This window comes from Yokenella regensburgei, from assembly GCF_051486985.1.
In the GTDB taxonomy this organism is placed as follows: domain Bacteria; phylum Pseudomonadota; class Gammaproteobacteria; order Enterobacterales; family Enterobacteriaceae; genus CBFFRJ01.
This window is the reverse complement of the sequence record NZ_JAHVDV010000030.1, coordinates 1-57,671: the sequence shown is the minus strand read 5'-3', so window position 1 is coordinate 57,671 and position 57,671 is coordinate 1. Positions and strand designations below refer to the sequence as shown.

The following is a 57,671-nucleotide window of genomic DNA, read 5'->3' as shown; positions in this document are numbered from 1 at the left end:
TGCGCCTGCCTGCTGAATTTGGCTGCCCGGTCTGGGTGTACGACGCGCAGATTATTCGCAACCAGATCGCCCGACTGACGCAGTTTGATGTGGTACGTTTTGCGCAAAAAGCCTGCTCAAATATTCATATTCTGCGTCTGATGCGCGAACAGGGCGTGAAGGTCGATTCGGTGTCACTGGGGGAAATTGAACGCGCGCTGGCCGCGGGTTACTGCCCGAAAACCCACCCCGAAGATATCGTCTTCACTGCCGATGTGATAGATGACGCCACGCTTGCCCGCGTCAGCGAGCTGCGCATTCCAGTGAATGCGGGGTCGGTTGACATGCTCGAACAACTGGGCGAGGTTTCTTCCGGCCATCCGGTGTGGTTGCGCGTCAATCCGGGGTTTGGTCACGGCCATAGCCAGAAAACCAACACTGGCGGCGAAAACAGCAAACACGGTATCTGGCACAGCGATCTTCCTGCGGCGCTGACGGTGATGCAACGCTACAACCTGCAACTGGTGGGTATTCATATGCACATTGGTTCGGGAGTGGATTACGCGCACCTGGAGCAGGTGTGCGGTGCGATGGTGCGTCAGGTAGTGGAGTTTGGTCAGGATCTACAGGCAATTTCGGCGGGCGGTGGCCTTTCGATCCCCTATCACGAAGGGGAAGAGGGTGTCGATACCGATCACTACTTCAGCCTGTGGAATGCGGCGCGTGAGCAGGTCGCAAAACACCTCGGTCATCCGGTGAAGCTGGAGATCGAACCGGGGCGTTTCCTGGTGGCGGAGTCCGGGGTATTAGTGTCCCAGGTACGCAGCGTGAAGGCGATGGGGAGCCGCCATTTTGTGCTGATTGATGCCGGCTTTAACGATCTGATGCGCCCCTCAATGTACGGGAGTTACCACCATATTACTGCGCTTGCCGCAGACGGGCGCGATTTAACGGCGCAACCGACTATTGACACCGTAGTGGCCGGGCCGCTGTGTGAATCGGGCGATGTCTTTACCCAACAGGAAGGTGGCAAGGTGGAAACCCGCGCCCTGCCTGCAGTGGTGCCGGGGGATTATCTGGTGTTGCATGATACTGGGGCATATGGCGCATCAATGTCATCGAACTACAACAGCCGCCCGCTGCTGCCGGAAGTGCTGTTTGATAACGGTGTGGCGCGACTGATTCGTCGTCGTCAGACCATTGAAGAGCTGCTGGCGCTGGAGCTGATCTAAGGGCAATGGTTTTCACCCGCGCTGTCTTCTCCCCCTCACCCTGACCCTCTGCCTCAGGGAGAGGGAAATGTTCGTGCTCGCGTACAATTCCCCTCACCCTGGGCCTCTCCCCGGAGGGGCGAGGGGACCGTCCGTACCCACATACAATCCCCCCTCACCCTGGCCCTCTCTCGTGGGAGAGGACTAGAGACAGGGCATCAGCCCGCCCTCACTACCCCCGGAAAAACGGCCCGGTAGTGACCGAGTCGCGCAACACCAGCGTACCGGTAAAGGGCGGAATCGCTGCAATCTCCTGCTGGCTGGCAAGTTTAATAGCCTGGTCGATGGCGGTGGTAATCATGCTGTCGATAGGCAAGTAGACAGTCGATAACCCCGGCTCCAGCCAGCGCGCGCAGGGGGCATCATCAAAGCCAAACAGCGAAATGTCTTCGGGAATGTTAAGCCCGGCCTGGTGCAGCGCTTTTGAAGCACCGAGAGCCATATCATCATTGCAGGCGAATACCGCGCTTATCTTCACGCCTTCCTGCAATATCTCCTGGCAGAGCACATACCCTTGGGTCATGGAAGAGTCACCGTATTTCACCTTAGCCGGATCCCAGCGGATACCGTGTTTCTCCAGCGCCTTACGATAGCCCATTAAACGGGCCTTACCGGTCGGCGTATGAATAGGCGTGGTGATGCAGGCAATATCGTGATGCCCCTGGCTGATGAGGTAATCGACAGCCTGGAACGCAGCGTCCTGCTGTTCGAAGAAGACGCATTTATCATGGGCCTGAAACAGCTCGCGGTTAATCACGATAAGCGGTACTGGCGTAATGTTAATCAGCCGGGCAATGGCTTTCTCACTCATAAAGCGCGTGTAGAGAATGATGGCGTCGCAGCGACGGTCGGCCAGCATTTGTACGGCTATCTCTTCCCGTTCGGGAGTGTCATGCCCGTCCGTCACAATCAACTGTTTACCATGCGCTTCTGACTGACGTGAGGCCTGCTGAAGTAAACGGCCAAAATAGAAACCATCAAAACAGGAGACCACAAGGCCGATGCTGTTACTGGTGCGATTGGCCAGCGACTGGGCAAGAAAGTTGGGGCGGTATCCCAGTTCTTCCATTGCCTGATAAACCTGTTTGCGGGTGCTTTCTTTAACCTGTCCTGTGCCATTCAGTACGCGAGAAACCGTCGCTTTGGAGACGCCCGCACGCAGTGAGACATCCAGCATTGTCGCCATGACGCGTTCCTGTTTCACGTGAAGAGCAGCAGTTTACCACACTCATTACCGGGATTAAGGGGCTGATAGGCATGCGATTGGGCTTTCCCGAGGCGTTACGCAGAAATTCCCTGTCACTCATAAGGTGGTATGCCAATAAATAAAGATCATTTGATTTGGGATACCAGGAACGGGGTTGCGAGGTGAATCACAGAACTATTTTTCGCCAATGTCTATTTTTGGTATACCAATAGGTAGTGAGCTGTATACCTGCAATCATAATAAAGCCCTTTTACCGAGGTACTTACGCATGGCTCTACAGGAAAAACTCATCGATTCGCTGGGTAGTTTTGCCACCAAATTCAACAGCTATCGCTACATCATGGCGATCAAAGCCTCCTTTATCACCCTGATGCCAGTGATCATCGTCGGGGCGTTTTCCGTACTGATCTCCAATATGGTACTGGATCCTAAAAACGGGCTGGCGAGCTTTGAGTCGCTCTCCTTCCTGGCAGCGCTTAAACCCATTACCAGCGCCATCAACTATGCCACGCTGAACTTTCTTAATATTGGCGCGGTGTTTTTAATTGGCATTGAGCTTGGCCGGATTAATGGCATCAAAACGCTTTTTCCTGGCCTGCTCGCGGTGATCTGTTTTATCTGCGTGACCCCTACCACCGTGGAGATGCTGGTGGATGGGCAGATGCACGTGGTGAAAGATGTACTGCTGCGCCAGTTCTCTGATACCCGTAGCCTGTTCCTCGGCATGTTTATCGCCATTTTGTCAGTGGAAATCTACTGCTGGCTGGAGACTCGAGACGGCCTGAAGATCAAGATGCCCGATACGGTGCCGCCTAACGTGTCGGCCTCATTTTCTGCGCTGATCCCGGCGATTATCACCACCACGGTGATTGCCACCTTCGGCTTTGTCTTCCATCAGATAACCGGTATGTACCTGTACGACGCGGTCTATCAGGTGGTGCAGCAGCCGCTTGAGCGCGTTGTGCAAAGTCTGCCGGGTATTCTGCTGCTGATGTTTGTCGCCCAACTCTTCTGGGTGATTGGCATCCACGGTAACCAGATGATCAAACCGATTCGTGAGCCGCTGCTGCTGGGGGCCATCACTGTCAATATGTCCGCCTTTGAGCAGGGTAAAGAGGTACCCAACATCATTACCATGCCGTTCTGGGATGTGTACATGAGCATTGGCGGCTCCGGGCTGACTATCGGCCTGCTGATTGCGGTGATGATTGCCACCAGACGTAAAGAGATGAAAGAGATAGCCAAGCTGTCGATTGGCCCTGGTATCTTTAACATCAACGAGCCGGTGATTTTCGGGATGCCCATCATGCTAAATCCGATCCTCGCGATCCCCTTCATCATTACCCCGCTGGTCACCGGATCGATTGGTTACTTCGCTACCGTCACCGGTTTTGCGGGCAAAGCCGTGGTAATGGTGCCCTGGACCACACCACCGCTCATCAACGCCTGGCTTTCCACCGCGGGTTCAATGGGAGCGGTGGTGACGCAGCTTATCTGCATACTCACTGCCATCATTATCTACCTGCCATTTGTGAAAATTGCCTCCCGCCGTGCCGAGCAGGCGCAGCGCCAGGCGGAGTCGGCTGATGTGGCGAAAAATGTCTGAAGGAGCGTGACGTGAGCGTAAAAACCGTATCCATTCCGCCGTCGTTTATTCTGGGCGCGGCGGCGTCGGCCTGGCAAACTGAAGGCTGGGAGGGCAAAAAAGAGGGCCAGGATTCGTGGCCTGATCTCTGGTACAAGAATGACAGACACGTCTGGCATGAGGGCTTCGGCCCGGCGGTGGCAACGCAGTTCTATACCCGTTTTCGCGAAGATGTGCAGTTGATGAAAGATGCGGGACTGACCCATTACCGCACCTCAATTAACTGGTCGCGTTTTCTGACCGACTACGAAAAGGGTGTAGTCGATGAAGAGTACGCCGCCTATTACGACGCGCTGTTTGCGGAGATGGCGCGACAGGGCATCGTACCGATGATCTGCCTCGAACACTACGAGCTGCCGGGCTACCTGCTGGAAACCTACGGGGGCTGGGCGTCGAAAAAAGTGGTTGAGTTGTACCTGCTGTATGTCGAAAAAGTCTTTGAACGCTTTCATCAAAAAGTGACGCGCTGGTTCACCTTTAATGAACCCATTGTGGTGCAAACCCGTGTCTACCTGGATGCGCTGCGCTGGCCCTACGAGCAGAACACTTCAACCTGGATGCAGTGGAATCACCATAAAAATCTCGCTACGGCGAAGGTGGTGAAGCTATTCAGGGAGAAGGGCTATGAGGGTACGGTGGGCTGTATTCTCAACCCGGAGGTCACTTACCCACGCTCGCGTGCGCCTCACGACCTGCGTGCCGCTGAAATGTACGATCTCTTTTACAACCGTGTGTTTCTCGACCCGATGGTGAAGGGGGAGTATCCGGCGGAACTGTTCGTGGTGCTGGAAAAGCATCAGGTGAGCTGGGATTACACCGATGAGGAGCTGGCGATTATCCGGGAGAATACCGTTGATGAGCTGGGCATTAACCTCTATTACCCCCACCGGGTGAAAGCGCCTTCCCGCGCCTGGCACCCCGAAACGCCGTTCCATCCGGCCTATTATTACGAGCCATTCGACTTGCCGGGCCGACGAATGAACAAATCCCGCGGCTGGGAAATCGGTCCGTTCATCATTTACGACATGGCGATGCGCATTAAAAACGAGTACGGCAACATTCCCTGGTTTGTGGCCGAGAGCGGTATGGGCGTTGAGAACGAAGGGCAGTTTCGTAATAGCGATGGCGTAATTGAAGATGATTACCGCATTGCCTTCATTGGCGAGCATCTTTATCAGACGCTCCGCGCCCGGAAAGACGGGGCTAACTGCCAGGGCTACATGTTATGGGCATTTACCGACAACGTTTCGCCGATGAACGCTTTTAAGAACCGCTACGGGCTGGTGGAAATAGATCTTGAGAACAACCGCGACAGGCGGGCGAAAACGTCGCTGCACTGGTATCGCCGCTTAAGCAAAGAGCGGCAGCTTACGCTGACCGTTGATGATGAATGGAAATAAGGAGCTGTGATGAAACGCATCGTTTTATGTTGCTCGGCCGGGATGTCCACGTCGCTGGTGGTCACAAAAATGGAGAAAGCGGCGGCAGAGCGTGGGCTGGAACTGAAGATCTACGCTATTGCAGAACAGAGTCTGCGTGATGAACTGGAAAGCCATAACAGTGAGATTATCGCGGTACTGTTGGGGCCGCAGGTTCGATTCAAACTGGCGGAAAATAAAAAGCTTACTGATGAATATAACATCCCTGTCGATGTTATCGATTCGGTTGCTTACGGCACCTTAAATGGCGCGAAAGTTCTCGATCAGGCGCTAAGTTTGGTAAGATAGCGCCCTCAGGCCGGGGCACTCCCCGGCCCGCGCTTTTCATTCTATCAATAGGTGATTCTGTGGAAAAAGCCGTCATCCCGCCGGAGAAAAAACAGTACCAGGAGATTGGCGAAGATTTACGAGCACAAATCATCCAGGGCCACTATCCCGTGGGCTCCCGCCTCCCGCCAGAGCGTAATATTGCGGAAAAATATGGCGTCAGCCGCACCATCGTGCGCGAAGCACTGTTGATGCTCGAGTTACAGGGTACGGTGGATATCCGTCAGGGCTCGGGGGTCTACGTCATGCGTATCCCTCAGGAGCACGAAAACGAAGAAGAGCGTTTTTTAAGCAGCGATGTCGGCCCGTTCGAAATCCTGCAAGCTCGCCAGCTGCTGGAGAGCAATATTGCCGCTTTCGCGGCCAAAATGGCGACGCGGGCGGACATCGACAACCTGCGCCGCATCCTTGAGCAGGAACAACGTGCCATCGCCCTGAACGACACCTCACAGGACAACAGTAAAATGTTTCACCTGGTGCTGGCGGGGGCATCGCAAAATCAGATGCTACTGGCAACTGTGGAGAGCGTCTGGCACCACATGGACAGCAGCCCGCTATGGCAACAATTCAACGTCCACATTGCCAGCCGCCCCTACCGCTTAAAGTGGCTTGGCGACAGGCAAACCCTGCTTGCTGCGCTGCGCCGCCGCGACGTGATGGGAGCCTGGCAGGCCATGTGGCAGCACCTTGAGAATGTAAAAAAGAGTTTGCTGGAGCTGTCGGACGAAGATGCCCCGGACTTTGACGGTTATCTGTTTGAATCGGTGCCAATTTTTCAGGGGAAACTGATGTGAAGGTGGTTCCCTTATACGAGGTCCCCTGGCATGCAGAACAGGTGACCGAGTGGTTGTGGCGTGAGTTTGGTGACGCTCTGCCGCGGGCCTTTTTCGCGAGCATCATTGAACACAGCCAGCGGCCGGGTGAGTTACCACTGACTTTCGTGCTTCTGGACGGCGAGACGCTTTCAGGTACGGTTGGGTTGTGGCGTTGCGATCTTATCAGCCGTCAGGATCTCTTCCCGTGGCTTGCCGCGCTCTACGTGGATGAGGCTGCGCGGGGAAAAGGGCTGGCGCGTCTGCTTCAGCAACACGTGATTGATTACGCACGTGAAATGGGCTTTGCGCAGCTGCACCTTTACTCTGCCTGCCGCGATTTTTATGAGCGTTTTGGCTGGCACTATATCGGTGACGGCCTCGATTACCCGGACACGACCGTCCACCTTTACCGCTTTACGCTTTAGCTTTCCTGCGGTGTGATAACCGAATGGCGTCGCACCAGCGTCGGGTTAAACAGATGAGTGATTTCAGGCAGCGGGCGGTTTTCCGCCAGCGCCAGCGCCAGCTCGGCGGCCTGAGTTGCCATCGTTACAATCGGATAGCGCACGGTGGTTAAACGAGGCCGCACGTAGCGTGAGACCAGAATGTCATCAAAGCCAATTAACGAGATCTCCTCCGGAACCGCAATACCATTATCACTCAGCACACCCAACGCCCCGGCGGCCATCGAGTCGTTATAACAGGCCACGGCGGTAAAGTTTTTGCCGCGCCCTAACAGCTCCGTCATGGCCTGCTCGCCGCCGCTTTCATCCGGTTCCGCAAAGGTTACACGTCGGTCGTTACAGGGAAGTCCATGCTCTTTCAACGCATCGTAATAGCCCTGCAAGCGATCGTCAGCATCGGAAATTTCGTGGTTGGAGCAGAGATAGCCAATACGGGTATGACCCTGCTGAATAAGGTGACGGGTGGCAAGCCAGGCACCATAGCGATCATCGAGCGCTACGCAACGCTGTTCATAGCCGGAAACAATACGGTTGATCAGCACCATACCGGGCATCTGTTTCATTAATCCGATGAGCTCTTCATCCGGGATCATCTTGGCATGTACCACCAGTGCGCCACAGCGATGGCGCATCAGTTGTTCAATGGCGTTACGCTCTTTTTGTTCGTTGTGATACCCATTGCCAATCAGCAGGAAATTGCCCGTGGCGGAAGCCACTTGCTCAACCGCTTTAACCATTGCCCCAAAGAAGGGATCCGACACATCCCCTACGACCAGACCGACCGTTTCCGTTGACTGCTGCGCCAGCGCGCGGGCATTTGCATTGGGGTGATAACTCAGGCTCTCCATTGCTGTTTTTACCGCCAGCCGTGAGCTTTCGCTGGCTTTAGGAGAGTCATTGATAACGCGGGATACCGTGGCGACAGAAACACCTGCAAGCCGGGCTACATCTTTAATTGTCGCCATTGCATACCTTCATTGGGGGAAGCGGTTACACGGAGACTAATGGTACGGGAATACAGTGGCTAATCAAGAAGGTTGATGTGCCGCATTACATAAACGTGACCTGACACAGTGCCCGGTGGTGAAACTGTTACACCACAAATATATCCTGAAAAACACAATTAATACCTTTAGTTACACTTTGCGAAGGGCTGTTGCTTTTGACCGCTGGAGCGGCCGGGATACCCATTGCTAAAGTGATTATCCCAGAGGTATTGATAGGTGAAGTCAACCCTGAGGGTTGAGCACTTGAATTACACCGACCTGCGCAGATGTGCAGGTTTTTTTTTGCCTTTCATCCATCTGTAACAGTAAAAACCCTTCGACACACCTGGTTGCACTTAGGGGCATTCGCTTGCTTTTTTCCGGTGGAAAGCCCGTCCTCCGGCAACCACAATCAAGATCCCAGAGGTATTGATAGGTGAATTTTTCAGTACGCTTTTCGTACTCATTTTTTGCACCAGCCTGCGCAGATGCGCAGGTTTTTTTTCGCCTTAATTTCTCCCGCCCCACTTCTCGTGTAATCTGCCACAATTTACGCATCTCTCGTCGAATCGACTGACAAAAGGAGTTGAAATGTTATTTGGCTTTTTCCGCGAACTTTTTCGCGTCCTGTTTCGTGTGCAACTGACTGGCGATACGCAGGCTCTGAAAGGGGACCGCGTACTTATCACACCGAATCATGTCTCGTTTATTGACGGTATTCTGCTTGCGTTGTTCCTGCCCGTTCGTCCCGTGTTCGCGGTTTACAGCTCCATCAGCACCCAGTGGTATATGCGATGGCTGAAACCCTTTATTGATTTCGTTCCCCTTGATCCAACGAAGCCGATGTCGATAAAGCACCTGGTACGCTTGATTGGTGAAGGGCGCCCGGTTGTGATTTTCCCCGAGGGGCGCATTTCGGTCTCCGGCTCGTTGATGAAGATTTACGATGGTGCCGGTTTTGTGGCGGCAAAGTCTGGCGCAACCGTGGTGCCGGTGCGTATTGAAGGAGCGGAATTGACCTTTTTCAGCCGTCTGAAAGGGCTGGTCAGACGCCGCCTCTTCCCGCGTATTCATCTGCATATTTTGCCTGCGACCCACGTACCTATGCCGGACGCACCTCGTGCCCGCGATCGTCGTAAAATGGCCGGGGAGATGCTGCATCAGATCATGATGGAAGCGCGTATGGCGGTGCGTCCACGTGAAACCCTGTATGAGGCTTTCCTGTCAGCACAATATCGTTATGGGGCGAATAAGCCTTGTGTGGAAGATATTAATTTCACCCCTGACTCCTACCGCAAATTGCTCACCAAGACGCTTTTCGTCGCCCGTATTCTGGATAAATACACCGCGCCTGGGGACAAAATCGGTCTGATGCTGCCAAACGCTGCCATTAGCGCGGCGGTTATTTTCGGTGCCATTGCTCGTGGTCGCATCCCGGCAATGATGAACTACACCGCCGGGGTGAAAGGGCTGACCAGCGCCATTACGGCGGCGGAGCTTAAAACCATCTTTACCTCGCGCACCTTTATGGACAAAGGCAAGCTCTGGCACCTGCCTGAACAACTGACGCAGGTGCGCTGGGTCTATTTAGAAGATCTGAAAGGCAGCGTAACGCTGGAGGATAAGCTGTGGATCTTCAGCCGCGTAGTGATGCCAGGGCTGGCGCAACTGCCGCAAAAACCGGAAGATCCGGCCATCATTCTTTTCACTTCGGGTTCCGAGGGTAATCCGAAAGGGGTGGTGCACAGCCACAAAAGCATTCTGGCGAACGTCGAGCAAATCAGAACCATTGCCGACTTCACTGCCAACGATCGCTTTATGTCTGCACTGCCGCTGTTCCACTCCTTTGGCCTCACCGTTGGGCTATTTACACCGCTGCTGACCGGGGCCGAAGTGTTCCTTTATCCAAGCCCGTTGCACTACCGCATCGTGCCAGAGCTGGTCTACGACCGTAACTGCACCGTGCTGTTTGGCACCTCTACCTTCCTTGGCAACTATGCCCGCTTTGCTAATCCTTATGATTTCTTCCGTTTGCGTTATGTGGTTGCCGGCGCGGAGAAACTCCAGGAGAGCACGCGGCAGATCTGGCAGGACAAATTTGGCCTGCGCATTCTGGAGGGGTATGGCGTAACGGAGTGTGCGCCGGTGGTGTCAATCAACGTGCCGATGGCGGCGAAACCCGGCACGGTGGGGCGTATTCTGCCTGGCATGGATGCACGTCTTATGGCGGTCCCCGGCATTGAAGACGGTGGACGTTTGCAGTTAAAAGGCCCTAACGTGATGAACGGGTATCTGCGGGTAGAACGTCCGGGCGTGCTTGAAGCCCCGTCGGCAGAAAATGCGCAAGGTGAAACAGAAGCAGGCTGGTATGACACCGGCGACATCGTCCGTTTTGATGAACAGGGATTTGTGCAGATTCAGGGACGTGCCAAACGCTTTGCCAAAATCGCCGGGGAGATGATTTCGCTGGAGATGGTTGAGCAGCTGGCGCTCGCGGTCTCTCCGGAGAAGATGCACGCCACGGCGATTAAATCAGATGCCAGTAAAGGTGAAGCATTAGTGTTGTTTACTACCGATGACGCGCTGACGCGAGAAAAACTGTCGCAGCAGGCGCGTGCGCAGGGGGTGCCGGAACTGGCGGTACCACGCGATATTCGTTTCCTCAAGCAGTTACCGTTGCTGGGCAGCGGGAAGCCTGACTTTGTGACCTTAAAAAATATGGTAGAAGAGGCAGACACCCAACATGCATGAGTCAGTACACACTAACACCTCGCTGTGGTCCCGGGGCATGAAGGCGGTGGTTGCCGCCCAGTTTCTCTCGGCCTTCGGTGACAATGCGCTTTTGTTCGCGACGCTGGCGTTACTCAAGGCTGAGTTTTACCCCGACTGGAGTCAACCTGTCCTGCAAATGGTGTTTGTGGGCGCTTACATTGTTTTTGCCCCTTTCGTCGGGCAGGTGGCAGACAGCTTCCCCAAAGGTCGCGTGATGATGGTGGCCAATGGCCTCAAACTGCTTGGCGCGGCCTGCATTTGCGTGGGGATCAACCCTTTCATTGGCTATACGCTGGTGGGCGTGGGGGCGGCGGCGTATTCCCCGGCGAAGTACGGCATTCTTGGGGAACTCACCACCGGCGATAAGCTGGTGAAAGCGAACGGGCTGATGGAGTCGTCAACCATTGCCGCTATCCTGCTCGGTTCAATGGCCGGGGGGATTCTGGCTGACTGGCACGTACTGGCTGCACTCAGCGTGTGTGCACTGGTCTATGCCGGTGCGGTAGCGGCAAACCTCATGATCCCGCGTCTGGCGGTTGCAAGGCCCGGGCAGTCGTGGCGCTTTACGCCAATGACCCGCAGCTTTTTCACGGCCTGCACCGTGCTCTGGCGTAACGGTGAAACACGCTTTTCCCTGGTCGGTACCAGCCTGTTCTGGGGTGCAGGCGTCACGCTGCGCTTCCTGTTAGTGCTGTGGGTGCCCGTGGCGCTCGGCATCACCGATAATGCTACTCCTACCTACCTTAACGCGATGGTGGCGGTAGGCATTGTGGCAGGTGCCGGACTGGCCGCGAAGCTTGTGACCCTTGAGAAGGTGGCACGCTGTATGCCCGCCGGGATTTTGATTGGTGTGGCGGTCGCCTTCTTTTCGTTACAACATGCATTACTTCCGGCCTACGGCATTCTGATGCTGATTGGTCTGTTGGGCGGTTTTTTTGTTGTGCCGCTTAATGCGCTGCTACAGGAGCGGGGGAAACGTACCGTCGGCGCAGGAAACGCCATCGCCGTGCAGAACCTCGGTGAGAACACGGCTATGTTACTGATGCTGGGGCTCTACTCACTGGCGGTGAAGGTGGGTGTGCCCGTTGTCGGCGTAGGCGTCGGCTTCGGTGTTCTGTTCGCGCTGGCGATTACCGTATTGTGGGTCTGGCAGCGACGTCGCTAACAGAGAGGCCGGGTAAACCCGGCCTTTTTCGTATTACGGTGCCGGGTAGGTATAAACCTGATGCACCGCTTCAATCTCAGTCAGCACCTCTTCGCTCAACTCCAGATGCAGACTCTCTACGTTGGTTTTCAGTTGCTCCATCGTCGTTGCACCTAACAGCGTGCTGGCGACGAACGGCTGGCGGCGTACGAACGCCAGTGCCATCTGCGATGGATCAAGGTTGTGGCGTTTAGCGATATCCACATACGCGGCAACGGCTTTTTGCGCTTGCTCACCGCTATAGCGGGTAAAGCGGCTGAACAAGGTATTACGCGCTCCCGCTGGTTTTGCGCCGTTTAAGTATTTACCGCTCAGGGTGCCGAAGGCGAGGCAGGAGTACGCCAGCAGCTCAACTCCTTCATATCGGGTCACTTCCGCCAGACCCACCTCATAGCTACGGTTGAGCAGACTGTAGGGATTCTGAATAGTGACGATTCGCGGCAGCTCATGTTTTTCTGCCAGTTGCAAATAACGCATAACCCCAAAGGCGGTTTCATTAGATACGCCGATGTAGCGGATCTTCCCTGCACGCTGGAATTCCGTCAGGGCTTCCAGCGTTTCCAGCAGGGTGATGACCGGTGCGGAGTCGGTCCATTTATAACCCAGGGTGCCAAAGCAGTTAGTGGCGCGTTGTGGCCAGTGCACCTGGTAGAGATCAAGATGATCGGTTTGCAGGCGCTTCAGGCTCTCTTCAAGCGCAACACGGATATTTTTACGATCGAGCGCCTGGTTTGGGCGGATACCGCTGTCGTTATTACGCGAGGGGCCACTGACTTTAGAGGCGAGTACCACCTTCTCGCGATTGCCGCGTTTTGCCAGCCAGTTGCCAACGTAGGTTTCAGTCAGCCCCTGTGTTTCAGGCCCGGGTGGAACGGGGTACATCTCCGCAACGTCAATCAGGTTAATGCCCTGGCTGATGGCGTAATCCAGCTGTGCGTGGGCGTCGGCTTCGCTATTCTGTTCACCAAACGTCATTGTGCCCAGCCCCAGGGTGCTTATCTCAAGCGAACTATGGGGAATACGGTGATAGTGCATAGCCAACTTCCTTACGTACTTTCAACGTCAGATGCCTGACAAAGGACTATAAACATGGCAGAGGGGAGAAAAAAGGGAAAGAGAAATTAGCAGGAAAGGTCAGCAGGTCACTGACCTTTAAAGGAATCTTTTAGCGCTCGAGGATCTGAGAAACATCATCGCGGTTAATCTGCATTTTATTACCTTGTTGATCGCGGTAGCTGACCAGCCCGGTATCATCATCAACTTGTGGTTTTCCTTCCGTCAGGATCATCCTGCCGTCTTTGGTCGCCATCACATAATCACTGCTACATCCTGACACTGCAAATGCTAAACCTACTGCTGAAATAAGCACTGCCCAGTTTTTCATTCTTCCATCCTCCTCTGACCTGTTTAATACAGTAGTGTAGTAATAACCTGATGTTACGGGACAAAAAAGCGGGAAAATCTTAAACCGGGAACAAAAGCAGAATAAGAAGCGCTTCCCCTGGGGGGAAGCGTTGAATTACAGTGGTTTTTTCTTGTTGCGCAACAAATTAAGACTTTCCACGGCGATAGAGAAAAACATCGCAAAGTAGATGTAGCCTTTTGGTACGTGAATCGACACGCTTTCCAGAATCAGGGTAAACCCGACCAGAATTAGGAAGGAGAGTGCCAGCATCTTAACGGAGGGGTGACGGTCAACGAATTCGCCAATTGGCCGTGCCGCAAACATCATCACGCCCACCGAAATTACCACTGCTGCCATCATAATAAACAGGTGATCGGACAGGCCAACCGCCGTAATGACAGAATCCAGACTGAAAATAATATCCAGCAGCATGATCTGCACGATTGCGCCGAGGAAGGAGTTCACGTTGGTTTTGAGACTCTCCTCTTCACCTTCGATCGTTTCATGAATCTCTTTACTGGCTTTCCAGATAAGGAAAACGCCGCCAAGGAAGAGAATCAGGTCACGGGCGGAGACGGCATGGCCGAACACATCAAACAGTGGGGTGGTGAGTTTGGTTATCCACGCAATGGAGGCCAGCAACAGTAACCGCATGATCATTGCAGCACCAAGCCCCAGCCGGCGGGCATAGTTGCGTTGTGCGGTAGGAAGTTTTGCGACAACCAGAGAGAGGAAAATAATGTTGTCGATCCCAAGCACTATTTCCAACAGCGTTAACGTGCCGAGGGCAAGCCAGGCGTTGGGATCGGTAATCCATGCAAATAACATCTATAAAAGTCCTGCCAAATGAAGAAGCGCTGATTATAAGCGTGAGGCGGGCAGAGGTAAAAAATTAATCCCCCTGAATAAAGAAATGCCGCGCCAGCAGGGCGCCGGTGAAATTCTTTTTCAGATAGAATCCACGGGGCAGCGTCATTATGCGCTCTCCCTTCGCGCCGACCGCCTCGGTAAGCGCTTTGCTGTTTGCGGCTTTTGGTCGAAGCTGCAAAACATCCCCGTGACGGGCGGTAATGCGTTCGACGTGACCGAGAACAATCAAATCCATCAGTTCTTCCCAGTCCAGGCGAAGCTGTCTCTCTTCTTCATCATCAGGGCTCCAGAGCAGGGGAGAGCCAACCCGCCGCTCGCCAACAGGGATGTCGCGCGATCCTTCGATAGGGATCCACAACACGCGATGTAACTTATGGCGCACGTGGCTGGTTTCCCAGCTCACGCCGGTGTTGCCCGTTAAGGGAGCGACGCAGACAAAGGTAGTTTCCAAAGGACGTCCTGCGCTATCCACAGGAATGGTTTTCAATTCAACGCCTAAATGGGCGAAATCCTGCTCCGGTTTGCTGCCCGCACTCGCGCCAAGCCATTGCTCCAGTAGGATGCCGGTCCAGCCTTTATCACGTTTAAGATCCCGGGGAACGGGCAGGCCAATGCGTGTGGCAAGTTCACCGAGCGTGTAACCGGCCAGAGACTGGGCCTGTAAAAAAAGCTGGGTTTCAGATTGCGGTGGGGATGTGAGTGGACAAAGTTCGGACATACTCAGACCTTGGTTAAAAAATGAACAGCATTTATACACCGTGTGAATTAAACGTCTGCATTTGGGAAAATGATAAAAAACTACCTGATTACTAAGTCATTTTTCTCTCGTGACCTCTCAGTTGCGCAACAAAGCATGAAGTTGTTCAAATCTGGTCACTGACAATGAACAGGATCTTACACCATGTTATCCACAGAAAAATGGGATAACTGGGTAAAACTCTCACTACTGGTTCGATCTACAGCCTTGACGCGCGACGAAATTCCAATTTTTGCGCAAAATGTGCCTAAGATAGTGGCATAATCTGTGGATAAAAACGACGTTGTTCGATCTTTCATCAGTCGAAGGATCGGTAAGGTGATGATCGTCACATTATGCAATGTAATCATCAAAAATTTAAATGTAACGCTATGAATGAAAGGCATTTATTTTGCAGCGATAATTCAGCTGTTTTCGGATAACTCTGGGTTTTCCCGTGGTAAACCTCGGGTTCTTCACAACTCTATCCACAGAAAACGTGAATAAAACCCGATCCGTCAGGGGGCGTCTGTTTATAACTATGGCGATAACTGTGAGTTATTCAATTGTTATCCGTTTGTTCCGCTGTAATTGAGTGGTTTACCGTTTTCCACGAGTGTGAAACAATCGTTTGATTCAGGTTTATTTTGAGGTAGTCCGGTGATTGATGACGATGGCTACCGCCCAAATGTGGGTATCGTAATCTGTAATCGGCAGGGCCAGGTTATGTGGGCCAGACGCTTCGGACAGCACTCATGGCAATTCCCCCAGGGGGGAATCAATCCTGGTGAATCTCCGGAGCAGGCAATGTACCGGGAACTGTTCGAGGAAGTGGGCTTAAATCGTAAAGATGTTCGAATCCTTGCTTCTACCCGTAACTGGTTGCGTTACAAGTTACCGAAACGTTTGGTGCGTTGGGACACAAAGCCGGTTTGTATCGGCCAGAAACAAAAGTGGTTTCTTTTGCAATTGGTCAGTAGTGATGCTGACGTTAATATGCAAACCAGTAGTACCCCTGAGTTTGATGGCTGGCGATGGGTAAGTTACTGGTATCCTGTTCGTCAGGTGGTGTCGTTTAAGCGCGATGTCTACCGACGGGTGATGAAAGAATTTGCAGGCGCAGTGATGTCGCTTCAGGAAACACCACCTAAGCCGCAAAATGCTCCTGCCTGGCGACGTAAAAGAGGTTAAGCCACGCACATTATGCTCACCCGACTGCGAGAGATCGTTGAGAAAGTCGCCAGCGCACCGCGTTTAAACGAAGCGCTGGAAATTCTGGTCACAGATATTTGTCATGCGATGGACACCGAGGTGTGTTCTGTTTACCTCGCTGACCATGACAGACGCTGTTATTACCTGATGGCAACGCGCGGTTTAAAAAAGCCGCGCGGGCGCACGGTCACACTCGCATTCGATCAGGGTATTGTCGGTCTGGTTGGCAGGCTCGCTGAGCCTATCAACCTGGCTGATGCGCAAAAGCATCCCAGTTTTAAATTCATCCCCGCCGTAAAAGAAGAGCGCTTTCGCGCGTTTCTTGGGGTGCCTATCATTCAGCGTCGCCAGCTGCTTGGCGTGTTGGTCGTCCAGCAGCGTGAGCTGCGTCAGTTCGACGAAAGTGAAGAGTCTTTTCTTGTTACGCTCGCCACGCAAATGGCGGCAATCCTTTCGCAGTCCCAGTTAAACGCCCTGTTTGGTCAGTATCGTCAGACGCGAATTCGTGCGCTGCCGGCCTCGTCGGGTGTTGCGATTGCACAAGGGTGGATGGATGAAACCCTGCCACTGATGGAGCAGGTTTACGAAGCGTCGACGCTCAATACGACGCTGGAACGTGAACGACTGACCAGCGCCCTGGAAGAGGCGGCGAGTGAATTTCGTCGCTACAGCAAACGTTTTTCCGCGGGGGCGCAAAAAGAGACTGCCGCCATCTTCGATCTTTATTCGCATCTGCTGTCCGATGCACGTCTGCGTCGCGAACTCTTTGCCGAAGTCGATAAAGGCCTGGTGGCAGAATGGGCGGTGAAGACCGTGATTGAGAAGTTTGCCGAACAGTTTGCCTCCCTCAGCGATGGCTACCTGAAAGAACGTTCCGGTGACTTACGCACGCTGGGCCAGCGCCTGCTCTTCCATCTTGATGACAACATTCAGAGCCCAAATACCTGGCCTGAGCGTTTTGTGCTGGTGGCAGATGAACTGTCGGCCACCACGCTGGCAGAATTACCGCACGACAGGCTTGCAGGTGTCGTGGTACGCGACGGTGCGGCCAACTCACACGCAGCCATTATGGTGCGTGCGCTGGGCATTCCAACGGTCATGGGTGCGGATATCCAGCCCTCGGTCCTTCATCGCAGAACGCTGGTGGTGGACGGTTATCGGGGGGAGTTACTTGTCGATCCTGAACCCGTCCTGCTGCAGGAATACCAGCGTCTCATTACCGAAGAGAATGAGTTAACCCGGCTGGCAGAAGATGATGTAAATCGTGCCGCCCACCTGAAAAGCGGCGAACGCATTAAGGTGATGCTTAATGCGGGGTTGAGCCCTGAGCATGAGGAAAAACTTGGCAGCCGCGTTGACGGCATTGGACTTTACCGCACCGAAATCCCTTTTATGTTGCAAAGCGGCTTCCCCTCTGAAGAGGAGCAGGTGGCGCAATATCAGGGCATGTTGCAGATGTTCAACGATAAATCCGTCACGTTGCGAACGCTGGATATTGGTGCGGATAAGCAGCTGCCTTACATGCCCATCAGCGAGGAAAACCCGTGTCTTGGCTGGCGTGGCATCCGTATTACGCTCGATCAACCGGAGATCTTTCTCGTCCAGGTTCGTGCCATGCTGCGCGCTAATGCTGCCAGCGGCAATCTCAGCATCTTATTGCCGATGATTACCAATATTGACGAGGTGGATGAGGCGCGACGGTTAATAGAACGGGCCGGCCGCGAAGTGGAAGAGATGATAGGCTATGCGATCCCGAAACCGCGGATCGGTGTGATGCTCGAAGTCCCTTCGATGGTCTTTATGATTTCGCATCTGGTGAATCGGGTCGATTTTATCTCAATTGGCACCAACGACCTTACCCAGTACATTCTGGCGGTGGATCGCAATAATACCCACGTAGCAAATATGTACGACAGCCTGAACCCGGCGGTTTTGCGCGCGCTGGCCATGATTGCCAAAGAGACGGACCGCCTTGGCATTGAGCTTTGCTTATGCGGTGAGATGGCCGGCGACCCGATGTGTGTCGCGATCCTGATTGGGCTTGGCTTTAATCATCTGTCGATGAATGGTCGCTCGGTGGCGCGTATTAAATACCTGCTGCGCCGCATTGACTTCACTGAAGCGCAGACGCTGGCTAACCGTGCGCTTGACGCACAACTGGCCACCGAAGTTCGTCACCAGATTGCTGCGTTTATGGAGCGGCGGGGTCTGGGTGGGCTGATTCGCGGTGGGCTGTAGGCGATACCCCCCCGGCAACGGTGCGAAACGCCATCGTCGATTCTGAACCCTCCCGATTGCAGGCATCCAAGATACCTGTGGTGTAACGGATTATCGGTATACATATCTTTTACAACTTCGCCGCATCCTGCCTGCAAGCAATATGCTATTATTCGCGACTTTGGAGCGTCCCCTATCCTGGACGCGTATCTATACCGCTGTCCACTTTCGGCGGAATAACAACAAGTTGTGGTGACAGATGAATAGTGGCTATCTGCGTTTCCCGGACTTTGACCCGGTGATTTTCTCCCTTGGACCCGTTTCGCTACACTGGTACGGCATGATGTACCTGGTTGGGTTTATTTTTGCCATGTGGCTTGCCACCCGTCGCGCAGGTCGCCCTGACAGTGGCTGGACCAAAAATGAAGTAGAGAATCTGCTCTATGCCGGTTTCCTCGGGGTCTTCCTCGGCGGACGTATCGGCTACGTTCTGTTCTACAATTTCCCAGTCTTCCTGAGCGATCCGCTCTATCTGTTCCGTGTATGGGACGGTGGCATGTCATTCCATGGCGGCCTGCTCGGCGTGATTGTAGTGATGCTGGTCTTCGCTAAACGCACGAAACGTCACTTCTTCCAGGTGGCTGATTTCATCGCCCCATTAATTCCGTTTGGTCTGGGTGCCGGTCGTTTAGGCAACTTTATCAATGGCGAGCTGTGGGGACGCGTGGATCCTAATTTCCCGCTGGCGATGCTCTTCCCGGGCTCACGCGCTGAAGATATGGCTTTGCTGCCTTCTCACCCTGAGTGGCAGTCGATTTTCGATACCTACGGCGTACTGCCGCGCCATATGTCTCAGTTGTACGAGCTGGCGCTGGAAGGGGTTGTGCTGTTTATCATCCTCAATCTCTACATTCGCAAACCACGTCCTATGGGCGCGGTGTCGGGCCTGTTCCTGATCGGTTATGGCGCGTTTCGTATCATCGTTGAATTCTTCCGCCAGCCGGATGCGCAGTTTACTGGCACCTGGGTGCAGTACATCAGTATGGGTCAAATTCTGTCCATCCCGATGATCGTCGCGGGCATTGCCATGATGGTCTGGGCGTATCGTCGTCGTGCGCCGCAACACGTTTCCTGAGGAACCATGAAACAGTATTTAGAACTGATGCAAAAGGTGCTCGATGAGGGCACCCCGAAAAACGACCGTACAGGGACCGGCACGATCTCTATTTTTGGTCATCAGATGCGTTTTAACCTGCAGGATGGCTTTCCGCTGGTGACAACCAAGCGCTGCCATTTACGCTCAATTATTCATGAGCTGTTGTGGTTTTTGCAGGGCGACACCAACACGGCGTACCTGAAAGAGAACAAGGTCACCATCTGGGACGAATGGGCTGACGAACACGGTGATCTGGGTCCGGTCTATGGCAAACAGTGGCGCGCCTGGCCTACGCCTGATGGCCGTCATATCGACCAGATAAGCACGGTTATCAATCAGATCAAAAATGACCCGGACTCTCGCCGGATTATTGTTTCAGCCTGGAACGTCGGTGAACTGGATAAAATGGCCCTTGCCCCGTGCCACGCCTTCTTCCAGTTCTATGTTGCAGATGGAAAACTTTCCTGCCAGCTCTACCAGCGCTCCTGTGACGTATTCCTCGGTCTGCCTTTCAACATTGCCAGCTACGCGTTGCTGGTGCATATGATGGCGCAGCAGTGCGATCTGGACGTTGGGGATTTTGTCTGGACAGGTGGCGATACCCACTTGTACAGCAATCACCTTGAACAAACGCATCTGCAGTTAAGTCGTGAACCACGTGCCCTGCCGACGTTGGTTATCAAACGTAAACCTGATTCGTTGTTCGACTATCGTTTTGAAGATTTCGAAATAGAAGGTTACGATCCGCATCCTGCCATCAAGGCTCCGGTAGCTATCTGACCCGGTGAGCATCTCATAACCGGTACCTTCGGGTGCCGGTTTTTTTTTATCTGTTTCTCCTTTTCCGACCCGCTTTCCGGCTGCGTTGCAACGCCCTGCAAAACCGTCACCCATCTCCGGCGCGTCTCGTAAATTCCACAAACTCTGCTCGAAAATAAATATCGCTGGCGGCAGAGTGCGGACATGAAACGAGAATGCGGATTTACCCTAATAGAAACAATGGTGGCGGTCGCGTTGATCGCCATTCTCAGTGGGGCGGGGCTCTCTGGCTGGCGTTACTGGCAGGCGCAGCAGCGGCTATGGCAAACCGCGGTTCAGGTGCGGCAGTTTCTGGAAATGTTGCGTGATGATGCGAACTGGCACTCGCGTGAGCAGTTGCTCGCGGCGTCACGCGATGGCGCAAGCTGGTGTTTGCATACCCATTTAACGGCACAGTGTCAGGCGGGTTCACGCTATACCTTACGCCCGGCCTGGCCTGAGGTTGCATTGGTAGAGATAACACCATCGTTAGGATTTTATGGTTTACGCAACACGGCATGGGGTGGGCATATCCGCATTAAAAACGGGGCAGGGGAGTGGCGCATAGTGGTTTCAGGGTGGGGGAGAATCAGGATGTGTCAGTCATCATCGGAAGACGTATGTTAGCGAAACAAAACGGCTTTTCGTTACTGGAGACGCTACTGGCAATGGCGATCGGCAGTGTCTTATTACTCGCAGCGGCCCGTTTCCTGCCTGCAGTGCAGCTTGGGGTCTTGCAACAAACCCGTGCTCAAATGCTGGAAGATGAACTCTGGCAACGTATTTATACCGTAGCGCGGCATCTTCAGCGTGCCGGGTACTGTAACGGCAGCTGTGCAGGCCAGCCGGTAATAATAGGGCGCTCAGGAGAATGTGTGATAGTGCAATGGGATGCAAACAGTAACGGACGCTGGGAAACCACGCCAGCAAGTGATGCCGATCAAACAGGGTTTCGCCTGCAAAGCGGCGTACTGGAAACGCTTCGGGGGGCAACGTCCTGCGAGGGTAAAGGCTGGGACAAAATGACCGATCCGGCAGTGGTAACCATCGACGGTTTCTTTATCAGAAGGCAGCAAGTACCCGGTTTTCACCCCGTATTCAGTCTCAGTCTGAGTGGAAGGGTTAAGGGACAGGCCACACGCGTAGTTAACGCGACTTTTAGCGTGACGGGTTTTAACTTATGAACCGCCAGCGAGGAATGTCCTCACTTGCACTGGTGCTGCTCATTTTACTTCTTGGCAGCCTGCTGCTGAATGGCTTGAATCAGCAGCGTGTCACCCATATTCAGCGTGTCACCACTGAGAGTTTAAGCCTGCAGCACTATGCCAGTGTGCAGTCTGCGCTGGAGTGGGGACGGATGCAGCAGTGGGATGCGAAACCCGCAGTACAATGCCTGGAACAGCGAGGCACCTCCCTGCGGGTTTGCCTGCGTATCCTTGAGGAAAATCGTGTCTTATTGATAGCAGGTAGCGCTGAGCAGCGATTGTGGCGAGGGGGGCGCATTGAAAAAAACAAGGTGCTGTTTTCCGCTCATGGCTGGAGCGATTTCTGCCCCCTTAAAGAGACTGCCTTATGCGAACTGCCATGAAAGAAAAGGGGTTCAGCCTGCCTGAAGTCCTGATAGCTATGGTGTTACTGGTCATGATCGTTACCGCCCTTAGCGGCTTTCAACGAACTCTGGCTTCGGACTTTGCGCTCTGGAGTCAATACCGCACGTTATGGCGTTACGCATGGCTACAAACGCAAGCGGAAACCCAGGTTTTGCCGCCGGGATGGCAGGTGCAGCGGTTGCAGACAAGCGACGCAGGATGTGTCAGCATCAACGCCATTATTGTTTCGCCGTCAGGCAGAAAAGGGCAGATGACCAGACTGCATTGCCCGTCCGGTCAGTAGTCAGGAGTACGTATGCTAAGGGTTTATCACTCCAACCATTTGGATGTGCTGGAAGCACTGATGGAGTACATCGTTGAAAATGACAGGCTGGACGATCCTTTTGAACCAGAGGTCATCCTTGTGCAGAGCACCGGTATGGCGCAATGGCTACAAATGACGCTGGCAAAAAAATTCGGTATTGCCGCCAATATCGAATTTCCTCTCCCGGCCAGTTTTATCTGGGATATGTTTGTGCGCGTTTTACCTGACATCCCAAAAGAGAGTGCGTTCACCAAGCAGAGCATGAGCTGGAAGCTCATGTCGCTGCTGCCGGGAATGCTGGAGGGCGAGGACTTTGCCATGCTGCGCCACTATCTCAACGATGATGATGATAAACGTAAGCTTTTTCAGCTCTCCTCCCGCGTAGCCGATCTCTTTGACCAGTATCTTGTCTATCGCCCGCACTGGCTGACACGCTGGGAGTCGGGTGAACTTATCGACGGACTCAATGAGGCACAGCGCTGGCAGGCCCCTCTGTGGCGTGCACTGGTTGAGCACACGGCGGCCCTGGGGCAGCCACACTGGCATCGTGCAAACTTGTATCAGCGTTTTATTCATAAACTCGAAACCGCTAAAGCGCGGCCAGCCGGCCTCCCTTCACGGGTTTTTATCTGCGGTATTTCGGCGCTTCCGCCGGTCTATTTGCAGGCTCTCCAGGCGCTGGGAAAACATGTCGATGTGCATGTGCTCTTTACGAATCCCTGCCGGGAATACTGGGGAGATATTAAAGATCCGGCCTTCCTGGCAAAATTAATGACCCGCCACCGCCAGCGTTTGGGAGAACAGAGGCGCTTACCGCTGTTTCGTCATTCCGAGGCAACGGCTGGCTTGTTCAACAGTGAGGGCGAACAACATCTTCCTAACCCTTTGCTTGCATCCTGGGGAAAGCTAGGCCGTGACTATGTCTATCTGCTTGCAGGTCTGGAGGAGTTTGAAGAGTTTGATGCTTTTGTTGAGACAACGCCTGGCCTGCTGCTGCGCAACCTGCAACACGACATGCTGGAGCTTAAAAACAGTGCGGTAGCGGGAGTGGATGCCCAGGAGTTTGCGCGTAGTGACAAAAAGCGCAGGTTGGATCCTGACGATCGCAGTGTGACCGTGCATGTTTGCCATAGCCCTCAGCGTGAAGTGGAGGTGTTACATGATCGTCTGCTCGCGATGCTGGAAGAAGATCCGCAGCTGACTCCGCGCGATATCGTGGTGATGGTCGCCGACATCGACAGTTACAGCCCTTACATTCAGGCCGTATTTGGCAGCGCGACGGGCGAGCGTTATCTGCCTTACGCCATTTCTGACCGCCGGGCTCGTCAGGCTCATCCTGCTCTGGAAGCATTCATCAACCTACTTTCTTTGCCTGACAGCCGGTTTGTGTCGGAGGATGTGCTGGCGTTGCTTGATGTGCCTGTCCTGGCGGCGCGCTTTAATATCACTGAAGAGGGACTGGGTTATCTCCGTCAGTGGGTTAATGAGTCCGGCATTCGTTGGGGCATAGATGATGACAACGTGCGTGAATTCGAGCTGCCGCCGACCGGGCAACACACCTGGCAGTTTGGTCTGACTCGAATGCTGCTGGGTTATGCTATGGAAAGTCGGCAGGGAGAGTGGCAGTCCATCCTTCCCTACGATGAATCCAGCGGACTCATCGCCGAACTGGTAGGGCACCTTGCGTCACTGTTAATGCAGTTGAAGACATGGCGCCTGGGGCTTGCTCAGGAGCGTCCTCTTGAAGAGTGGCTACCGGTATGCCGTGAAATGCTCAACGACTTTTTCCTGCCCGATCAGGAGACCGAAGCGGCGCTGGCACTCATCGAACAACAGTGGCAGGCCATCATTGCCCAGGGTGTTGAAGCCTCGTACGGCGAAGAGATCCCTCTCTCCGTATTGCGTGATGAGCTGGCCCAGCGGCTGGATCAGGAACGTATCAGTCAGCGTTTTCTGGCCGGGCCGGTAAATATATGTACCCTGATGCCAATGCGATCCATTCCTTTTAAAGTGGTTTGTCTGCTGGGGATGAATGATGGCATTTACCCGAGAGCACTGGCTCCATTGGGCTTTGATCTTATGAGCCACCAGGCGCAGCGGGGCGATCGTAGCCGTCGGGATGATGACCGCTATCTCTTTCTTGAGGCGCTGTTGTCGGCGCAACAAACGCTCTATATCAGTTTTATTGGCCGGTCGATTCAGGATAATGCCGAGCGTTTTCCTTCCGTGCTGGTACAAGAGCTACTTGATTACATTGGTCAAAGTCATCACCTGCCCGGCGATGAAGTGCTCAACTGCGACGAGAGCGAAAAGCGTGTCAAAGCGCATATCTGTCATTTGCATCCCCGTATGCCTTTTGACGCCGCAAACTTCCAGGCAGGGGAGTGGCAAAGCTATGCGCGTGACTGGTTGCCCGCTGCGAGCCAGTCCGGTGAGCCACATCCGGAATTTATACAGCAGCTCAGCCCGGTCCCGATAGACACGCTCAACTTTGATCAGCTTTTACGGTTTTGGGGCCACCCGGTACGCGCATTCTTTCAGATGCGTCTGCGGGTCAGTTTCCGTTCGGAAGAGAGTGACATCCCCGACGCTGAACCCTTTATTCTCGATGGACTAAGCCGCTATCAGCTCAACCAGGAATTACTGAACGCACTGGTAGAAGAACAGGACGCAGAGAAACTGTTTCGCCGCTATCGGGCGGCCGGGGCGCTCCCTTATGGCGCCTTTGGCGAAATACTCTGGGAGACGCAGCAGGATGAAATGCAGGAGCTGGCCGACCGTGTGATAGCACAGCGCCAGCCGGGAACCACGATGGAAATTGATTTGCACTGCGGCGGGGTCCATCTGACCGGATGGTTACCGCATGTGCAGCCCGATGGGCTGCTGCGCTGGCGACCTTCAATGCCGAGTGTGACGCAGGGGCTGCAACTTTGGCTGGAACATCTTGTCTACTGTGCCAGCGGTGGTGCTGGCGAGAGCCGTATCCTGGTGCGCAAAAATGGTCAGTGGCGCTTCCCCGTACTGGCGCCTGAAGTCGCATCAGAGCATCTGGCGTTAATGATTGACGGTTACCGCGAAGGGATGGCAAAACCGCTGTTGCTGCTACCAGAAAGTGGTGGAGCCTGGATAAAAGCCTGTTATGACGCAGCAAATGATGCCATGTTAAGGGACGAAGCAACGCTACAGAAAGCGCAAAGCAAATTTTTGCAGGCCTTCGAAGGTAATATGGTCGCGCGAGGGGAGGGTGAGGATGTCTGGTATCAACGTTTGTGGCGAACCCTGACACCGGAACATTTCGTGCAAATCACTGAGCTTTCGCAGCGCTATCTGCTGCCGATTTACCGTTTCAATCAGCCGGATTGACGGTCTTAAAACCGCAGATCAGCTTCCGGATTATGCGCATTGGGTCACGGACTGATTTACCCAGCGGTTGGCGGTTTAGCCAACACAGGTTTCACCCCGCGATTTTCATGGTCAGGAAAATCAACGGGATAGTTAATGATGAGGTTCGTGAATGCCCCGCAGCACCTGGTTAAATGCATTTGTTGTAATTTTTGCCCTCTGGGCGTCATACAGTCAGGCAGATAAAGGCTGGCAGCCTGTTCAGGAAACTATCCGCAAGAGCGATAAAGATACGCGCCAGTACCAGGCCGTGCGGCTGGATAACGGCATGGTTGTGCTGCTGGTATCCGATCCGCAAGCGGTAAAATCGCTCTGTGCGATGGTGGTGCCTGTAGGTTCTCTTCAGGATCCGGATTCTCACCAGGGGCTTGCTCATTATCTGGAGCACATGACCCTGATGGGCTCAAAAAAATACCCCTCCCCGGACAGCCTGGCGGAATACCTCAAGCTTCACGGCGGTAGCCATAATGCCAGTACGGCGCCCTATCGCACCGCCTATTACCTTGAAGTGGAAAACAATGCCCTTGAAGGGGCGGTCGATCGTCTCGCTGATGCAATTGCTGAACCGCTGCTGCAAAAAAAATATGCCGATCGTGAACGTAATGCGGTGAATGCCGAACTGACGATGGCCCGCACGCGTGACGGCATGCGTATGGCGCAAGTCAGCGCGGAGACCATTAATCCGGCACACCCGGGGTCGAAATTCTCGGGCGGCAATCTGGAAACCCTCAGCGATAAGCCAGGCAACCCGGTGCATGACGCCTTGCTCGCCTTTCGCGATAAATATTACTCCGCCAACCTGATGAAGGCGGTCATTTACAGTAATCGCCCGCTACCTGAACTGGCAAAAATTGCCGCTAAAACCTGGGGGCGCGTTCCTGATAAGCACATCACGCGCCCTGAGATTGATGTGCCGGTGGTGACCGATGCGCAAAAAGGCGTCATCATTCACTACGTCCCCGCAGTCCCTCGCAAAGTGGTGCGTGTGGAGTTCCGTATTGATAACAATACCGCACAGTTTCGCAGTAAAACGGATGAACTTATCACCTATCTTGTGGGCAATCGCAGCCCAGGTACGCTCTCTGACTGGCTGCAAAAACAGGGGCTGGCTGAAGGGATAAGAGGCGACTCCGACCCTGTCGTCAATGGTAACAGTGGCGTGCTGGCCATCTCGGTCACGTTGACGGATAAAGGGCTGGCTAACCGTGATACGGTTGTCGCCGCGATTTTCAGCTATCTCACTATGCTGCGTGATAAAGGCGTCGACAAACGGTACTTTGATGAGCTGGCGCACATCCTGGATCTGGATTTCCGCTACCCTTCTATCACCCGCGATATGGGCTATGTCGAATGGCTGGCGGATACCATGATTCGCGTACCGGTCGCCCATACTCTGGATTCGGTTAATATTGCCGATCGGTATGACCCGAAAGCTATTCAGGCCCGTCTTGATGAGATGACGCCAGAAAATGCGCGAATCTGGTATATCAGCCCTGACGAACCGCACAACAAAACAGCCTACTTCGTCAATGCGCCCTACCAGGTTGATAAAATCTCTGCGAAGACGTTTGCTGACTGGCAAAAGCAGGCCGATGCCATCACCCTGCAAACGCCTCAGCTCAACCCTTACATTCCTGATGATTTCACCCTCATCAAGCCTGAAAAAAATGATAAGCATCCGGCGCTTATTGTGGACGAACCGAATTTGCGTGTGGTTTATAGCCCAAGTCGTTTCTTTGCCAGCGAGCCGAAGGCAGATGTAAGCGTCGTTTTGCGTAATCCGCAGGCGATGGACAGCGCAAAAAACCAGGTAATGTTCGCCCTGAATGATTACCTTGCGGGCATTGCGCTGGATCAGTTAAGTAACCAGGCCGCCGTGGGAGGGATAAGCTTCTCTACCAATGCAAACAATGGCCTGATGCTTAATGCAAATGGTTATACCCAGCGGTTACCACAGCTTTTCCAGGCGTTACTCGACGGTTATTTCAGCTATACCCCTACCGCAGAGCAGCTTGAGCAGGCGAAGTCATGGTATGCACAAATGATGGATTCGGCTGAAAAAGGCAAAGCGTTCGATCAGGCAATCATGCCTGTTCAGATGCTCTCACAAGTGCCCTATTTCCAGCGTGAAGAGCGTCGGGCGCTGCTGCCGTCTATCAGCCTGAATGATGTGCTGAGCTACCGTGACGCTTTGAAGGCCAACGCGCGCCCGGAGTTCCTCGTGGTGGGGAATCTGACGGAACAGCAGGCAAAAGATCTCGCCCATCGCGTTCAGCAAAGTTTGGGGGCGAATGGCACTGAGTGGTGTCGCAATAAAGACGTGCTGGTGGACAAACAGCAGTCGGTCATCTTCGAAAAAGCGGGCAACAGCACGGACTCCGCGCTGGCCGCGATCTTTGTTCCAAAAGGGTACGATGAGTTTACAAGTACAGCGTACAGCGCAATGCTGGGGCAGATAGTCCAGCCGTGGTTCTACAACCAGCTGCGCACGGAAGAGCAACTGGGTTATGCGGTTTTTGCTTTCCCGATGAGCGTTGGTCGGCAGTGGGGGATGGGCTTCTTGCTACAAAGCAATGAAAAGCAGCCAGCCTACTTATGGGAACGTTATAAAGCCTTCTTCCCGACGGCTGAGGCGAAATTACGTAACCTGAAACCTGAAGAGTTTGCCCAGGTACAGCAGGGGGTAATCGCCCAGATTGAACAAGCGCCGCAGACCCTGGGTGAGGAAGCCTCGAAGCTCAGCAAAGATTTCGATCGCGGTAATATGCGCTTTGATTCACGTGATAAAGTAGTCGCTCAGATAAAACAGCTGACGCCGCAAAAACTTGCCGACTTTTTCCACCAGGCGGTGGTTGAGCCGCAGGGGATGGCTATCTTGTCTCAGATTTCAGGAAGCCAGAGCGGGAAAGCGGAGTACGTCCATCCTGATGGCTGGAAAGTATGGGAAAACGTCAGCTCGTTACAACAGTCCTTACCTTTAGTTCCTGATGAGCGAGAAAAATGAGTGAAACCGCTGAGCCACTGGATCCCCTGCGCCTGCCGCTAACCGGTGAGCGACTGATTGAAGCCTCTGCGGGCACCGGTAAAACCTTCACCATTGCCGCCCTTTATCTGCGGTTATTACTCGGCCTCGGCGGGGCATCTGCCTGGCCGAGGCCACTGAATGTTGAAGAACTTCTGGTGGTCACCTTTACCGAGGCGGCCACCGCTGAATTGCGCGGACGTATTCGTAGCAATATTCATGACTTACGCATCGCCTGCCTGCGAGGCGCGTCCGATAACCCGCTTTATGCAGGTCTGCTTGCAGAGATCGACGACACTTCGCAAGCCGCTGAGTTGCTTATGCTTGCTGAACGCCAGATGGACGAAGCCGCGGTCTTTACCATTCACGGTTTCTGCCAGCGTATGCTCAGCCTTAATGCCTTTGAATCAGGAATGTTGTTCGAACAGCAGCTGATTGAGGATGAGTCGCTTCTGCGTTATCAGGCGTGTGCAGACTTCTGGCGTCGCCACTGTTATCCGTTACCGCGCGATCTCGCTCAGGTTGTTCACGCCTCCTGGAAGGGACCGCATGAGCTATTAAAGGCTATCGATCGCTATTTACAGGGTGAAGCGCCGAAAATTAAATCCGCGCCACCTGACGATGAGACCCTGCAAAGTCGTCACCAGAAAATCCTTGAGCATATCAATAACGTTAAGCAGCTTTGGCTTGCCTCAGTGGCAGAACTGGACCCCCTTATTGAGGGCTCAGGCATTATGCGGCAGAAATTCAATCGGGCAAACCAGGCGCGGTGGATAGCAAAGATCAGCGCCTGGGCCGAAGAGGAGACGCTGAGTTACCAGTTGCCGGAGCCGCTGGAAAAGTTTGCGCAGTCGTTTCTGCGCGAACGCACAAAGCCAGGTACGGTTGCGCCTGAACACCCGGTGTTTGACGCTATCGAGGCACTGCTCGCCGCGCCATTGACCCTGAAAGATCTGATGCTAACCCGCGCCATGCGTGAAATCCGTGAGACGATTGCGCGGGAAAAACGCCGTCGTGGTCAGTTAGGTTTTGACGATATGCTGGGACGGCTGGACAGCGCATTGCAAAGCGCCAACGGCGATGCGCTGGCAACGGCGATTCGCACACGTTTTCCGGTCGCAATGATCGATGAGTTTCAGGATACGGACCCGCAGCAGTACCGTATTTTCCGGCGCATATGGCATAACCAGCCGGACGGTGCGCTTTTGCTGATTGGCGATCCTAAACAGGCTATTTATGCGTTTCGCGGCGCGGATATTTTTACCTATATGAAAGCGCGTGGAGAAGTCACGGCGCACTACACGCTGGATACAAACTGGCGTTCAGCGCCGGGCATGGTTGAGAGCGTAAACCGTATCTTCAGCCAGATTGATGACGCTTTTATGTTCCGGCAAATTCCTTTTCAGCCGGTGAAGTCGGCGGCCAGAAATCAGTCACTGCGCTTTGTGGTCAACGGCAAGCCTCATCCGGCGATGTCCATGTGGCTGATGGAGGGCGAAGGCGTCGGGGTTGCTGACTATCAGTCACTCATGGCTGGGCACTGTGCGGCGCAGATCCGTGACTGGCTGATTGCCGGCCAGGCAGGCGACGCGCAACTTCTTGACGGAGATAAATCGCGCCCGTTAAGGGCATCAGACATCACCGTATTAGTCCGTAGTCGCCATGAAGCCTCGCTTATACGCGATGCGCTGGGGCTGCTGAACATCCCCTCCGTATACCTCTCTAACCGCGACAGTGTTTTTGAAACGCCGGAAGCCCAGGAGATGTTATGGCTCCTGCAGGCGATACTGGCGCCCGAGCGTGAAAACACGCTGCGTAGCGCACTGGCAACCTCGATGCTGGGTCTGAGTGCGCTTGACATCGAGATGCTAAACAACGACGAAACGGCCTGGGATGCGGTGGTAGAAGAGTTTGCCCGATGGCGCGAGCTGTGGCAAAAGCGGGGCGTGATGCCGATGCTGCATGCACTGATGAGTGCACGCCATATCGCAGAAAACCTTCTGGCGACAGCGGGGGGAGAGCGTCGGTTGACTGACATTTTGCACCTCAGTGAGCTGTTACAGGAGGCCGGGACGCAGGCGGAAAGCGAACATGCGCTGGTGCGCTGGTTGGCGCAGCATATTGCAGAGCCGGATACCAACGCCGCCAGCGAGCAGTTGCGGCTGGAAAGCGATAAGCATCTGGTGAAAATCGTCACCATCCATAAATCGAAAGGTCTGGAGTATCCGGTGGTCTGGCTGCCGTTTATTGCCAATTTCCGCGTCCAGGATCAGGCCTTCTATCACGACAGGACCACTTACGCGTCGGTGCTTGACCTCAGCGGAGATGAAGAAAGCCTGGCGCTGGCTGAAACAGAACGGCTGGCGGAAGACCTGCGTCTGCTTTACGTTGCCTTAACCCGTTCGGTCTGGCACTGCAGCCTGGGTATTGCACCCTTGTTTCGCGGCCGGGGCGAAAAAACGGGCGACACTGATTTTCACCTAAGCGCACTGGGGCGTCTTATCCAGCGTGGTGAACCGATGGATGCCCGTAGACTTCACGCGGCGGTGGAGGCGCTTTGCAATGAGAATATCGAACTGCGGACGCCTGCCACGCCAGACAACCTCCGCTGGGAGACGCCGGAAAATGGGGCCTTAACCCTGCAGGCACGACAGGTGCAACGCGTCGTTGCTGATGACTGGCGCGTCACCAGTTACTCCGGGTTGCAGCAGCGCGCTCATGGCATTGCACAGGATCTTCTCCCGCGGCTGGATGTGGATGCTGCAGGTGAGCGTGAGTCGCTGGCTGAAACCGGGTTAACGGCGCATCAGTTTCCGCGCGGTGCCTCTCCGGGAACCTTTCTGCATGGGCTTTTTGAAGATCTCGATTTTACTCAGGCGATTTCAGCAGAATGGGTTAGCGAAAAGCTGCTGGCCGGCGGTTTCGAGGCCCACTGGCAGCCCGTCATCAGCGACTGGCTGGAGGCCGTTTTGCATGCGCCTCTGGGCGATACCGGACTGGCATTGTGCGAGCTCACCGCCAGAGACAAGCAGGTGGAGCTGGAGTTTTACGTCCCCATTGAACAGAACCTGCGCGCCGAGCGACTCGATGCGCTGATTCGGCATTACGATCCCCTGTCGGCGGGCTGTCCACCGCTGGACTTCCGCGAGGTGCGCGGCATGCTCAAAGGCTTTATCGACCTTGTGTTTCGCCACAACGGTCGCTATTACCTGCTGGACTACAAATCCAACTGGCTGGGAGACTCCAGCGAAGCATATACCCGCGAGGCGATGATCGCGGCAATGCAGTCGCACCGCTACGACCTGCAATATCAACTTTATACCCTTGCGCTGCACCGTTATCTTCGCCATCGCATTGAAAATTATGATTATGAGCACCATTTCGGCGGTGTTATCTATCTTTTCCTGCGCGGCGTTGAACCCGGTAAGCCGGGACAGGGCATTTTTACCACCCGTCCTGACGCGGCGCTGATCAACGAAATGGATGCGCTTTTTGCGGGTGAATGTCAGGAGGTGGCGTCATGACGTTACGAACATTGCTGCAAGAGGCAGTAGTACAGAAATTATTACGTCCGCTGGATGTGCAGTTTGCCTTTACGGTTGCGGGTAATGAGCAACCTGCCGTCATGGTGGCGGCGGCGCTGTTAAGCCGTGACGCGGGGGAAGGGCATGTCTGTTTGCCGCTGGAACGTCTGAGTCAGGAGAGTAGCGCAAGTCATTCATCCCCCGTTATGCAGGCGATTTTCGATCACCTTGGTCATCTGGATAACTGGCGTGATGTGCTACAGAAGTCCCCTGCCGTGGGCGAAGAGGAGGCCCTCGCGCCAATGATCCTTGCCGGAAACCGGCTCTATCTGAACCGCATGTGGTGTAACGAACAGCGGGTGGCGGAATTCTTTGCCCGGGTGAATCAGCCCTTGTCGGTGAATGAAGATCGCCTCAAGCAAGCGCTGGATGCTTTTTTGCCCGCCACGGACGCCATTAACTGGCAAAAAATCGCGGCGGCGGTTGCGCTTACCCGGCGTATTTCAGTGATTTCAGGTGGGCCGGGGACGGGTAAAACCACGACGGTTGCCAGGCTGCTGGCGGCCATGGTGCAGATGGCCGACGGCGAGCGCTGCCGAATCAAACTGGCGGCACCGACCGGTAAGGCGGCCGCGCGTCTGACAGAATCGCTCGGTAAAGCGTTACGCCAGTTACCGCTCTCAGAAGCACAAAAGGCCCTCTTGCCGGACGAAGCCAGTACCCTGCACCGGTTGCTGGGGGCTGTGCCCGGCAGTCAGCGCTTACGGCATCATGTCGGGAATCCCTTGCATCTGGACGTGCTGGTAGTGGACGAGGCCTCAATGATTGACCTGCCAATGATGTCGCGTCTGATTGATGCGCTGCCTGCCCATGCACGCGTCATTTTTCTCGGCGATCGCGACCAGCTTGCGTCGGTGGAAGCCGGGGCGGTACTGGGTGATATCTGCGCCTGGGTCAATGCAGGTTTTACTGCTGAACGTGCCGCAGAGCTCTCCCGCATAACGGGTTTTACGGTACCCAGCGGAGAGGGAACCGCCGCGCGTGCGCTACGCGACAGCCTCTGTTTGCTGCAACAAAGTTACCGGTTTGGCAGTGACTCCGGCATAGGGCAACTGGCTGGCGCCGTGAACCGCGGCGACAAGGCAGCCACGCATGCCGTGCTTAATCAGGCATTCGCTGACATTGAGCGTAAAGGGTTGCTGACTGCGCAAGAGTACCAGGTAATGATTGATGACGCGCTGACCGGCTATGATCGTTACCTCGTGTTACTGAGAAAGGACGTTAGTCCTCAGGAAATCCTCACTGCATTTGGTGAGTATCAACTGCTCTGTGCCCTGCGGGAGGGCCCCTTCGGTGTCAGTGGATTAAACGAACGCCTGGAGATGGCACTGGTGCGCCAGAGACGCATTTCCCGCCCGGCACATGGCTACTGGTATCACGGACGTCCGGTGATGATTACCCGCAATGATTCATCGCTGGGGCTCTTTAATGGTGATATTGGCATTGCTCTCAATCAGGGAGAGGGGCTTCGCGTCTGGTTCCCGATGCCCGATGGGACGATGAAGTCCGTGCAGCCGAGCCGTTTACCGGAACATGAGACCGCATGGGCGATGACGGTCCATAAATCACAAGGGTCGGAGTTCGATCATGCTGCTCTGATCCTGCCGGCGCAGTTTGTTCCGGTGCTCACACGGGAACTGGTCTATACCGCCATCACCCGTGCCAAAAAACGGCTCTCTCTGTATGCGGATGACCGCGTACTGGCGCAGGCTATCGCCACCCGTACGGAGCGGCGAAGCGGTCTTGATGCTCTTTTTCAGCTATCCCCGGAAACCTGAGATACTGCTTTTGATTCGGTCAGTATGTTAAGGCTCGAGAATTAACCCGCGTGAATTCAGCGGCTGCTTTTACAGGGCCGCTGATTAACCTTCTCTGACTTAAAAAGCGGCAGGATTCGGGCCAGGTTCAGTTGAGGATAAACGCCGGATAAGATTTTTACCCGGCGGGGCAGCTTGTCAGGTCAGGTCTGCCATCAGCACCTTTGAACGGCGCTGGTAGTTGTACATCTCTTTTTTGCTTTCCGGCAACGAGTCGATGTCGACCGGCGTGAATCCACGCTCCTGGAACCAGTGAATACTGCGGGTGGTCAGAACAAAGAGTTTAGTCAGCCCCATCTGCTTAGCCTGAGCGGCAATACGCTCCAGTAATATCTCGCCGCGCGATGAGCTCCGGTAATCCGGGTGCACCGCAACACAGGCCATTTCACCGATTTTTTCTTCCGGGAAGGGGTAGAGGGCAGCGCAGGCGATTGTCAGGTTATCGCGCTGAACGACGGTAAATTTGTCAATTTCCATCTCCAGTTGCTCGCGGGAACGACGAACCAGGATGCCCTGTTGTTCCAGTGGACGAATCAGTTCAAGAATACCGCCGATATCGTTGATGGTGGCGCGGCGGATTTGTTCCGCACTTTCCATGACGATTTGGGTTCCGATACCGTCACGTGAGAACAGCTCCTGCAGCAGTGCACCGTCTTCCTGATAGCTAATCAGATGGCTGCGGCGGACTCCACTGCGACAAGCTTTCATCGCGCCACGCAGGAAGCGCACCGTCCCTGAATGGTAATCGCCTTGTTCTTCCAGCGCTTCTACACGGGCCTGTGCTTCATTCGGGAACAGTTCAGAGACAATGTGCCCCTCTTCATCATAGACCCCTTGCGATGAGCAAAAGCCAATCATTTTTTCCGCTTTCAGTTTAATGGCAAGCTGGGTGGCTATCTCTTCGGAGGTGAGGTTGAAGCTCTCCCCGGTAACAGAGACGGCAACCGGCCCCATTAGTACAATCGCGCCGCTGTCCAGCTGGCGATGAATCGCCTCTTCATCAATACGGCGAATGCGCCCGCTATGGCAATAATCCACGCCATCATCAACGCCAAGGGGCTGAGCGATGATAAAGTTACCGCTGACCACATTAATGTGCGCGCCCTGCAGTGGCGTATTGTTCAGACTCATGGAGAGTCGGGCGGTGATATCCAGTTGCAAAAGCCCGGCAGCCTGTTTCACCAGCTCCAGCGTTTTGGCGTCCGTAACGCGGATATGTTTGTGATAAAGCGGCTCGTGCTGGTGCGCAGCAAGATTGGCGTCAATTTGCGGACGTGCGCCATAGACGACAACCAGACGAATCCCCAGGCTGTGTAATAACCCGATGTCATTGACAATACTGGAAAAATTCTCATGTTCGATGGCTTCGCCACCTAACATAATGACAAAGGTTTTGCCCCGGTGGGTATTGATATAGGGGACAGAGTGGCGAAATCCCTGCACCAGTTCGGTTTTACGTTCCTTTACCACGGCCAACCCTCACTGCATGATTATTCGTAAAAAGTGTATTTTTATTCTTTTATTGGCTGTTGTGCAAGCCAAAAATGCATTAGCGCTTAATGACCTTTATCAAACGTTAAGGCGGGATAGCCCCTCATTTACCGTTTTATAGATGACAGTTTATGCATCATTCGTTAAAGTTTTCGGTCAATTCTGGCGTTTATACGGTCATTCATTATTTTGCTTTTGCTCGGGAGAGGCATGTCGGGAAGTCAAAAAGCGCTAAGTCGCCGCAAATTGATACAGGGCGCGGGAGCCATGTGGTTATTAAGCGTGAGTCAGGTCGGTCTTGCCGCCGTAAGCCAGGTGGTCGCCGTGCGCGTCTGGCCTGCGACTACCTATACCCGTGTAACAGTAGAGTCCAACCGGGTCATTCAGTATCGTCAGTTTTCACTGAGCAATCCCGATCGGCTGGTTGTGGATCTCGAAGGCGTAAACCTTAACTCTGTTCTGAAAGGAATGGGGGCGCAGATTCGTAATGACGATCCTTTCATTAAATCTGCACGGGTAGGGCAGTTTGACCCACAAACCGTTCGTATGGTGTTTGAGCTTAAGCAGGATATCAAACCTCAGCTCTTTGCCCTGGCCCCGGTCGCCGGGTTCAAAGAGCGTCTGGTCATGGATCTCTACCCGGCCAATGCCAAAGACGTTCAGGATCCGTTACTGGCGCTGCTTGAGGAGTATAACCAGGGCGACCTGGAGAAACAGGTTCCGCCAGCGCAGAGTGGCCCGCAGCCCGGTAAAGCAGGGCGCGATCGCCCGATTGTCATCATGCTGGATCCTGGTCATGGTGGTGAGGATCCTGGCGCTATCGGTAAATACCGGACCCGCGAAAAGGATGTTGTGCTGCAGATTGCCCGGCGCTTACGTGCGCTTATCGAGAAAGAGGGCAATATGAAGGCCTATATGACACGTAATGAAGATGTCTTCATTCCGCTCAAGGTCCGGGTGGCGAAGGCGCAGAAGCAACGTGCGGATCTGTTTGTTTCTATTCATGCCGATGCGTTTAGTAGCCGCCAGCCGCATGGATCTTCCGTGTTTGCCCTCTCAACAAAAGGGGCCACCAGTACGGCCGCCAAATATCTGGCAGAGACGCAGAACGCCGCGGACTTAATTGGGGGCGTCAGCAAAAGCGGCGATCGATATCTCGACCATACGATGTTTGATATGGTGCAGTCGCTTACGATTAACGACAGCCTGAAGTTTGGCAAAGCGGTGCTCAACAGGTTGGGAAATGTTAACAGCCTGCATAAAAACCGGGTTGAGCAGGCGGGGTTTGCGGTGTTAAAAGCGCCGGATATTCCGTCGATCCTCGTCGAAACGGCGTTCATCAGTAATGTTGAAGAGGAGCGCAAGCTCAGGACGGCAAAATTCCAGCAAGAGGTGGCAGAGTCTATTCTGGCCGGGATTAAAGCCTATTTTGCCGATGGGGCAACGCTGGCGAGAAGAGGGTAATGCCTTAGTCGGGTTGCTCTGTTTGAATGCATCTCCAGGCGCGTACAAAAGTACGTGACCGGGGTAAATGACGGCAGCCAGGGCTGGCGAAGCGTGAAGGATGAACACTGAATATTTTATTCGAATCATTCGGGTTGCGCCGAGGCGGCAACGGAATGCATCTCCGGGAGCGTACAAAAGTACGTAACCGGGGTAAATGACGGCAGCCAGCGCTGGCGCAGCGTGAAGGATGAACACTGAATATTTTATTCGAATCATTCGGGTTGCGCCGAGGCGGCAACGGAATGCATCTCCGGGAGCGTACAAAAGTACGTGACCGGGGTAAATGACGGCAGCCAACAATGGCGCAGCGTGAAGGATGAAGAATAAAAACAAAAAAACACCCGTTAAGGTGTTTAATGTATTGGTTGCGGGGGCCGGATTTGAACCGACGACCTTCGGGTTATGAGCCCGACGAGCTACCAGGCTGCTCCACCCCGCGTCCGTCTTTACTCTTTATCGAGTAAACTTGCATCAGATTGTAATTGGTTGCGGGGGCCAGATTTGAACTGACGACCTTCGGGTTATGAGCCCGACGAGCTACCAGGCTGCTCCACCCCGCGTCCGCGTTTACTCTTCCATCGAGTAAATTTACTTCTGATTTTAATTGGTTGCGGGGGCCAGATTTGAACTGACGACCTTCGGGTTATGAGCCCGACGAGCTACCAGGCTGCTCCACCCCGCGTCCGTGGATGCGCACTATACTCCGCTAACATTCTGATGCAACCCTTTTTTAACGGAATGGCGTAATTGAGCGATATTTGTATAAAAACAGCACGATGCGGTTGTTTTTTGTACCGGATTTGCGTCAGGTTGCGCAATCGCATTTCATTCGCGGAGGTGGTTTGTTATCTTCATCACGCTCCGGATTAATTAAAAGATGAGAAACCATGAAAGGACGTTGGGCAACATATCTACTCACAGGCGCAATGGTGGCACTGCTTGCAGCCTGTACGTCAAAACCGACCGATCGCGGTCAACAGTATAAAGATGGCAAATTTAATCAGCCCTTCTCTCTGGTAAACCAGCCCGACGCGATTGGCGCGCCAATCAACGCTGGTGATTTCTCTGAGCAAGTGAGCCAGATCCGCAGTGCATCACCACGTCTTTACTCCGGCCAGAGCGCGGTTTACAGCGCGGTCCAGGATTGGCTGCGCGCCGGCGGGGACACCCGTAATATGCGCCAGTTCGGCATTGATGCCTGGCAGATGGAAGGGGCAGATAACTACGGTAACGTCCAGTTCACCGGCTATTACACACCGGTGGTGCAGGCTCGCCACACGCGGCAGGGGGAATTTCAGTACCCTATTTACCGTATGCCGCCTAAACGCGGGCGTTTGCCGTCACGCGCTGAAATTTATGCCGGTGGTCTGAGTGACAGTTATGTTCTTGCCTACAGCAATTCTCTGATGGATAACTTCATCATGGATGTCCAGGGCAGTGGTTATATCGATTTCGGCGATGGCAGCCCGTTGAACTTCTTTAGCTACGCCGGGAAGAATGGTCATGCGTACCGCAGTATCGGTAAGGTGCTTATCGATCGCGGTGAAGTGAAGAAAGAAGACATGTCGATGCAGGCTATTCGCCACTGGGGAGAAACCCATAGCGAAGCCCAGGTCCGCGAGCTGCTGGAGCAAAACCCCTCCTTCGTCTTCTTTAAACCTCAGTCTTATGCACCGGTGAAAGGAGCGAGTGCAGTGCCGCTGATTGGTCGCGCCTCGGTGGCGTCCGATCGCAGCATTATTCCGGCGGGTACCACCCTGCTTGCCGAAGTCCCGCTGCTGGATGTGAACGGCAAATTTACCGGTCAGTATGAACTACGTCTGATGGTCGCCCTTGATGTAGGCGGGGCAATCAAAGGGCAACACTTTGATATTTATCAGGGCATTGGTCCGGATGCCGGTCATCGTGCGGGGTGGTACAACCATTATGGTCGTGTATGGGTGCTGAAAACCGCACCAGGCACCGGCAACGTGTTCAGCGGCTGAATGTGATACACTCCACACTCTCTCTCGCTCAGGCGGGAGAGTTTTTTCCTTCCAGTTTTTAAACGCATTCTGAGGTTTTATGTCTGTTGTCATCAGCGACGCCTGGCGCCAGCGTTTCGGCGGTACGGCACGTTTGTACGGCGAAAATGCCCTGCATCTCTTTGCCAGCGCGCATGTGTGTGTAGTGGGTATCGGCGGTGTGGGTTCATGGGCGGCAGAGGCACTTGCCCGCACCGGCATCGGAGCGATTACGCTGATTGATATGGATGATGTCTGCGTCACCAATACCAACCGACAGATCCACGCCCTGCGGGACAACGTAGGACTGGCGAAAGCGGAAGTGATGGCGCAGCGCATTCAGCAGATCAACCCGGAATGCCGTGTCACGGTCGTGGACGATTTCCTCACCGGGGAAAATGTCGCCACCCTTCTGAACCAGGGCTTTAGCTACGTTATTGATGCCATCGACAGTGTAAGACCCAAAGCGGCGCTGATTGCATACTGCCGGCGCTATAAAATTCCGCTGGTGACGACGGGCGGGGCCGGTGGACAGATCGATCCGACACAAATCCAGGTCACCGATCTGGCGAAGACCATTCAGGATCCGCTGGCGGCAAAACTGCGCGAACGTCTGAAAAGCGATTTTGGCGTGGTGAAAAACAGTAAAGGTAAGCTCGGCGTTGACTGCGTCTTCTCGACCGAAGCCCTGGTTTATCCGCAGGCAGACGGGTCAGTGTGTGCCATGAAGAGTACAGCGGAAGGGCCGAAAAGAATGGACTGCGCCTCTGGCTTTGGCGCGGCAACGATGGTGACTGCCACCTTTGGTTTTGTGGCAGTCTCCCATGCGCTGAAAAAGATGATGGCAAAGGCAGCGCGTCAGGGCTGAACCTGGCGGGCCGCCTTCTGGACGGCGGCGCTGAGTGCGGCCAGCCCCTGGTTGCGTGATGCGCTAAGTTCGGCACGTAGACCCAGTTCATCGAAGAGGGCGAGCGGGTCTTCGGCAAGCAGCGCCTCCGGGCGCTTCCCTTCAATGGCGGCCAACAGAACCGCCAGCATCCCGCGAACGATACGTCCTTCGCTGTCGCCAAAGAAATGCAGTGTGCCATCGTCTGAAAGCGTATGGCCGAGCCAGACCCGATTTTCACATCCGGCAATCTCCTGCGCCTGCGCTTTCAGTTCATCGCTGAGTGATGGCAACTGCTTACCCAGCAGAATTAACTGGCGATATTTATCTTCCCACTGCTTAAGCGGCGAAAATGTCTGGCGAAGCGCCGCTTCGCTGACAGCATGGCCGAACGGATGTCCGGCATAAACAGCATTGCTCATTAGTCCACCAACAGGTTCAGGGCGCGGTCAACGGCGTCAACCAACGCCTCCACATCGTGCCGTGTATTATACGGTGCGAAAGAGGCGCGAAGCGTGCCTTTTACGCCAAGTGCCGAAAGCAAAGGCTGAGCGCAGTGCTGCCCGGCGCGTAGCGCGATGCCATAGCCAGCCAGCAGCGTGACCATATCGCTGTGGTGAACGCCTGCGAAATCAAAGGCCAGCAGGCTGGAGTCCTGAACGCGGAACGAGCGAAATCCGGGCCGTCTGGCGAGCGCCTCTTCAGCAAGGGTCGCCAGCCCGCGGCTGTAACTTTCCGCCTGCGCAATGTCGATGCCATTCAGCCACTCCAGCGCCGCACTCAGACCAATGACGCCCGCCACGTTAGGCGTGCCAGCTTCCAGTTTGTACGGAACGGGCTGGGTGTCGAAGCCGTCAAAGCTCACTTCGGTTATCATCTTGCCACCCCCCAGCCACGGGGACATCTCCTTTAACAACGCGTGCTTACCATACAGCACACCGATGCCGGTTGGGCCATAGAGTTTATGACCGGAGAAGGCGTAAAAATCGATATCCAGACGCTGAACGTCGGCCGGGAAATGCACCACACCTTGTGCGCCATCGACCACGACAACCATTCCCGCTTCATGAGCAAGTGCAGTGGCGCGCTGAAGATCCGGGCAGCCGCCGGTGACGTTTGACATCTGCCCAAGCGCAAGAATACGGCTGCGTGGGGTGATGAGCGTGGTCAGCATATCCAGATCCGGCAATCTGTCTTCACCCAACGGCAGTTTGATAATTCGCGCCCCGGTTTGTTCAGCCACCATTAGCCAGGGCACCAGATTCGCATGATGCTCAGCTTCGCTGACGATAATTTCATCGCCGGGCTTAAGGCGCGGCCTGGCCCAGCTTTGGGCGACCATGTTAATGGCTTCGGTGGTACCACGCGTCCAGACGATACTCTTCCCGGATGCGGCATTAATAAGTCGCGCCACCTGATCGCGGGCCGCCTCGTAACGGGCCGTGAGTTTTTGCGCTTCGGCGTACTGGCTACGGTGCACATTACCGGCACTCAGGCTGTAAAACTGCTGTGTCGCCTCGATAACGGCCTGAGGTTTTAATGCCGTCGCGGCACTGTCGAGGTAGATACCGGCATCCGCAAGCGCGGGAAACTGGGCGCGAAACTGCGCCGGGCTGAAAGCATTCATAGCGTTCCTCTTTTCATTAGGCCGATCGTCGCGCAATTTCAGCCTGGGGGCAAGGAGGTTGATAACCATAAGAATTATCTGTTTGTCCGTGCAGTGTTCAGTAAGCAGGTTATGCTAAATAGTGTTGGGCAACTTTCTTTGCCTGTTATGAAATGAGCTTTAGATAGCATTAATTGCTAAAAGGAGAAGAAGATGAAAAAGGCTGCTGCAATTATCTCTGCCTGTATGCTCACTTTTACACTGAGCGCCTGTTCGGGTCCGAACTATGCGATGCACACCAATGATGGTCGTACCATTATCTCTGAAGGTAAACCAAAAACTGATGACCAGACCGGCATGATTTCTTATAAAGATGCCAATGGTAACAAGCAGCAAATCAACCGTACTGATATTAAAGAGATGGTTGCGCTCGAAAAGGACTAACGTCTTTTTTCAGGCAAAAAAAAGCACCGCAAATTTGCGGTGCTACATTAATCACTATGGACAGACAGGGTAAATGTACAGGAAGTGAAAAGGGGTAGCGTGGCTACCGTGGTCTGAATCGCAGACCAATTGCAAACACAACAACACAACATCACAACCGCAAGCCAAAAGCCCTTCAGAACACGCATTCCAAAAAAAGCTTCTCGTTCCGGCTCAGGAAGTGCCGCCACTATAGGTATTTGCTGGTAGAAGCTCAACGGACAATTTATAATGGATCAGATAAAAAAAACTAATAGGTTAAACGTTGTTTCCTGTTTGTTAAAACGCCATTACATCTAAGCCTGATAACCATGTCCAAGCGATTGCCACCTCTTAATGCATTACGTGTTTTTGATGCTGCTGCCCGCCATTTAAGTTTCACGCGCGCTGCCGATGAACTCTTTGTTACGCAGGCCGCAGTCAGCCACCAAATCAAGTCTCTTGAGGATTTCCTGGGGTTAAAACTGTTCCGTCGCCGCAACCGTTCGCTGTTGTTAACGGAGGAGGGGCAGAGCTATTTTCAGGACATTAAAGAGATTTTTTCTCAGCTTACTGAGGCAACGCGTAAACTTCAGGCGCGTAGCGCAAAAGGGGCATTAACGGTTTCATTACTGCCCAGTTTTGCCATTCAGTGGATGGTGCCACGGCTTTCCAGCTTTAACTCAGCTTATCCGGGAATCGATGTTCGAATACAGGCTGTAGATCGTCAGGAAGATAAACTTGCCGACGATGTGGATGTCGCTATTTTTTATGGTCGCGGTAACTGGCCTGGCTTGCGTGTTGAAAAATTATACGCAGAATATCTGTTGCCGGTCTGCTCGCCGCTGTTATTAACCGGTGAGAAGCCGCTGAAAACCCCTGCGGATCTGGCTAATCATACTCTGTTGCATGATGCTTCTCGTCGCGACTGGCAAACTTACACACGTCAGTTAGGGCTTAATCTTAATGTTCAGCAGGGCCCCATCTTCAGCCATAGTTCAATGGTGCTGCAGGCGGCTATCCACGGACAGGGAATTGCGCTTGCCAATAATGTGATGGCGCAGTCGGAAATTGAGGCGGGTCGTCTGGTCTGCCCCTTTAATGATGTTTTGGTCAGTAAGAATGCTTTTTATCTGGTTTGTCATGACAGTCAGGCAGAACTGGGTAAAATAGCCGCCTTTCGACAGTGGATACTGGCAAAAGCGGCAAACGAACAGGAAAAATTCCGTTTCCGTTACGAACAATAATGGCAGCGCGCGATGCGCTCTTTCATAAGGTAGACACATGACCAGCCGTTTCATGCTGATTTTTGCCGCAGTGAGTGGCTTTGTTTATGTCGCGCTCGGGGCGTTCGGCGCGCACGTTTTAAGTAAGTCGATAGGTGTTGTTGAAATGGGCTGGATCCAGACCGGCCTTGATTACCAGGCATTCCACACGCTCGCCATCTTTGGGCTAGCGGTGGCAATGCAACGTCGTATCAGTATCTGGTTTTACTGGAGTAGTGTTTTTCTCGCGCTGGGCACGGTGTTGTTTAGCGGCAGCCTCTACTGCCTTGCGCTCTCGCATTTACGCCTTTGGGCGTTTGTTACCCCCGTTGGCGGTGTCTGTTTCCTCGCCGGTTGGGTATTGATGTTTATTGGTGCTATTCGTCTGAAACGTAAGGGCGTTGTTCATGAATAAAGTGGTTTTGTTGTGTCGCCCTGGTTTTGAGAAAGAGTGCGCCGCAGAAATTACCGATAAAGCCGGGCGTCGCGAAGTCTTTGGCTTCGCACGTGTTAAAGAACATTCAGGGTATGTCATCTTTGAATGTTATCAACCTGATGATGCGGACAAACTGGCGCGTGAACTGCCGTTCAGTTCGCTGATTTTTGCTCGTCAGATGTTTGTGGTCGGGGAGTTGTTACAGCATCTGCCCCCTGAGGATCGCATCACGCCGGTTGTGGGTATGCTGCAGGGCGTAGTGGAGAAAGCTGGCGATCTGCGCGTTGAAGTTGCCGATACCAACGAAAGCAAAGAGCTGATGAAGTTCTGCCGCAAGTTCACCGTGCCGCTGCGCAGCGCGTTACGGGAAGCCGGTGTGCTGGCACGCAGCGATTCAGCAAAACGCCCGGTAGTGCACGTTTTCTTTATCGCACCAGGCTGTTGCTATACCGGGTATTCCTACTCGTATAACAACTCGCCGTTCTATATGGGTATCCCACGCCTCAAATTCCCGTCCGATGCGCCAAGTCGTTCGACTCTGAAGCTGGAAGAGGCATTTCATGTGTTTATTCCTGCCGATGAGTGGGATGAGCGCCTGGCAAACGGTATGCATGCGGTTGATCTGGGGGCCTGCCCTGGCGGCTGGACCTACCAACTGGTGAAGCGCAATATGTGGGTCGTCTCTGTTGATAACGGTCCGATGGCGCAAAGCCTGATGGATACCGGGCAGGTAACCTGGCTGCCGGAAGATGGTTTCCGCTATCGTCCTACCCGTAACAACATCACCTGGATGGTGTGTGATATGGTCGAAAAACCGGCGAAAGTCGCTGCGTTGATGGCGCAATGGCTGGTTAACGGCTGGTGCCGCGAGACCATTTTCAACCTCAAGCTGCCAATGAAAAAGCGCTATGAAGAGGTGCAGCAAAACCTGGCTTATATCCAGGAGCAGTTGAACGAAAAAGGGATTAACGTTGAGATTCAGGCGCGTCAGTTGTACCACGATCGTGAAGAAGTAACGGTACATGTGCGTCGCTGGTGGGCGGCCGTCGGCGGGCGTCGCGACGAGCGCTAGCCTCAGAGGCATATCGGGCTGGTTTCGCACCGGCCCGGTAATCTGATGCCTACCGTTTCACTAAACGCAACTGCTGCAAATTGCCATCTATCTGTATATCCGTTTGCAGACGGGCAATGTCCCGACACATAAACGCCATCGCTTTATGCATTTCCAGCTTGTTTCGCCACTTTTCCTGTACCGCATCCAGATGGGCATAAACGCCCTCCAGCGTTTGATACTGCTTCAGTAGCTGCGTGGCGCTTTTAGGGCCAATCCCCGCCACACCCGGCACCTTAGAACTGCTGATACCCGCCAGCCCCCAGTAATCAGCGAGCTGCTGCGGCAGTACGCCAAACTCATTCTCAATAAAAAGGGCGTCCAGCCAGCGTTTCTGAAAATAGTCGCGGATGCGAATGCCAGGAGCGAGCAACTGGCAGTAGCCCTTGTCGGTGGAGACAATCGTTGCCTGATGGCCTGCTTTCGCCACTTTAACGGCCAGGGTTGCCGCCAGATCGTCGGCTTCGTTTCCAGGCGATACCCAGCTCTGAACCCCGCGTTCGGCAAAGGCGGTGCGCAGGGCGGGCATTTCATCATGAAGGGTGTCAGGCATGGGGGGACGGCCCGCTTTGTAATCGGGCAGGATTTGGTGACGCCAGCCGGTCTTGCGCGCCTCATCATCAAACACCGCCACCGCATGGGTGGGTTCACTATGATGTATGAGCAAATCAAGCGCATGCTGGCAGGTCGTAACACAGGGGGAACCCTGAACCGCATGAATGCGGCGGATAAGGTTAAGCGCGTCGACAATAAGCAGATGAATGGCCACAGTTCCCTCCTGGTGTGAAACGCGCTAAGGGTAACATTGACCGGGGCGGGAGACTATCGGTGACGCAGGGATTGGGAAGACGCCCCGCAAAAGGGGGCGTCCGGGCATTAATCGCAGGTGACGATTTTCATTGCCAGTCCACCGCGTGATGTCTCACGGTATTTGGCGTTCATGTCTTTGCCGGTTTCGTACATGGTTTCGATCACTTTATCGAGACAGACGCGCGGCTCGCTGGTGCGGCGTAGCGCCATACGGGCAGCGTTCACCGCCTTTACCGAGGCAATAGCGTTACGCTCGATGCAAGGGACCTGAACCTGTCCTGCCACCGGATCGCAGGTCAAACCGAGATTATGCTCCATACCAATTTCAGCGGCGATACAGACCTGGGCCGGGCTGCCACCTAAGAGCTCCGCCAGACCAGCCGCCGCCATCGAGCAGGCGACGCCTACCTCACCCTGGCAGCCGACTTCAGCACCGGAAATGGAGGCGTTCATCTTATAGAGTGAACCAATAGCGCTGGCAGTAAGCAGGTAGCGCGCAAGAGAGTTAGCATTCACTTCGCGGATAAACTTGTCATAGTAGGCCAGTACCGCAGGCACTATCCCGCAGGCACCGTTTGTCGGGGCGGTGACTACGCGCCCGCCTGCTGCGTTTTCTTCGTTGACTGCAAGGGCGAACATATTGATCCAGTCGACCACTGCCATTGGATCACTGGTGGTTTTATCGCTACTGACCAACAGGCGACGCAGGGCGGCGGCGCGACGAGGAACCCGCAATTTGCCCGGCAACACACCTTCGGTGGTAATGCCACGCTCAATGCCGCCTCGCATCACTTCCCACACCTGAGCAAAGTGCTGTTCGAGCGCCTCCTTGCTGTGCAGGGCCAGCTCGTTTTGCATCATCAGGCCGGAGAGCGACAGGCCGCTGTCACGACAGTGCTGTTGAAGGTCAGCGGCATTTTTATAGGGCCAGGGTACGGCAACTGGCGCGCTGTTTTCCTGACCAAAATGGTCTTCATCGACAATAAAGCCCCCGCCAATGGAGTAGTACGTCTGGCTGTAGAGCACGTTTTCGCCCGCCAGCGCCGTGATGCGCATGCCGTTTTCATGCAGCGAGAGGTTGTCGGCATGGAAATTCATGCACTGGTCGACGGGAAACTCAACCTCCTGACGGCCATTTGCCAGCATCAGTCGGCTGTGGGTATTAACATCCTGAATAAATGCGGGTATAGCGTCGATGTCGACACTGTCCGGTAGATTGCCTGCAAGGCCCATAATAATAGCAATATCAGTATGGTGACCTTTGCCGGTCAAGGATAACGAGCCATAAACATCTACCACTACGCGCGTATCGTTGCGCAGCATGTCGCGTGCGATCAGGTCGTCCGTGAACTGCTTACCGGCTTTCATGGGGCCGACGGTGTGGGAGCTCGACGGGCCAATACCGATTTTGAAAATATCGAATACGCTGATCATGAGGCAGTATCCATGAAAAAAGAGGGAAGTGCGCCGCCCCTAAAGACGGCGCAAAAAGGCTTAGCTGAACAGAGAGAAGAAAATCGCGGAGATGGCAATCAGGCCCATCACAACAACAAAGACGTTGCTGATGTGACCACTGTACTTACGCATAGCCGGGACTTTATTGATGGCGTACATCGGCATCAGGAACAGAATAACCGCAATGACCGGGCCGCCCAGGTTTTCAATCATCCCGAGGATGCTCGGGTTCAGGGTGGCAACAGCCCAGGTGGTCACCAGCATAAAGAGCGCGGTGATTTTGTTTAGTTTATTGATTTCAATGGACTTGCCTTTACCGCGCAGGGATTTGATAACCATGCCATTAAAACCTTCACGCGCCCCCAGGTAGTGGCCGAGGAAGGATTTAGTGATGGCGATAATCGCGATAATCGGTGCCATCCAGGCAATAACAGGCGCGTTAAAATGGTTCGCCAGGTACGAGAGAATAGAGATGTTCTGCGCTTTTGCCGAGGCCAGATCTGCAGGGGAGAGACTCAGTACGCAACTGAAAACAAAGAACATCACCGTCAGCACCATCATGATGTGGGCGAAGCTCAGGATACGGGAACATTTGCGCTCCGCTTCATCACCATACTCTTCGCGTTTTGCCACGGCGAAAGAGGAGATAATCGGCGAGTGGTTAAAGGAGAAAACCATGACCGGGATCGCCAGCCACAAGGTCATCCACAAACCGTTACCGGTTACGCTCGTGCTGCTAAAAGAGAGGGTATCCAGAGCGGTGGTGCTCCACTGCGGGATCAGGTAAACCGCAAGCAGCATCAGGGCCGCGACAAACGGGAATACCAGGATGCTCATCGCTTTGACAATCATCTGCTCACCGAAACGCACGATAGTCATCATACCCACGATCAGGATTAGGGAGAGGATAGCGCGTGGCGGTGGCGTCATTCCCAACTGATGGCTCATAAAGCTTTCAACAGTGTTGGTAATGGCGACGCTGTAGACTAACAGAATCGGGTAGATAGCAAAGAAGTAGAGCAGGGTAATCAGCTTACCTGCGCCAGTACCAAAGTGTTCTTCAACCACTTCGGTAATATCTTCACCTGGGTTTTTGCCAGACAGCACGAAGCGCGTCAGGCCACGGTGGGCAAAAAAGGTCATCGGGAAAGCAATGATCGCCATAATAATCAGTGGGATCATCCCACCCACACCGGCATTGATCGGTAAAAAGAGCACGCCTGCGCCGATAGCGGTGCCATAAAGGCCCAGCATCCACATGGTATCCGTTTTACGCCATGCGCTGCGCGTGCTACCCGAAACAAGGGTGCCGGTTTGTGTTGTTTCCATTTACATATCTCCAGAGCTGTAATGTGCCGCTATTTGGTCAAAACGAAGGCCAAAAAACACGGCGGTAATATTAAATTCGGTCATCTACGGTTTTTTTATAATTTCTTCCCGTAACTATTGGCGGGCGGAAAGATACATAGATGTTATGAATAGAACAGTGATCTCGATCTCAAATGCAATAATTCACTTTTTATAGGGATATCGGCAGGGAAAACGTCTGTACGGTTTTTAATGCCCAAAATATATGGGCGCGAAGGCTATCATTGGCGAGATTTGCGATCAAATGGAGAGGGTTAAAACACGATAAACTGGCTATTAAAAAGGGGGATTTCAGCGTTTTATCTGACCTCAACCCCATTTAATGAATGAAAATTTGTTGATGAAAAGGTACGCAATCGTTTGCTCCGCCTGCTAAAAAGCAGGGCAACATAAGTTGCCCTTATGATTTTTGCTTACGGTCAGGTGATAATTTCGTAGCAAGGTATGTAGGCAGAACCTGGCAATTTCATACGATGCTGCGCCACAAATCCCTGCAGCAGGTCATCCATGCGGCGCATCATGTCTCGGTCGCCATGAATTTTAAACGGACCAAATGCTTCGATGGCCTGGATACCCCCTTCTTTTACGTTACCCGTGACGATACCGGAGAAGGCGCGACGCAGATCTGCGGCCAGCACTTCCACGGGTTGATCCGGGTAAAGCTTAAGATTGGCCATATTTTCATGCGTCGGTTCAAACGGCACCTGCAGATCGGATGCGATGCGAATCGACCAGTTGAAGCTGTAGGCATCGCCGGTTTCGCGACGGTTCTCTTTTACCAGCGGCATCGCTTTTTTCATCAGACGCGCGACTTCTGCCGGATCGTTAATCACGACCTGATAGTGCTTACGTGCCCCTTCGCCCAGGGTGTTAACGATAAACTCATCCAGTACGCGGAAATAATCGGCGCTCTCTTTCGGGCCGGTCAGAATCAGCGGTAATACCTGATCTTTGTTCGCCGGGTTCATCAGGATCCCCAGAAGATAGAGCAGCTCTTCTGCGGTGCCGACGCCGCCCGGGAAGATGATAATACCGTGGGCGATGCGCACGAACGCTTCCAGACGCTTTTCAATATCCGGCATGATAATGAGCTCGTTCACCAGCGGGTTTGGTGGTTCCGCTGCGATAATAGAAGGCTCCGTCATTCCGATAAAACGCCCGTCTCTGTAACGCTGCTGGGCATGTCCCACCGCGGCACCTTTCATTGGCGCTTCCATCGCACCAGGCCCGCAGCCGGTACAGATATTCAGCTCACGCAGACCCAGTTGCGTACCGACACGGCGGGCGTAGAGATATTCTGTTTCATTGATAGAGTGGCCGCCCCAGCACACCACCATATTGGGCGCTTCTCCCACGTGCAGGGCACGGGCATTGCGCAAAATAGAGAAGACAAGATTGGTAATGTGAATGGAGCTTTCCAGGTTCAGATGCTGGAAACGCCCTGCGTTATGAATTTGCCCGTTAACGAACAAAATATCGCGCAGCACGGCGAAAAGGTTTGCCTGTAGCGAGCGAATAATCCGCCCGTCAACAAAGGCATCTTCGGGCGGGTTGATAAGTTCCAGTTTTACGCCGCGTTCACGACGTAACACATTAATGTCGAAACTTTCGTAACGTGACAACAGCTCTTTACTGTTATCGGTCAGGCTACCGGAGTTGAGGACGGCGAGTGAGCAGTTACGAAACAGTTGATACAGGTCGCTACTGGCCGTGCGCTTAAGCATATCGACTTCCAGTTGCGACAACATGTCCATTGAGCCAAGCGGGCTAATATGTGTAATCAAGTGAACTCCTTACGGGATGAAAATTTTATCTTCCCTGATGATTACAATAGCCTCCGCTTATGACGTTTAACAACCTGCCAGATGGAATCTCTCTCGCAGAGTGTAAAAAAGCGTGCCCTTACTGACGAACCAGGCGTCCCAAAGATGGTTCAAAGCGGGTATTGGTGCGCCACGGATTGATGTCCAGCCCGCCGCGTCGGGTATAGCGCGCGTAAACACTCAGGCTCTCCGGCTGGCAGAAACGCTGAATGTCGGTAAAGATGCGCTCCACGCACTGTTCGTGAAACTCGTTGTGATGGCGGAAAGAAACCAGATAGCGCAGCAGCTTGTCCTGGTCAATCTTTGGTCCACGGTACTGGATCTGCACGGAACCCCAGTCTGGCTGATGCGTAATCAGGCAGTTCGATTTGAGTAAGTGACTCACCAGCGTCTCTTCAACGACATGACCACTGGCAGCCCCAGTCAGCAGATCGGCGTCGAAGGTGTAGCTGTCGATGGTGATATCCTGATCGTCGATGCAGTGGCCGTGAAAAGGGGTAATCGGCTGGCCTTCGATTGCATCGAGACGATAAAGCGCCACCGTGACAGGACCCTCGGCACAGGCGCTCAGATCCCGCGTGAGGGTTTGCTGGACCGCTTCCCAGGAGGCGAATCGCGTCTGATTAAAACTGTTGAGGTAAAGCTTAAAGCTTTTGGATTCCACCAGATTCACGCTGCTGTAGTCCAGAGAAACATGGCCGATGGCAACCTGGGGCAACCCGTTGGCATTGAGCCAGGAGAGTTCATACAGCGTCCAGATATCCGCGCCGTGGAAGGGCAGGTTTTCCGGGTAGAGGCCTAAAGGTTCACGGTTAAGGCTGCGGGGCACCCCTTGCAACAGGCTGGCATCGTACTGGTCGCGGTAGTCGGTGCTTTTGCCAAGCGTCAGGCCAGCCAGCGCCTGATGGTTATCATAGGAAGACATGTTTCATCGCCATTTTTACAGTTACACTAGGGGCAAAGTGTATCCTGTCTTAAAGAAAGAGAGAAACCCGTGGAAAGAGAGACTGCCCTGGCCCTGGAAGCTTTTACCGCACGTTATTGCGACGCCTGGCAAACGACCTATCAAACCTGGCCACAAAGTGAGGCGCTTTATGGGGTCCCCTCTCCCTGTATCCTTTCCTCTACCGACACGATGGTCACCTGGCAGCCGCGGCCCTTTTTGCCTTCACAAAATGTAAACGCGATTGAACGTGCCCTGGATATTGTGGTACAACCAGCGATTCATGCTTTCTATACCACACAGTTTGCCGGGGATATGTGTGCACGGTTTCAGTCTGAAACGTTCACGCTGTTGCAAACCTGGAGCCCTGAAGATTTCCAGCGCGTACAGGAAAACCTTATTGGCCATCTTGTCACGCAAAAACGACTCAAACTTTCTCCTACCCTGTTTATCGCCACTCTGGAGAGCGATACCGAGGTGATTTCACTCTGTAACCTTAGCGGAGAGGTAGTGAAAGAGACGTTGGGTCGCCCACAGCGAGTAGTCCTTGCCCCAGACCTTGCGGACTTCCTTAACCGTATTGAGCCAGTTCTGTAATCCCATTTGCTACTTTTCTTGTGAGAGATCTCTTACACGTCTTGTGAGAGATCAGCCTGTTGCCTCCCCGGACATGACAGAACCTTTCTCTTCTAACGCTGAAAAATCAACTAATTAAAAATAATACCCTTAGTTTATTTATAGTTAGTCAGGTAAATATTTGCCTTAAGAACACTTGTAAGACGAAGCGGAATAAGGGATTCTATCCCCCGTCGACAAGGAGTCGCACACTGAAATGAACATCAGGATGATGTTATTTCGAATCAGGATTACACCGTGGACGGTGCTTCAGGGACAGGCTTCAGGACGAAGCAAAAGGAAAGTGCAGGAGTGCATTGAGGGACACCTCCAGGAAGGAGAATGAGAGCCGGGCAGGATGTTCGGCGGATCATGAAGATCAGGGACACGCTTTATGGATGAGGCTATTTCGCATCGGGGTGATGCGAGCAGGATGCACAGGTTTATGGATAAACGGGTTTAAGGATGAACAGGTCAGGAGACCACAGGAAAAGTTGTCAAGGATGAGCAGGGAGCACCAAAAGTAGCTGGACTGCTGCGAAACGAACCGGGAGCACTGTTTTTACAGTGCTCCCTTTTTTTATTTCCCGTGACAAATGCTATTCTGCGCGCTATTTTCCTTTCCTTCTGAGGTTCCCATGACGATATCTGAGCGCGTGCGCCACCAGTTGCACCTCATTGAGACACTTTTGCGTGAGCAGGGCCAGTGGCAATCTGTTGCGCCTGAGGCGAGTGTGTTTGAAAGTACTCAGCCTTTCTGCATGGACACGCTGGAGCCATTCGAGTGGCTTCAGTGGGTGCTTATCCCGCGTATGCACGCGCTGCTGGATGGTAATCATCCACTGCCTGCGTCATTCGCCGTTGCCCCTTATTATGAAATCGCTCTTGATTCCACGCATCCTGCCAGAGACCCGCTTCTTGCACAGCTCGAAGCGCTGGATGCATTGTTCGCAGGCGACGAAGAATAATGCTGGAGATAATCTACCAGGACGAGTGGCTGGTCGCAGTCAATAAACCATCAGGTTGGCTGGTGCACCGAAGCTGGCTGGATCGAGATGAAAAGGTCGTGGTCATGCAGACCGTACGCGACCAGATTGGCCAGCATGTATTCACTGCGCATCGTCTCGACAGACCCACCTCCGGGGTGCTGTTAATGGGGCTATCCAGCGAAGCGGGGCGGCTGCTCGCACAGCAGTTTGAACAACATCAGATCCAAAAACAGTATCACGCCATCGTGCGTGGCTGGTTAATGGATGAGGCGATCCTTGATTATCCACTGGTGGAAGAGCTGGATAAAATCGCTGATAAATTTTCCCGGGTTGATAAAGGCCCGCAGCCTGCGGTTACCCATTACCGAGGGCTGGCGACCACCGAGATGCCGGTAGCCACCAGTAAGTTTCCCACCACCCGCTATGGCCTGGTTGAGCTAAACCCGAAAACCGGGCGTAAGCATCAGTTGCGTCGCCATCTTGCCCATCTTCGTCACCCTATCATTGGCGACAGCAAACACGGCGACCTGCGCCAGAACCGTAGTGCATCTGCCCATTTTGGTCTCGATCGACTGATGCTTCACGCAAGCCAGCTTTCGCTCACGCATCCCTTTACCGGCGAGCCTTTGATGATTCGCGCCGGGCTTGATGACGTATGGATGCAGGCCCTGTCCCACTTCGGCTGGCGGGGCCTTCTCCCCGACAATGAAAGGGTTGAGTTTGCCGCCTGCAGCGGTCAGGATGACAGGCATGGTGTTTAACCCAAGGAGTGAATGATATGGCTGAAGTTGGAATATTTGTCGGTACGATGTACGGCAACGCGCTGCTGGTGGCTGAGGAAGCACAAAGCATCCTTACTGAGCAGGGGCACAACGCCACGGTCTTTGAAGACCCGGAGGCGGCAGACTGGAAAAACTATCAGGATAAATACGCGCTCATCGTAACCTCTACGACCGGGCAGGGTGACTTTCCTGAAAACATCGCGCCGCTTTTTCACTTCATACGCGACAGCCTGGGTTACCAACCAGAACTGCAATACGGCGTGATTGCCCTGGGCGATAGCACATACTCGAATTTCTGCGGTGGCGGTAAAAAGTTTGATGCGCTGTTGCAGGAGCAAAATGCCCAACGCGTTGGAGAGATGTTGCTGATTGATGCCAGCGAAGATCCTGAGCCTGAAACCCGCTCCAATCCGTGGGTTGAGCACTGGGCGACCCTGTTGAAGTAAGGTTATGGCCCTCCCCCTGCCCGGAGGGCTAACCGTTCTTTTCAGGCAATTAGCAAAGAAATAGCGACGAAAGTCATTATCTGCTAACTGAATCGAGTAAGCCTCAGGCATATGCCAGTAAAACCTCCTGTTTTCCCTGCCAAAAAAGTGCACTTACACGGCGTCAAGCGACAGGTTTCACATTAATTGAAACTGCATGACTTTTGGCCAAATGTTAGCGCCCCAACTTTTCATTTCCGTGAGTTAGTCCCCATCCCGTTGTGCTTATGCATTAAACCAGGCTGACAGGATCGGGGAATGTTGTGTTGTTGCACGGTGAGAGTTTACCTACCCCTTTTTATACTTTTCTCGCCAGTCAATAAAACGCAGTACGCAGGGAATAGCGACCCGGCAATAAAAGCTGCGAAAAACACAAATACATCATCCTGACTTCCCCTACCGGTTGCGCTGTTCAGGACGAATGTACATGAACATTTATGCTTCGGGAGTACAACCATGAGTTCATTAAGCCAAGCAGCGAGCAGCGCCGAAAAGCGCACTAACGCCCGCTACTGGATAGTGGTGATGCTGTTCATCGTCACATCCTTCAACTACGGTGACCGCGCAACGCTGTCGATCGCCGGTTCACAAATGGCCAAAGACATTGGCCTTGACCCGATCGGTATGGGTTATGTTTTCTCAGCATTTTCCTGGGCCTATGTCATTGGCCAGATTCCGGGCGGCTGGTTGCTTGACCGCTTCGGTTCCAAACGTGTTTATTTCTGGTCCATCTTCATCTGGTCCCTTTTCACGTTACTGCAAGGTTTCGTCGATATTTTCAGCGGCTTTGGCATCATCGTTGCGCTCTTCACCCTGCGCTTCCTGGTGGGTCTTGCTGAGGCGCCTTCCTTCCCGGGTAACAGTCGCATTGTCGCGGCCTGGTTCCCGGCACAGGAGAGGGGAACGGCAGTCGCGATTTTTAACTCCGCACAATATTTCGCTACGGTCATTTTCGCACCGATCATGGGATGGTTGACCCATGAAGTGGGCTGGTCACATGTGTTCTTCTTTATGGGTGGTCTGGGTATCGTTATCAGCTTCATCTGGCTGAAAGTGATTTATGAACCGAACCAGCACCCGAAAGTGAACAAGAAGGAGCTGGAATATATCGCTGAAGGCGGTGCGCTGATCAACATGGATCAGGCCAACACGAAAGTGAAAGTACCGTTCAGCGTGAAGTGGGGACAAATTAAGCAGTTGCTGGGTTCCCGCATGATGATGGGTATCTATCTTGGACAGTACTGCATTAACGCCCTGACTTACTTCTTTATCACCTGGTTCCCGGTTTATCTGGTGCAGGCTCGTGGTATGTCGATTCTGAAAGCGGGCTTTATCGCATCTGTTCCGGCCATCTGCGGTTTTGCGGGCGGCGTACTGGGGGGAATTATCTCCGACTGGTTAATGCGTCGTACCGGCTCTCTGAACATTGCGCGTAAAACACCTATCGTGCTGGGCATGCTGCTCTCCATGGTGATGGTGTTCTGTAACTACACTGACGTGGAATGGATGATTATCGGCTTCATGTCGATGGCCTTCTTCGGTAAAGGGATCGGTGCGCTGGGCTGGGCGGTGATGGCCGACACCGCACCAAAAGAGATCAGTGGCCTGAGCGGTGGTCTGTTCAACATGTTCGGTAATATCTCCGGCATCGTGACCCCGATTGCTATCGGCTACATCGTGGGGACGACCGGTTCCTTTAACGGCGCGCTGATCTACGTCGGTATTCACGCTCTGGTTGCCGTACTGTCTTATCTGGTACTGGTGGGCAATATCAAACGTATCGAACTGAAACCCGTAACAGGACAATAACTATGAGTACGCAAGCAAGCCCCGTCGTTACAGATATGAAGGTCATTCCGGTTGCCGGCCATGACAGCATGTTGATGAACATTGGCGGTGCGCATAACGCTTATTTCACGCGTAACATCGTCGTGCTCACGGACAACGCCGGTAACACCGGCGTTGGCGAGGCTCCCGGCGGTGAAGTGATTTACCAGACCCTGGTGGACGCCATTCCAATGGTGCTGGGCCAGGAAGTAGCCCGACTGAACAAAGTGGTTCAGCGCGTGCACAAAGGTAATCAGGCGCACGATTTTGATAACTTCGGCAAGGGCGCCTGGACCTTCGAGCTGCGCGTCAACGCAGTGGCGGCGCTTGAAGCCGCCCTGCTGGACCTGCTCGGCAAAGCGCTGAACGTTCCGGTGTGTGAACTGCTCGGTCCGGGCAAACAGCGTGATGCGGTAACCGTGCTGGGTTATCTGTTCTACATCGGCGACCGTACCAAAACCGACCTGCCGTATCTCGACAAAACCGACGGCAACCATGAGTGGTATCACCTGCGCCATCAGGAAGCGATGAACAGCGATGCGGTGGTGCGTCTGGCGGAGGCCTCTCAGGACCGCTACGGTTTCAAAGACTTCAAACTCAAAGGCGGGGTTCTGCCGGGTGAGAAAGAGATCGAAACCGCACGTGAACTGAAAAAGCGCTTCCCGGATGCACGTATTACCGTCGACCCGAACGGGGCCTGGCTGCTCGATGAAGCCATTGAACTCTGTAAAGGGCTGCAGGACGTGCTGACCTACGCGGAAGATCCGTGCGGCGCAGAGCAGGGCTTCTCCGGCCGTGAAGTGATGGCGGAATTCCGTCGTGCTACCGGTCTGCCAGTTGCCACCAATATGATTGCCACCAACTGGCGTGAAATGGGACATGCGGTGATGCTTAACGCGGTCGACATTCCGCTGGCAGACCCGCACTTCTGGACGCTGTCCGGCGCGGTGCGCGTGGCGCAGCTGTGTGACGACTGGGGCCTGACCTGGGGCTGCCATTCAAATAATCACTTTGATATCTCGCTGGCGATGTTCACCCATGTGGGCGCGGCGGCACCGGGCAATCCAACCGCGATTGATACCCACTGGATCTGGCAGGAAGGCGATGCCCGCCTGACAAAACAGCCGCTGGAAATCAAAGGTGGGCAGATTGCCGTGCCGGATGCACCAGGTCTGGGTGTAGAGATTGACTGGGCGCAGATTGAAAAAGCCCATGAGGCCTACAAACGTCTGCCAGGCGGTGCGCGTAACGATGCGGGCCCCATGCAGTACCTGATCCCAGGCTGGACATTCGACAGAAAACGCCCGGTCTTTGGTCGTCAGTAACAGGCAATAAGGATCCACGATGAGTATGCAAAGTTCGACTCCTGTTGTTACCTCAGTCCAGGTCATCCCGGTTGCCGGTCATGACAGTATGCTGATGAACCTGAGCGGCGCCCACGCGCCGTTCTTCACCCGTAACATCGTTATCATCACTGATAATTCCGGCAACACCGGTGTCGGTGAAGTCCCCGGCGGCGAAAAAATCCGCCAGACCATTGAAGACGCTGCTCCGCTGATTGTCGGT

General features: G+C 53.9%; 47 protein-coding genes, 3 tRNA genes and 2 pseudogenes (1 of these 52 running past the window's edge). 34 read left to right on the top strand and 18 right to left on the bottom strand.

Annotated elements, in window-relative coordinates; genetic code table 11:
- Window positions 1-1,211, top strand: the 3' portion of a protein-coding gene (gene lysA, locus KXR87_RS18655; protein ID WP_437433703.1) for a diaminopimelate decarboxylase. Its footprint begins 52 nt before the window's first position; the window shows 1,211 of its 1,263 coding nt (coding positions 53-1,263); its start codon lies beyond the left edge, outside the window; its stop codon occupies window positions 1,209-1,211.
- A 211-nt stretch (window positions 1,212-1,422) separates the two neighbouring features.
- Here lysA and KXR87_RS18650 read toward each other — a convergent pair whose 3' ends face one another.
- The gene (locus tag KXR87_RS18650) at window positions 1,423-2,436 is read right to left on the bottom strand and encodes a LacI family DNA-binding transcriptional regulator (RefSeq protein ID WP_437433702.1); all 1,014 of its coding nucleotides are present in this window, start codon (window positions 2,434-2,436) and stop codon (window positions 1,423-1,425) included.
- Between the two features lie 289 nt (window positions 2,437-2,725).
- On the opposite strand from KXR87_RS18650, the gene KXR87_RS18645 reads away from it, so the two are divergent.
- The 5 genes from KXR87_RS18645 to KXR87_RS18625 are packed head-to-tail and all read left to right on the top strand — an operon-like array spanning window position 2,726 to window position 7,108.
- A complete protein-coding gene (locus KXR87_RS18645; RefSeq protein ID WP_437433701.1) occupies window positions 2,726-4,063 on the top strand; it encodes a PTS sugar transporter subunit IIC in 1,338 nt (445 codons plus the stop codon).
- An 11-nt stretch (window positions 4,064-4,074) separates the two neighbouring features.
- Complete coding sequence (locus tag KXR87_RS18640) at window positions 4,075-5,502, top strand: glycoside hydrolase family 1 protein (RefSeq protein WP_437433700.1); 1,428 nt, start codon at window positions 4,075-4,077, stop codon at window positions 5,500-5,502.
- A 9-nt stretch (window positions 5,503-5,511) separates the two neighbouring features.
- Window positions 5,512-5,829 carry a PTS sugar transporter subunit IIB gene (locus KXR87_RS18635; RefSeq protein ID WP_437433699.1) on the top strand — a complete coding sequence of 106 codons (318 nt, stop codon included), beginning with the start codon at window positions 5,512-5,514 and terminating at the stop codon, window positions 5,827-5,829.
- Between the two features lie 59 nt (window positions 5,830-5,888).
- A complete protein-coding gene (locus KXR87_RS18630) occupies window positions 5,889-6,662 on the top strand; it encodes a GntR family transcriptional regulator (RefSeq protein ID WP_437433698.1) in 774 nt (257 codons plus the stop codon).
- The gene (locus tag KXR87_RS18625; RefSeq protein ID WP_437433697.1) at window positions 6,659-7,108 is read left to right on the top strand and encodes a GNAT family N-acetyltransferase; all 450 of its coding nucleotides are present in this window, start codon (window positions 6,659-6,661) and stop codon (window positions 7,106-7,108) included. The genes KXR87_RS18630 and KXR87_RS18625 overlap by 4 nt, the downstream gene beginning before the upstream one ends.
- Here KXR87_RS18625 and galR read toward each other — a convergent pair.
- The gene (galR, locus tag KXR87_RS18620; protein ID WP_437433696.1) at window positions 7,105-8,112 is read right to left on the bottom strand and encodes an HTH-type transcriptional regulator GalR; all 1,008 of its coding nucleotides are present in this window, start codon (window positions 8,110-8,112) and stop codon (window positions 7,105-7,107) included. The genes KXR87_RS18625 and galR overlap by 4 nt on opposite strands.
- 612 nt (window positions 8,113-8,724) lie before the next feature.
- Between galR and aas the strand changes: the two genes are divergently transcribed.
- Together aas and lplT are read left to right on the top strand one after the other, a co-directional pair.
- Window positions 8,725-10,884, top strand: a complete 2,160-nt coding sequence (gene aas, locus KXR87_RS18615) for a bifunctional acyl-ACP--phospholipid O-acyltransferase/long-chain-fatty-acid--ACP ligase (RefSeq protein WP_437433695.1) — start codon at window positions 8,725-8,727, stop codon at window positions 10,882-10,884.
- The gene (gene lplT / locus KXR87_RS18610) at window positions 10,877-12,070 is read left to right on the top strand and encodes a lysophospholipid transporter LplT (protein ID WP_437433694.1); all 1,194 of its coding nucleotides are present in this window, start codon (window positions 10,877-10,879) and stop codon (window positions 12,068-12,070) included. The genes aas and lplT overlap by 8 nt, the downstream gene beginning before the upstream one ends.
- Window positions 12,071-12,103: 33 nt before the next feature.
- On the opposite strand, the gene KXR87_RS18605 is transcribed toward lplT, so the two are convergent.
- The 5 genes and pseudogenes from KXR87_RS18605 to KXR87_RS18585 all read right to left on the bottom strand — a co-directional run.
- Window positions 12,104-13,144, bottom strand: a complete 1,041-nt coding sequence (locus tag KXR87_RS18605) for an NADP(H)-dependent aldo-keto reductase (RefSeq protein ID WP_437433693.1) — start codon at window positions 13,142-13,144, stop codon at window positions 12,104-12,106.
- Between the two features lie 130 nt (window positions 13,145-13,274).
- Entirely contained in the window at window positions 13,275-13,493 is a 219-nt protein-coding gene (locus KXR87_RS18600; RefSeq protein ID WP_437433692.1) for a YgdI/YgdR family lipoprotein, read from the bottom strand.
- Window positions 13,494-13,628: 135 nt separating this feature from the next.
- Window positions 13,629-14,342: a TerC family protein gene (locus KXR87_RS18595; RefSeq protein WP_437433691.1), complete on the bottom strand. Its 714-nt coding sequence runs from the start codon at window positions 14,340-14,342 to the stop codon at window positions 13,629-13,631.
- A gap of 64 nt (window positions 14,343-14,406) precedes the next feature.
- Complete coding sequence (gene mutH / locus KXR87_RS18590; RefSeq protein WP_437433690.1) at window positions 14,407-15,102, bottom strand: DNA mismatch repair endonuclease MutH; 696 nt, start codon at window positions 15,100-15,102, stop codon at window positions 14,407-14,409.
- Between the two features lie 151 nt (window positions 15,103-15,253).
- Window positions 15,254-15,328, bottom strand: a pseudogene (locus KXR87_RS18585) (hypothetical protein); the annotation flags it as partial.
- Window positions 15,329-15,780: 452 nt separating this feature from the next.
- Here KXR87_RS18585 and rppH point away from each other — a divergent pair.
- From rppH to recD, 12 genes are all read left to right on the top strand, one after another.
- On the top strand, window positions 15,781-16,311 hold the full coding sequence (gene rppH, locus KXR87_RS18580) for an RNA pyrophosphohydrolase (RefSeq protein ID WP_437433689.1): 531 nt from the start codon (window positions 15,781-15,783) through the stop codon (window positions 16,309-16,311).
- A gap of 12 nt (window positions 16,312-16,323) precedes the next feature.
- Window positions 16,324-18,570 (top strand): phosphoenolpyruvate--protein phosphotransferase, encoded by a 2,247-nt coding sequence (gene ptsP, locus KXR87_RS18575; RefSeq protein ID WP_437433688.1) that lies wholly within the window; start codon window positions 16,324-16,326, stop codon window positions 18,568-18,570.
- A gap of 238 nt (window positions 18,571-18,808) precedes the next feature.
- Window positions 18,809-19,684 carry a prolipoprotein diacylglyceryl transferase gene (lgt, locus tag KXR87_RS18570; RefSeq protein ID WP_437433687.1) on the top strand — a complete coding sequence of 292 codons (876 nt, stop codon included), beginning with the start codon at window positions 18,809-18,811 and terminating at the stop codon, window positions 19,682-19,684.
- Between the two features lie 6 nt (window positions 19,685-19,690).
- Window positions 19,691-20,485: a thymidylate synthase gene (gene thyA, locus KXR87_RS18565; RefSeq protein ID WP_437433686.1), complete on the top strand. Its 795-nt coding sequence runs from the start codon at window positions 19,691-19,693 to the stop codon at window positions 20,483-20,485.
- A gap of 183 nt (window positions 20,486-20,668) precedes the next feature.
- Window positions 20,669-21,130 (top strand): prepilin peptidase-dependent protein, encoded by a 462-nt coding sequence (locus tag KXR87_RS18560; RefSeq protein ID WP_437433685.1) that lies wholly within the window; start codon window positions 20,669-20,671, stop codon window positions 21,128-21,130.
- On the top strand, window positions 21,124-21,687 hold the full coding sequence (locus KXR87_RS18555; RefSeq protein ID WP_437433684.1) for a prepilin peptidase-dependent protein: 564 nt from the start codon (window positions 21,124-21,126) through the stop codon (window positions 21,685-21,687). The genes KXR87_RS18560 and KXR87_RS18555 overlap by 7 nt, the downstream gene beginning before the upstream one ends.
- Window positions 21,684-22,091, top strand: coding sequence for a DUF2509 family protein (locus tag KXR87_RS18550; protein ID WP_437433683.1), 408 nt, complete (start codon window positions 21,684-21,686; stop codon window positions 22,089-22,091). Before KXR87_RS18555 ends, KXR87_RS18550 begins: the two co-directional genes overlap by 4 nt.
- Window positions 22,076-22,396 (top strand): prepilin-type N-terminal cleavage/methylation domain-containing protein, encoded by a 321-nt coding sequence (locus KXR87_RS18545; protein ID WP_437433682.1) that lies wholly within the window; start codon window positions 22,076-22,078, stop codon window positions 22,394-22,396. The genes KXR87_RS18550 and KXR87_RS18545 overlap by 16 nt, the downstream gene beginning before the upstream one ends.
- A 12-nt stretch (window positions 22,397-22,408) precedes the next feature.
- Window positions 22,409-25,780: an exodeoxyribonuclease V subunit gamma gene (gene recC, locus KXR87_RS18540; RefSeq protein WP_437433681.1), complete on the top strand. Its 3,372-nt coding sequence runs from the start codon at window positions 22,409-22,411 to the stop codon at window positions 25,778-25,780.
- Between the two features lie 151 nt (window positions 25,781-25,931).
- Window positions 25,932-28,823, top strand: a complete 2,892-nt coding sequence (gene ptrA / locus KXR87_RS18535) for a pitrilysin (protein WP_437433680.1) — start codon at window positions 25,932-25,934, stop codon at window positions 28,821-28,823.
- Window positions 28,820-32,365 (top strand): exodeoxyribonuclease V subunit beta, encoded by a 3,546-nt coding sequence (recB, locus tag KXR87_RS18530; RefSeq protein WP_437433679.1) that lies wholly within the window; start codon window positions 28,820-28,822, stop codon window positions 32,363-32,365. Before ptrA ends, recB begins: the two co-directional genes overlap by 4 nt.
- The gene (gene recD, locus KXR87_RS18525; RefSeq protein WP_437433678.1) at window positions 32,362-34,203 is read left to right on the top strand and encodes an exodeoxyribonuclease V subunit alpha; all 1,842 of its coding nucleotides are present in this window, start codon (window positions 32,362-32,364) and stop codon (window positions 34,201-34,203) included. Before recB ends, recD begins: the two co-directional genes overlap by 4 nt.
- A gap of 177 nt (window positions 34,204-34,380) precedes the next feature.
- Here recD and argA read toward each other — a convergent pair whose 3' ends face one another.
- On the bottom strand, window positions 34,381-35,712 hold the full coding sequence (gene argA, locus KXR87_RS18520; protein WP_437433677.1) for an amino-acid N-acetyltransferase: 1,332 nt from the start codon (window positions 35,710-35,712) through the stop codon (window positions 34,381-34,383).
- 231 nt (window positions 35,713-35,943) lie between these two features.
- On the opposite strand from argA, the gene amiC reads away from it, so the two are divergent.
- Entirely contained in the window at window positions 35,944-37,197 is a 1,254-nt protein-coding gene (gene amiC, locus KXR87_RS18515; protein WP_437433676.1) for an N-acetylmuramoyl-L-alanine amidase AmiC, read from the top strand.
- Window positions 37,198-37,601: 404 nt separating this feature from the next.
- Here amiC and KXR87_RS18510 read toward each other — a convergent pair.
- The 3 genes from KXR87_RS18510 to KXR87_RS18500 all read right to left on the bottom strand — a co-directional run bounded on the left by KXR87_RS18510 (window position 37,602) and on the right by KXR87_RS18500 (window position 37,921).
- Window positions 37,602-37,678, bottom strand: a tRNA-Met gene (locus KXR87_RS18510).
- A 44-nt stretch (window positions 37,679-37,722) separates the two neighbouring features.
- Window positions 37,723-37,799: transfer RNA gene (locus tag KXR87_RS18505), tRNA-Met, on the bottom strand.
- 45 nt (window positions 37,800-37,844) lie between these two features.
- Window positions 37,845-37,921: transfer RNA gene (locus tag KXR87_RS18500), tRNA-Met, on the bottom strand.
- Between the two features lie 205 nt (window positions 37,922-38,126).
- Here KXR87_RS18500 and mltA point away from each other — a divergent pair.
- Together mltA and tcdA are read left to right on the top strand one after the other, a co-directional pair.
- On the top strand, window positions 38,127-39,224 hold the full coding sequence (gene mltA, locus KXR87_RS18495) for a murein transglycosylase A (protein ID WP_437433675.1): 1,098 nt from the start codon (window positions 38,127-38,129) through the stop codon (window positions 39,222-39,224).
- Window positions 39,225-39,303: 79 nt separating this feature from the next.
- Window positions 39,304-40,110 carry a tRNA cyclic N6-threonylcarbamoyladenosine(37) synthase TcdA gene (tcdA, locus tag KXR87_RS18490; protein ID WP_437433674.1) on the top strand — a complete coding sequence of 269 codons (807 nt, stop codon included), beginning with the start codon at window positions 39,304-39,306 and terminating at the stop codon, window positions 40,108-40,110.
- On the opposite strand, the gene csdE is transcribed toward tcdA, so the two are convergent.
- Together csdE and csdA are read right to left on the bottom strand one after the other, a co-directional pair.
- On the bottom strand, window positions 40,101-40,550 hold the full coding sequence (csdE, locus tag KXR87_RS18485) for a cysteine desulfurase sulfur acceptor subunit CsdE (protein ID WP_437433673.1): 450 nt from the start codon (window positions 40,548-40,550) through the stop codon (window positions 40,101-40,103). The genes tcdA and csdE overlap by 10 nt on opposite strands.
- A complete protein-coding gene (gene csdA / locus KXR87_RS18480) occupies window positions 40,550-41,755 on the bottom strand; it encodes a cysteine desulfurase CsdA (RefSeq protein ID WP_437433672.1) in 1,206 nt (401 codons plus the stop codon). The genes csdE and csdA overlap by 1 nt, the downstream gene beginning before the upstream one ends.
- A gap of 192 nt (window positions 41,756-41,947) precedes the next feature.
- On the opposite strand from csdA, the gene KXR87_RS18475 reads away from it, so the two are divergent.
- The 4 genes from KXR87_RS18475 (at window position 41,948) to rlmM (ending at window position 44,969) form a co-directional block, all read left to right on the top strand.
- Entirely contained in the window at window positions 41,948-42,178 is a 231-nt protein-coding gene (locus KXR87_RS18475) for a YgdI/YgdR family lipoprotein (RefSeq protein ID WP_437433671.1), read from the top strand.
- Window positions 42,179-42,528: 350 nt separating this feature from the next.
- Window positions 42,529-43,443 carry a glycine cleavage system transcriptional regulator GcvA gene (gene gcvA / locus KXR87_RS18470; protein ID WP_437433670.1) on the top strand — a complete coding sequence of 305 codons (915 nt, stop codon included), beginning with the start codon at window positions 42,529-42,531 and terminating at the stop codon, window positions 43,441-43,443.
- Window positions 43,444-43,480: 37 nt separating this feature from the next.
- The gene (locus KXR87_RS18465; RefSeq protein WP_437433669.1) at window positions 43,481-43,876 is read left to right on the top strand and encodes a DUF423 domain-containing protein; all 396 of its coding nucleotides are present in this window, start codon (window positions 43,481-43,483) and stop codon (window positions 43,874-43,876) included.
- A complete protein-coding gene (gene rlmM, locus KXR87_RS18460; RefSeq protein ID WP_437433668.1) occupies window positions 43,869-44,969 on the top strand; it encodes a 23S rRNA (cytidine(2498)-2'-O)-methyltransferase RlmM in 1,101 nt (366 codons plus the stop codon). The genes KXR87_RS18465 and rlmM overlap by 8 nt, the downstream gene beginning before the upstream one ends.
- A 49-nt stretch (window positions 44,970-45,018) precedes the next feature.
- Here the strand turns inward: rlmM and xni are convergent, their stop codons facing one another.
- The 5 genes from xni to queF form a co-directional block, all read right to left on the bottom strand.
- A complete protein-coding gene (gene xni / locus KXR87_RS18455; RefSeq protein WP_437433667.1) occupies window positions 45,019-45,777 on the bottom strand; it encodes a flap endonuclease Xni in 759 nt (252 codons plus the stop codon).
- A 107-nt stretch (window positions 45,778-45,884) separates the two neighbouring features.
- A complete protein-coding gene (locus KXR87_RS18450; protein ID WP_437433666.1) occupies window positions 45,885-47,252 on the bottom strand; it encodes an L-serine ammonia-lyase in 1,368 nt (455 codons plus the stop codon).
- A 60-nt stretch (window positions 47,253-47,312) separates the two neighbouring features.
- Window positions 47,313-48,602, bottom strand: coding sequence for an HAAAP family serine/threonine permease (locus tag KXR87_RS18445; RefSeq protein WP_437433665.1), 1,290 nt, complete (start codon window positions 48,600-48,602; stop codon window positions 47,313-47,315).
- Window positions 48,603-49,060: 458 nt separating this feature from the next.
- Entirely contained in the window at window positions 49,061-50,425 is a 1,365-nt protein-coding gene (ppnN, locus tag KXR87_RS18440) for a nucleotide 5'-monophosphate nucleosidase PpnN (RefSeq protein WP_437433664.1), read from the bottom strand.
- Between the two features lie 118 nt (window positions 50,426-50,543).
- Window positions 50,544-51,389, bottom strand: coding sequence for an NADPH-dependent 7-cyano-7-deazaguanine reductase QueF (gene queF / locus KXR87_RS18435; RefSeq protein WP_437433663.1), 846 nt, complete (start codon window positions 51,387-51,389; stop codon window positions 50,544-50,546).
- Window positions 51,390-51,458: 69 nt separating this feature from the next.
- On the opposite strand from queF, the gene syd reads away from it, so the two are divergent.
- The 7 genes and pseudogenes from syd to gudD all read left to right on the top strand — a co-directional run.
- Entirely contained in the window at window positions 51,459-52,004 is a 546-nt protein-coding gene (syd, locus tag KXR87_RS18430) for a SecY-interacting protein (protein WP_437433662.1), read from the top strand.
- A 656-nt stretch (window positions 52,005-52,660) separates the two neighbouring features.
- Entirely contained in the window at window positions 52,661-52,990 is a 330-nt protein-coding gene (locus tag KXR87_RS18425) for a YqcC family protein (protein WP_437433661.1), read from the top strand.
- The gene (gene truC / locus KXR87_RS18420; RefSeq protein WP_437433660.1) at window positions 52,990-53,772 is read left to right on the top strand and encodes a tRNA pseudouridine(65) synthase TruC; all 783 of its coding nucleotides are present in this window, start codon (window positions 52,990-52,992) and stop codon (window positions 53,770-53,772) included. Before KXR87_RS18425 ends, truC begins: the two co-directional genes overlap by 1 nt.
- 17 nt (window positions 53,773-53,789) lie before the next feature.
- Window positions 53,790-54,239, top strand: a complete 450-nt coding sequence (locus tag KXR87_RS18415) for a flavodoxin (RefSeq protein ID WP_437433659.1) — start codon at window positions 53,790-53,792, stop codon at window positions 54,237-54,239.
- 495 nt (window positions 54,240-54,734) lie between these two features.
- Entirely contained in the window at window positions 54,735-56,087 is a 1,353-nt protein-coding gene (gene gudP, locus KXR87_RS18410) for a galactarate/glucarate/glycerate transporter GudP (protein ID WP_437433658.1), read from the top strand.
- A 2-nt stretch (window positions 56,088-56,089) separates the two neighbouring features.
- Window positions 56,090-57,430: an enolase C-terminal domain-like protein gene (locus KXR87_RS18405; protein ID WP_437433657.1), complete on the top strand. Its 1,341-nt coding sequence runs from the start codon at window positions 56,090-56,092 to the stop codon at window positions 57,428-57,430.
- A 19-nt stretch (window positions 57,431-57,449) separates the two neighbouring features.
- Window positions 57,450-57,671: pseudogene (gudD, locus tag KXR87_RS18400) on the top strand (glucarate dehydratase); the annotation flags it as partial.

Excerpts from the sequence above, each read along its gene's own strand:
- KXR87_RS18605 (WP_437433693.1), bottom strand. The coding sequence starts at position 13,144 with ATGCACTATCACCGTATTCCCCATAGTTCGCTTGAGATAAGCACCCTG.
- gudP (WP_437433658.1), top strand. The coding sequence starts at position 54,735 with ATGAGTTCATTAAGCCAAGCAGCGAGCAGCGCCGAAAAGCGCACTAAC.
- KXR87_RS18650 (WP_437433702.1), bottom strand. The coding sequence starts at position 2,436 with ATGGCGACAATGCTGGATGTCTCACTGCGTGCGGGCGTCTCCAAAGCG.
- KXR87_RS18415 (WP_437433659.1), top strand. The coding sequence starts at position 53,790 with ATGGCTGAAGTTGGAATATTTGTCGGTACGATGTACGGCAACGCGCTG.
- KXR87_RS18445 (WP_437433665.1), bottom strand. The coding sequence starts at position 48,602 with ATGGAAACAACACAAACCGGCACCCTTGTTTCGGGTAGCACGCGCAGC.
- KXR87_RS18465 (WP_437433669.1), top strand. The coding sequence starts at position 43,481 with ATGACCAGCCGTTTCATGCTGATTTTTGCCGCAGTGAGTGGCTTTGTT.
- KXR87_RS18555 (WP_437433684.1), top strand. The coding sequence starts at position 21,124 with ATGTTAGCGAAACAAAACGGCTTTTCGTTACTGGAGACGCTACTGGCA.
- thyA (WP_437433686.1), top strand. The coding sequence starts at position 19,691 with ATGAAACAGTATTTAGAACTGATGCAAAAGGTGCTCGATGAGGGCACC.
- KXR87_RS18545 (WP_437433682.1), top strand. The coding sequence starts at position 22,076 with ATGCGAACTGCCATGAAAGAAAAGGGGTTCAGCCTGCCTGAAGTCCTG.
- ptrA (WP_437433680.1), top strand. The coding sequence starts at position 25,932 with ATGCCCCGCAGCACCTGGTTAAATGCATTTGTTGTAATTTTTGCCCTC.
- gcvA (WP_437433670.1), top strand. The coding sequence starts at position 42,529 with ATGTCCAAGCGATTGCCACCTCTTAATGCATTACGTGTTTTTGATGCT.
- KXR87_RS18425 (WP_437433661.1), top strand. The coding sequence starts at position 52,661 with ATGACGATATCTGAGCGCGTGCGCCACCAGTTGCACCTCATTGAGACA.
- lgt (WP_437433687.1), top strand. The coding sequence starts at position 18,809 with ATGAATAGTGGCTATCTGCGTTTCCCGGACTTTGACCCGGTGATTTTC.
- amiC (WP_437433676.1), top strand. The coding sequence starts at position 35,944 with ATGTCGGGAAGTCAAAAAGCGCTAAGTCGCCGCAAATTGATACAGGGC.
- KXR87_RS18560 (WP_437433685.1), top strand. The coding sequence starts at position 20,669 with ATGAAACGAGAATGCGGATTTACCCTAATAGAAACAATGGTGGCGGTC.
- KXR87_RS18595 (WP_437433691.1), bottom strand. The coding sequence starts at position 14,342 with ATGTTATTTGCATGGATTACCGATCCCAACGCCTGGCTTGCCCTCGGC.
- tcdA (WP_437433674.1), top strand. The coding sequence starts at position 39,304 with ATGTCTGTTGTCATCAGCGACGCCTGGCGCCAGCGTTTCGGCGGTACG.
- rlmM (WP_437433668.1), top strand. The coding sequence starts at position 43,869 with ATGAATAAAGTGGTTTTGTTGTGTCGCCCTGGTTTTGAGAAAGAGTGC.
- mltA (WP_437433675.1), top strand. The coding sequence starts at position 38,127 with ATGAAAGGACGTTGGGCAACATATCTACTCACAGGCGCAATGGTGGCA.
- queF (WP_437433663.1), bottom strand. The coding sequence starts at position 51,389 with ATGTCTTCCTATGATAACCATCAGGCGCTGGCTGGCCTGACGCTTGGC.
- csdA (WP_437433672.1), bottom strand. The coding sequence starts at position 41,755 with ATGAATGCTTTCAGCCCGGCGCAGTTTCGCGCCCAGTTTCCCGCGCTT.
- KXR87_RS18600 (WP_437433692.1), bottom strand. The coding sequence starts at position 13,493 with ATGAAAAACTGGGCAGTGCTTATTTCAGCAGTAGGTTTAGCATTTGCA.
- KXR87_RS18645 (WP_437433701.1), top strand. The coding sequence starts at position 2,726 with ATGGCTCTACAGGAAAAACTCATCGATTCGCTGGGTAGTTTTGCCACC.
- truC (WP_437433660.1), top strand. The coding sequence starts at position 52,990 with ATGCTGGAGATAATCTACCAGGACGAGTGGCTGGTCGCAGTCAATAAA.
- lplT (WP_437433694.1), top strand. The coding sequence starts at position 10,877 with ATGCATGAGTCAGTACACACTAACACCTCGCTGTGGTCCCGGGGCATG.
- ptsP (WP_437433688.1), top strand. The coding sequence starts at position 16,324 with ATGCTCACCCGACTGCGAGAGATCGTTGAGAAAGTCGCCAGCGCACCG.
- aas (WP_437433695.1), top strand. The coding sequence starts at position 8,725 with ATGTTATTTGGCTTTTTCCGCGAACTTTTTCGCGTCCTGTTTCGTGTG.
- recC (WP_437433681.1), top strand. The coding sequence starts at position 22,409 with ATGCTAAGGGTTTATCACTCCAACCATTTGGATGTGCTGGAAGCACTG.
- KXR87_RS18475 (WP_437433671.1), top strand. The coding sequence starts at position 41,948 with ATGAAAAAGGCTGCTGCAATTATCTCTGCCTGTATGCTCACTTTTACA.
- recD (WP_437433678.1), top strand. The coding sequence starts at position 32,362 with ATGACGTTACGAACATTGCTGCAAGAGGCAGTAGTACAGAAATTATTA.
- KXR87_RS18550 (WP_437433683.1), top strand. The coding sequence starts at position 21,684 with ATGAACCGCCAGCGAGGAATGTCCTCACTTGCACTGGTGCTGCTCATT.
- KXR87_RS18405 (WP_437433657.1), top strand. The coding sequence starts at position 56,090 with ATGAGTACGCAAGCAAGCCCCGTCGTTACAGATATGAAGGTCATTCCG.
- csdE (WP_437433673.1), bottom strand. The coding sequence starts at position 40,550 with ATGAGCAATGCTGTTTATGCCGGACATCCGTTCGGCCATGCTGTCAGC.
- recB (WP_437433679.1), top strand. The coding sequence starts at position 28,820 with ATGAGTGAAACCGCTGAGCCACTGGATCCCCTGCGCCTGCCGCTAACC.
- galR (WP_437433696.1), bottom strand. The coding sequence starts at position 8,112 with ATGGCGACAATTAAAGATGTAGCCCGGCTTGCAGGTGTTTCTGTCGCC.
- KXR87_RS18450 (WP_437433666.1), bottom strand. The coding sequence starts at position 47,252 with ATGATCAGCGTATTCGATATTTTCAAAATCGGTATTGGCCCGTCGAGC.
- mutH (WP_437433690.1), bottom strand. The coding sequence starts at position 15,102 with ATGTCCGAACTTTGTCCACTCACATCCCCACCGCAATCTGAAACCCAG.
- KXR87_RS18635 (WP_437433699.1), top strand. The coding sequence starts at position 5,512 with ATGAAACGCATCGTTTTATGTTGCTCGGCCGGGATGTCCACGTCGCTG.